This is a genomic window from Pedobacter sp. GW821-FHT01D05 (genome assembly GCF_059422505.1).
The window spans coordinates 115,344-159,754 of the sequence record NZ_JBWKXA010000004.1 but is presented as its reverse complement, the minus strand read 5'-3'; the positions used below and the strand labels follow the sequence as shown (position 1 = coordinate 159,754).

Genomic DNA, 44,411 nt, shown 5'->3' with positions numbered 1-44,411 from the left:
TCGTGCCTCCTTGCCTGCAGGGTACCGCTTCGCCAAGGGCTAGATGGGTTAGGACGGTAGCATGGAAAACCCCTCATAGTAGCAGGAACAGCTGAAGCCCTCCACAGGAACAGAACCTACATTTCCAAAAATCTTTTTATTCTACGATATAAAATATGGATTAATTGGGGCTGCTAACTGTCTTATCATAATCGTACTGTAAACATTTAAACAAAATATGTCAATTTGTCACTTTTAATTTTATTTATGTATTTTTGCAATCCCCAAAATGTTTTTAAATAATGATTGATTTACAAGTACAGGATAAGACGCACGATGAAGCCAGGCAAGGTGAAGCTTTAATTTTAGATACACCAATTAAAGCCGATGCCCGTAAATTATACATCGAAAGTTATGGTTGTGCAATGAATTTTGCTGATAGTGAAATTGTTGCTTCTATTCTTTCTGAAACAGGATTTGAAACCACAGGGGATTATCATCAGGCCGATGTAATCTTCATCAATACCTGCTCTATCCGTGAAAACGCTGAAACCAGGGTTAGGAACCGTTTGTCGCAGTTTGGTGTCGAAAAACGCCGCAACCCGAAATTAATTGTTGGGGTTTTAGGCTGCATGGCAGAACGTTTAAAATCTAAATTCTTAGAAGAAGAGCGGTTGGTCGATGTAGTTGTAGGGCCCGATGCGTACCGCGATTTACCTAACTTAATTGAACAGGTAGAAAGTGGACATAAAGCGGTTAACGTACTTTTATCCCGTGAAGAAACTTATGCAGATATTAGTCCGGTTCGTTTAAATAGCAACGGAATCACCGCCTTTATTTCCATTACCCGTGGTTGTAATAATATGTGTTCTTTCTGCGTGGTTCCTTTTACCCGTGGCCGCGAACGCAGTCGCGATGCCCATTCCATTATAGAAGAAGCAAAAGGTTTATTTGAAGCCGGTTACCGTGAGGTTACGCTTTTAGGCCAAAATGTAGATTCATATACCTGGACATCGGAAGATGGAACAGAAACCGTAAACTTTGCACAACTTTTGGAGCAAACAGCTTTGGTTAGCCCTGATTTAAGGGTGCGTTTTTCCACTTCGCATCCAAAAGATATTACCGACGAAGTTTTACATACCATTGCTAAGTACGATAACATCTGTAATTATATTCATTTACCTGTTCAATCGGGTAATACCCGAATATTGGAGTTAATGAACAGGACTTATACGCGCGAATGGTATATTAACCGTATTGATGCCATCCGCAACATTATCCCGGGTTGCGCAATTTCTACCGATATTATTGCCGGTTTCTGTACAGAAACAGAAGAAGAGCATCAGGAAACCCTGAGTATGATGGATTATGTGGAGTATGATTTTGCCTATAACTTCACTTATTCTGAAAGGCCAGGAACTTTAGCAGCGCGTAAATTAGAAGATGATATTCCTGAAGAAGTAAAAAAACGCCGTTTGGCTGAGATTTTGGCCAAACAACAGGCACATTCATTAATGCGCTTACAAGAGTGGGTGGGTAAAACCGTTCGTGTTTTAATTGAAGGCACTTCTAAAAAATCAGATCTGGATTATTGCGGAAGAGGAGATAGCGGAGCTATGGCCATTTTTCCTGCAATTGAAGGCGTTAAACCAGGCCAATATGCAAATGTATTTATCGAAAAATGCACTTCAGCTACGTTAATTGGTAAAATAGTTTAAAAAAAGGTGGAGGGTAGAAGGCAAAAGGCGTAAGGTCTAATATCTCAAATCTCAATACTCAAATCTAAAGAATGGATACACAAAATATTAAACAACGGTTCGGTATTATTGGCAATTCGCCACTGCTTAACCGTGCCATCGATATTGCAAGCCAGGTAGCACCAACTGATATGTCGGTGCTAATAACAGGCGAAAGTGGTAGTGGTAAAGAGGTGTTCTCGCAGATTATCCATCAAATGAGTGCCCGTAAACATGGTGCTTTTATTGCTGTAAACTGCGGCGCCATTCCTGAAGGAACCATTGACTCTGAATTGTTTGGTCACGAAAAAGGATCTTTTACAGGTGCACATGAAGCACGTAAAGGTTACTTTGAAGTAGCAAACGGCGGAACCATTTTTTTAGATGAGGTTGCTGAGCTGCCTTTGGGTACACAGGCACGTTTACTGCGTATTTTGGAAAGCGGCGAATACTTACGTGTAGGTTCATCTAAAGTTCAGAAAACAGACGTCCGCATTATTGCCGCAACCAATGTTGATGTGTATAACCGCGTTAAAAACGGAAAATTCCGAGAAGATTTATATTACAGGTTAAATACTGTTCCACTGCGCATACCGGCTTTGCAGGAGCGTAAAGAGGATATTTATTTATTATTCAGAAAATTCGCTGCCGATTTTAGCGATAAATACCGTAGCCCTGCGTTGCATTTGGAACCAGATGCCATTCAGATCTTAACCAATTATAGCTGGCCGGGTAATGTTCGTCAGTTAAAAAATATTGCCGAGCAGATCTGTGTATTGGAAAAAGACCGGAATGTAACCGGACAAGCCATTTTAAACTATATCCCGAACGAGGCTGGAAGTAACCTGCCAATGGCGATTAATGCGCAGTCGAAAGAAGATTTTACAGAAAGAGATATTTTGTACAAGGTACTTTTCGATATGAAAAAGGATATGGTTGAGCTTAAAAAACTCGTTGCCGAAATTATTCAGCACGGCGGAAATACCGCTACCGTTTTGGCAGATAATCCGCAGTATATCAATCAGCTCTACCGCGATGTAGAACTGCCCGCAGGGCAAGAGCATGCCTTTACCATTCAGCAACCTACACCAAGCAATAATAACATCAACAATAATAATAATAATGCTGATTATTTTGCACACGAAGCCGAAGAGGTAGAAGAATCTTTATCATTAGTGGATAAAGAATCAGATCTGATTAAAAAAGCACTAAAGAAACACAAGGGTAAGCGTAAATTTGCAGCACAGGAACTGGGTATCTCTGAAAGAACATTGTACCGAAAAATTAAAGAATTAAATTTATAATTTAACGTACAATTGCTTTAAGCATCAATAATGATCTATGAAAATTAAAATATTTGCTTTAATCCTTCTTGCTTCGGTATTAAACGCTTGTTCTTATAAATTCAGTGGGGCGTCAACAACAGGATTAAAAACGGTGGTTGTTCGGGTATTCGAAAATAATGCACCATTAGTGGTACCAACACTAAGTAACCAGATTACCGAATCGTTAAAGAGCCGGATCCGTAATCAGACCAAATTGATTATTTCTCCCACAGGCGAAGGCGATGCATCGTTTGAAGGCAGAATAACGGGCTATGAGATTAAACCCGTTGCGCTTCAAAATAGTCCTACACCTACTTCAGGAGCAAACAGATTAACTATAACCGTTTCTGTAAAGTATAAGAATAATATAAAAGAACACGAAAAAGAAAGTTTTGAAGAAAGCTTTACCAGATATTTCGATTTTCCGATCAATGGGGCACCAATTCAAACCTTATTGCCTGGGGCTATCGAAAATATCAACAAACAATTATCGGAAGATATTTTTAACCGGGCATTTGCGCAGTGGTAAATAAAGCAGGATTCTAAAATACAAAATTTTCAAAACCCGTCTACATTTTTTTAACTTAGCGGCAAACCTCGATAATGGATAACAAAAAGCTACTGGCAGATTTACTTGCGCAACCTGGAAAGGTTGGACCAGAGCATGTATCCATGTTGCAGGAAATGGTGGCGCAATTTCCATATGCTCAGCCCATTCATTTACTGTTAGCCAAAGCTAATGCATCAGCAGTACCAAAAGCAGCGCTTTATAGCCAGGGGCATGTGCTGTTCCATATATTAAACATGGTTTCAGTTCGTGAAACAACAGAAGAAGGAGTAATTAATGAGGTTGTTACTGAAAATACACAGGATGAACAGGTCGTTTTTGAAGAAATAAGAGAATTAGCTCCAGATCTTCACTCAGAAAAGCCAATAATTCCTATAGAAACGCCAAATCACCTGCCGGGTATTGATAGTCATTTAATGGACTTACCTGCAGATGATGATTCTTTTATTGAAAGTGTAGCTGCTACTGATTTTTTTGCCTTTGAACAGAAATTAAGTACCGATGTGGTTACGGCGGCACCAGAAATTGAAACGGTTGTTCCTGATGAGCCGGAGAGGAATTTTGTTTCGCAATATAACGACGATAAGCTTCCGTATACGTTTTTATGGTGGCTGGCTAAAACCCGTAAAGAGCACGAGCAGATTTTTCAGCCTTATGCGCACCCCAATGCCGGTAAGGTAAAACCACAGGCACAAAACAACCAGCAGCAAGAAAGAGCTGAGTTTCAACAGCAATATGTAGAGCATATCTTTCACATTCAAACACCTTTCGAGGTAGCCGATCATTTAGCTGAATATCCTTCTGCCGAAATTAAAGATGCAAAGGGAACCGAAATTATCGAACGGTTTTTGAAAGAAGATCCAACAATCAAGCCTCCGAAGCCAGAACAGATAGACAATGAAAACAAGGCAAAGAAAAGTGCAGAAGACAATTACGACCTTGTTTCGGAAACTTTAGCTAAAATTTATATCGAGCAAATGCTTTATCACAAAGCCATAGATACTTATAAAAAATTAAGTTTGAAATATCCGGAAAAAAGCCGTTACTTTGCCGACCTTATCCAATCTATAGAAAAGAAATTTTAAAATATAATATTACCATGGTAACCTTTTTAATCATTTTATTAATTATTGCGTGTGTGGCCTTAGGCTTATTTGTTTTAGTACAAAATCCTAAAGGCGGAGGTTTAGCTACAGGCGGTGGCACCAGTAACATGTTTGGTGTACAACGTACTGGCGATGTTTTAGAAAAAGGATCGTGGGTATTGTTAACCTTGATCGTAGTGTTAACCCTTGCTGTTACTACAATTGCTAAAACCAGCGGCGGTACTGCAGCAGTTGGAAACTCAGCTATTCAAGAGCGTTTAGATAAAACACCATCACCATCTCCACTTGGCGGAAATTTAAACAGCACTAAACCTGCTGCTTCTACTCCAGCTAAAACAGATTCGACAAAGAAATAAGTAATACTTACCCGTATTTTATAAAGCTTTCCTCAAAAGGGAAAGCTTTTTTGGTTTTTAACGAAGCTGTATCATAAATATAGAATTGTCATCCTGAGCCTATCGAAGGACCTGTTGAGATGCCTCGCAAAGCGTTTCGACAAGCTCAACGTGACAAGTTCGAATGGAATCACAACTTATAATACAACCTATTTTGTTTTTTAACATTCCGTAAAAAATGAATTAATAGCCTTGGTCTCTTAACACACATTTAACATAAAAAGCTTTAAATTGCAGCATGAAATTAAGTGTGCTGGTTTTATTTACTGCTCTCGCCGTTGGTCTTTCCATCGGGATGGTTAATTTTTATTTTCAGCATAGCCTGTATTACATGGCTATTTCTTTTGGCGTATCGTTTCTGTGCAGTTTTTTGGTTTTTTATTATTTGCTCGAGAAATATATTTACACCAAAATTAAACTTATCTACAAGCTCATCCATAACCTTAAATTAGGTAAAGATTTAAAAGATGCGCTCGGCGAGTACGTGAGTGCTGATCCGATTAATGATGTAGAGCAGGAAGTAAAGGAATGGGCTGGCGCAAAGAAAAAAGAAATAGATTTATTAAAAAAACAGGAACAGTTTAGAAGAGAGTTCCTTTCAAATGTTTCGCACGAGTTTAAAACCCCGCTTTTTGCCATTCAGGGTTATATCGAAACTTTACAGGACTGTTTGGTAGATGACCCGGATCAGGCTGTTTTATTTCTGAAAAAAGCAGAAAACAATGTAGAGCGACTGAGTTATTTAATTAATGATTTAGACGTTATTTCAAAATTAGAAACAGGCGAATCGCCAATTAACTACCAAAAGTTCGATTTTGTACAATTGGCGAAAGAGGTAATGGAAAACCTCGAAGACCGCGCTGAAGCAAAAAACATTAAACTCTTTTTTAAAGATAAATATACTGCCATTACCTTGGTTTCGGCCGATCGCGAGAAGATTAGGCAGGTGTTGATTAACTTGCTGGTAAACAGTATTAAATATGGAATTGATGGTGGCGAAACAGCCATTAAAATTTTTGAACTTCACGATCAGGTTTTGATCGAAGTTACCGATAATGGTATCGGTATAGAAGAAAAACATTTGCTACGCTTGTTCGAACGTTTTTATCGCATCGATACCCACCGGGCGAGAGAAGTTGGAGGCACGGGTTTAGGTTTAGCCATTGTAAAACACATTTTAGAGGCACATCAACAAACCATTTCGGTAAGAAGTACGCCTGGCATAGGTACTACCTTTGCTTTTACACTACAAAAAGGCGGGTAGCTTTAGTGCCATGATCATCATGCTTCAATTTTTGCCATGGAAACATGGAACACCCGGAAAATATAGCATCTGATTTCGTTCCGAAAAGTAATTTACCACTGTTGATAACCTATTTATTTCATTGTCAGACACCTAAAACTATTGAAATAAGCCAGGCCTGATTAAATAAGGCGATAATTAGTTAATATAATTAATAAATTAACATTAACTTAACATTGGGCTTGTAGCTTTGCAACATATTAAAAATTAACATGAACAATATTTTTAAGTTCTTTACACCTCAAGACAAAAAGTTTCATCCGCTTTTCGAGCAAGCAGGTAGCAATGCATTAAAAATTGCAGAAACCCTTTTAGAAATGGTTAGCACAGGTGATGCGGAAAGCAGAAAAACAATTTTTAAAGAAATTGAGCGCCTGGAGCATGTAGGTGATGATATTACCCACTCAATTTTTCTTGAACTGAGCAGGAACTTTATTACGCCATTTGATAGAGAAGACATCCATGCACTGGCTACTGCCGTTGATGATGTTGCCGATTATATTTATGGTACTGCAAACCGTATGCAGATGTATAACATGAATACCATTAACGAGCCGATTGTTAAAATTGCCGAGCTTTTGGTAGAAATGTGTACCGATATTGATAAGGCAATTAAAGAATTACGCAGTTTCAAAAATATCCGCGTAATTGCCGATGCTTGTATCCGTATTAACAGTGGCGAAAACCAGGCTGATTATGTATTTACATTAGCGGTAGCCCGTTTATTCGAATACGAAACCAATGCGATTGAATTAATTAAACAAAAAGAGGTTTTACAAACGATAGAAAAAGCGACAGATAAGTGTGAGGATGTGGCGAATGTGCTTGAAACTATCTTGGTTAAAAACGCTTAATAAAAAACAAACATGGTAACTACCTTATTGGTTGTTGTTGTAATTCTGGCTATTGCTTTCGATTACATTAATGGCTTTCACGATGCCGCTAACTCGATTGCAACAGTTGTTTCTACAAAAGTTCTTACGCCTTTTCAGGCGGTTTTGTGGGCTGCGCTGTTTAATTTCGCTGCCTACTTTTATTTTACCGACCACAAAGTAGCCAATACAGTTGCTAAAACGGTAATTGAAAATTATATCACTTTAGAGGTTATCCTTGCAGGTTTAGTTGCTGCGATTATCTGGAACCTTTTAACCTGGTGGTATGGTATCCCTTCAAGTTCATCACATACCTTAATTGGAGGTTTTGCTGGTGCAGGTATGACACATGCATTACTTATAGGCGCCAGTCCGCTTGATGCTGTAAACATGGGTTATGTAATAAAAATTGTTTCTTTCATTGTACTGGCACCAATAATCGGTATGGTGATATCAGTTGTATTAACACTGATTATTATCAATATCTGCCGTTATGCTAAGCCCGCAACTGCTGAGAAATGGTTTAAACGCCTGCAATTGCTTTCTTCTGCTGCATTAAGTTTCTTCCACGGAGGTAACGATGCCCAAAAGGTAATGGGAATCATTGCAACGGCTTTAATTGCTTCAAAAGTAATTCCTAATTTCGAAGCTATGCCTGCATGGGTGCCAATTGCCTGTTATTCGGCAATATCGTTAGGTACAATGAGTGGCGGCTGGAAAATTGTTAAAACAATGGGTTCCAAAATCACCAAAGTAACCGCGCTGGAAGGCGTTGCTGCAGAAGGTGCTGGAGCGGTAACTTTAGGTATCACAGAGCATTTCGGTATTCCGGTTTCTACAACGCATACCATTACGGGTTCGATTGTAGGTGTGGGTGTAGTAAAAAGCGTTTCTGCAGTACGTTGGGGAGTAACCATCAACTTAATCTGGGCCTGGATTTTAACCATTCCGGTTTCAGCTACATTAGCGGCCATTATTTATGCAGTGATTTATTACTTAAAATAAAAACAGAATCCTTTAATATACCTAAGAGACCAAAGCTAATTGCCTTGGTCTTTTTTGTTGGTGTTAGTTTTTTTACCACAGAGCGCATTTAGGTTTATGGTGTTTACCACAGAGGCCACGGAGTTTTTACACGGAGTAACACCGAGCTCTTGGGCCTAACTCCATGTCCTCTGCTTTTTCTCTATGTTCTCTGTGGTTTTCTTCAACTACGCCCAGACTGACATACGAAAGAATTTAAGAAATGTAGTTTCTTAGGGTCTTAGGGAAATATTAGGTGCCTGAAGTCCTTCTTTATAAGGAGAACAGGAAAGCGTTCGCTGAGCCCGTAATAAATAGCTGAAAATTAAAACTTAACGCTTATTTCTACTAAATCAGTTCCGTTTTTAGGCAATACCCAATCTGGGCCTTCTTGAATCAGTCGTTTTGCCTCCGCATCAGCTTTTTTGTTCAGTGATTTTATAACGCTGATATTGGTTGGCCGTCCGTTACTTTTAACTTTGAAACTTAAAATTACAAATTGTTCCGGGCCTTTAGGGTTATAAAGTTTGTTATTATTCTCTAAGTATTGACTATAGTTGATGGTAGACACGGGAACAGGTTTCGTAATGCTATCAGCTGATTTCCCATCCAGGTTTTGTTCTGCACGCAATGTGATTTTTGGTGCAGCAATATTTTCTTTCTTATGACCGTTCGAACCTGTAATTAATGCAATTTCATTTAGCGATTTATTCCCACTTAAAGCACTTTTAATTGCATTAGGATCTTGCAGGCCAGCTACAGGCAATTCTTTAAAACCAATGGCGTTAATCAATAAGTCTTTATCTTTTGCGTTGCTATCAGCAGGTAAATAGAAATAACCTTTAGCATCAGTTGCGGTTACATTTTTAGAACCGGCTAACTTTACCACAGCACCCTGAACAGGTTGGCCATTGCTTTGGTCTACAACATTGCCACTAAACGCGATTTTACTCGAGCCATATGCCGGAGCAGGTGTTGCAGCCACCACAGGTTCATTAAGTGCACTTTGTTCTGTCTTTGCTTTATAAGCGTAAGCGCCAAGGCTTTCTGCTTTTGCGGCTCTAGCCCGATTATAATCTGAAACAGCTTTTGCTTCGGCAATTTGTTGTTCTGCACGTTCTACAACAGGGCTCGTTTTAGTGTTTTTTGCCAAATCACCCGTTTTTGCTGCTGTAATGGCTTTATCAACTAATGCTGCTCTTGTGGTACTTTGTGCTACGGTATCTTCTTTTGGTTTCGCAGACGCAATTGCTGTTGTGCTATCCAACTGAACCATTACACCACCTTGTTTGTGTGCTGCAATTTCTGCGTTTCGGCGGTTGGTTTCGCGCATAAAGAATAAAATACTTACCGCAATAAAAGCTACTGTTGCTGTTGCTGCAATACTTAACCTTTGAGTAGTAATGCCCCAAAGTTTGCGTTTTATAGGTTTCTCCGAAACACGGTCGTAAAGTTGTTTTTGTAAAATAGAAAGTGTTTGCTTGCGTTTGGGCGATTGTTTCAGACCTTCTAATGCTTCGGCAACAAAAGGATCTTCCAAAGCCTGTCTTTCTACAAAGTGCATAGCTTTAGCATCAAGCTTACCATCCAGGTAATCTTCCAGAACATCAATATCTAACCAATCGTTATTCACTACTGTTTTTCTCTATACAAATCTTCAAATTCCGCTTACCATTCTGGATGTAACTCTTAACTTTAAGCATGTCGTAGCCCGTAATATCGGCCACTTCTTTATAACATTTCTCTTGTAAATAAAATAAATCTACGCTTTTTCGCTGTTCTTCAGGTAAAGTTTCCATACACTTTTCCATAATGGTAAGCTGCGTTTCTTTTGTGTTGTCTATATCCAGATGCACAAACTCGCTATTTTCCACAAAAGTATCGTCTAATGAGACATTATTTTGCTTGGCCGATTTCCGTAGTGCCATTAAACAGTGGTTCCGCGTTAAAACATGAAGCCAGCTTTTAAAGTTCTGTACCTCATGTATTTTCAGCTTCGTTACCAGTTCTTCAAAAATCTGCATTACCGCATCCTTGCTTTGCTCTTCATCTTTGAAATAGTTTAAACAAACCCCAAACACCAAATGCATATATTTATTGTAAAGCGTACCCAACGCGTCTAAATCGCCCGTATTTTTATACTCGGCAATCAGTTTGGCGTCTTCTTGCTGGGCGTTCCCAGCTGTGTTTTTTATAAACCTCAAAAAAATGGCAGCTATTTCGAATTATCTTTCAAGTATAAAAAATATTTCTGAGTGATGGCACATAAACTAATTTTTTAGGAAGAGAAGGTCCTAAATATTTTACCTTGTTCACTATCTTTTTAAGTGGTTTAACATTGTTGCCATGCGCAAAGGCTTATCTTTGAGGGTAAATAAAAAAATATGGCAGTTGTTTTGCTGAACATGATTAAACACACAAAATGAAAAAGATCAATATTTTATCGGCATCACTGGCCATGCTGGTATTTGCAAGCCTAAATGTTAGCGCACAGATTAAACTGAGTGATATATTTAAGAAAGTAACCGAAAAACAGGGTACTACCACAGCCGCTACCGGAACGCCATCTACTTTTGAAATAGGACAGGGGATTAAGGAAGCGTTACAAATTGGTGTTTCTGCAGGTGCCGACAGGCTTTCGCTTAAAGATGGCTTTTTAGGCAATCTGGCCGTTAAAATTTTGATGCCTCCTGAAGCACAAAAGGTTGAACGAACATTACGTGGCATAGGTTTGAACAAACTTTGCGATAATGTGATTGTAAGCTTAAACCGTGCCGCGGAAGATGCTGCTACTGAAGCAAAGCCTATTTTTATCTCAGCCATTAAACAAATGACATTAACCGATGCCACCAATATTCTTTTGGGAAACAAAGACGCAGCTACCGAATACTTTAAAAGGGTAACTACTTCTCAGCTGATGCAAAAATTTAGTCCAATTGTAACCACAAGTTTAAATAAGGTAAATGCCACCAAATATTATAGCGACTTAACTACACAATACAATCGCCTGCCTTTGGTTAAGCCTGTAAACACGAATTTAACCGAATACGTTACCCAAAAAGCGATAGATGGTTTATTTGTTGAAGTTGCGAAGGAAGAGCTTAAAATCAGGGGCAATTTAAGTTCAAGAAGTACAACCTTGTTGCAAAAAGTATTTGGTTACGCCGATAAGAAAAAGATTTAATCTGTGTAATTGTGGTTAGAGAGGACACGAACCACGGCGGAAAGAAGTCAATTGCCCCGGTCTGTGTCCTTCTTCCCCGGTCTGTGTCCTCACAGACCGAATTAGATTTAAGTGTAGGTATTGATTGTGGTTCGTGGAGACAGGAACCAGAGCGAAGGATAGAATCGACCAACACAAAGTTTGTATTAAGTAAAATATAGCTTCTGCTTCTCTTCAAAAACCGCAGACACAAAAACTATTTGTAAAATTGTACATGACGAAAATCAGCACCACATTAGTTTCTATTTTAATTCCCTGCGTTGCATTAATTATTTCCTGCAATAGCAATAAATCTGAGGAAGAAAATACTAAAGCCGTTTTAGATACTGTTTCTTTAAGCAGTAAAAATTTCGCATTAGCCTATCAGGATGGAGATAAAATTGTAGCCACGAGTATCGATACGATGAAACAGATTTCGTTCGGTGGTGCTACCGATCCGGCTATTTCTCCTGATGGAAATAAACTGGCCTATACCCTGAGCGATTCGGCCGGGAACAGATCAGTTTGGGTTGCCGACATGGAAAACAAAAGCCAGGGGAAATTGCAGGTAAATAGCAATAATTATTATCAGGCCATGTGGTCGGCTGATGGAACTGCGATTGCTTTCAATATTTTTAACAGTAAAAACCTATGGAAGATCGGTGTAATTAAAACCGATAACTCGGGATATGTGATGCTCGATAGTGCATCTAAAATAAATGTTTATGCGCCAACCTGGAAAAATGAAAAGGAAATCATCGGACAGGATCTTACCAACCTTTACACCTTTGATCGTACCGGAAAGTTAATCGATACTAAATTGATAACTGATTTGATCGGAAAAGAATTTTCCATTGCAAGTAGCAACCGTTTCTTTTATACAAAAGACGGGACAAAACTAATTTTTAATGCGGGAAATACCGATGTTTTAGACGGATTAACAGGGCCGAGTGAAGCCGTTTATGTTTTAGATCTGGCCAGTAAAAAAATACAGCGGATTTCGCCTAAAGGTATAAACGTTCCTTATGTTTTTCTTACAGCCGATGATCGGATTTTTTATAGTGGAGCTGAAAAACCTTTTACGCATAGCAAAATATATGTTTCTGATTTAGACGGAAATATTAAAACGGTAGTAGATAAAGGCAACAACCCAACGGGTGCATTGAAATAATCTGCTTATCATATTTAGATTAACATGCTAAATAATACAAGAATTGTTATAATAGGAATTGGTGGCGTAGGTGGATATTTCGGGGGCTTACTTTCTAAGAAATACACCAGCGGAAATGATGTAGAAGTTGTTTTTGTTGCCCGTGGCGAACATTTAAAGGAGATACAAAATAAGGGCTTAACCGTTATAAATGGAAACGATAGTTTTGTAACTGAGCCCTATTTGGCTACCGATGATTATAGTAAGATTGGCGTGGCCGATTATATTATAATCTGCACGAAAAGCTACGATTTAAAACAAACCATCGAAAAGTTAAAGCCCTTAATCAACCATAGCACGATATTGTTGCCACTTTTAAACGGTGTTAGTGCAAGTGAAGAAATCTTAGAAATCCTGCCCCATGCAAATGTTTTAAAAGGTTGTGCATTTATCGTTTCCAAAATTAAATCGCCAGGTATAATTGAAAATTCTGGCAACATTCAAAAGCTGTCTTTTGGTATGGATGGACCACTTAGTGATGAGGTTTTACAGCTAAAAGATTTAATGTTTGATGCGGGAACCGATGTAACGGTTTCGGATAAAATCTCTACCGCCATCTGGGAAAAATTTATATTTATTTCTCCTACAGCTACTTCCACATCCTATTTCGATAGCACTATCGGAAAGGTATTGGAAGAGCACCTTGAAACTGTTCTGGAGTTAATTGAAGAAGTGAAAAACCTTGCCCTGGCTAAAGGCGTAACCATTAGTGATGATATTTCGGGCAAAACATTAAATACAATGAAATCGATGCCCTACGAGGTTACCTCATCCATGCACCGCGATTATCTCAATCAGAAACAGCAAACAGAAGTGGAGTCGTTAACAGGCTACATTGTACGCGAAGCCGAAAAACTTGGTATTGTTGTACCGACTTATCAAAAACTGTACAAAGGATTGCTCAAAAAAGGATCATTGTAAGTCGCTAAAAATTAGACTGTTTGAATCTAAAATGTCGGTTTTCTGAAAAAAGTAAAGAAAATTTAAAGTAATATTGAGGCTCATCCGTTTACTGGGTTATTAAGCAAAATTTAGTGCCAACAAACGAACCTCAAAATATCATTTCAACGGTTGCCAATTATGGTAAGCGCTTATTCAGTTTCATCCGTGGAAGGGTGAATACGGATGAGGATGCGGAAGATATTTTACAGGATGTATGGTTTCAGCTCAGCAATCAACCCGAAGCTGGTGCTATTGAGCAGATTAGTGGCTGGCTGTATCGGGTGGCAAGAAATAAGATCACCGATAAATACCGTAAACAAAAAGAAGAATCGTTAGAAGATTTCACTTTCGAAGGTGAAGATGGCGAAATCAATTTTAAAGAAATTTTACTTGCCGAGGCTTACTCACCAGAGGAAGAAAGTTTAAAAAAACTATTCTGGGATCAACTGTTTTTGGCCTTGGAAGAACTGCCTGAGAATCAGCGTTACGTGTTTGTTCAGAACGAATTGGAAGAACGCACTTTTCAGGAACTGGCGGATGAAAGCGGAGAGAATATCAAAACATTAATATCAAGAAAGGGTTATGCGGTAAAACACCTGCGTAACCGTTTACAAAATTTATATCAGGAATTTATTAACTATTAAATTTGCAGACATGATGAATAGAAATTTTAATCGGCGCAAGAAATTTATTTTCTTTTTACCCGTAGCGGTGCTCATTGCAGCGGTATTGGGTTATGTGGTTATGTTTTTATGGAATTGGATTTTACCTGAGGCGGCACATGCAGGCAAACTTAATTATTGGCAAGCCCTCGGTTTACTTGTGCTGTGCAGGTTGCTTTTTGGGAACTTTAATAAAGGTGGTCATGGAGGACATAATGGTTTCCGTGAGCGGGCAAGGAGCATGCGTGCTAAATGGGAGACAATGAACGATGAGGAAAGAGCGAAATTCAAAGAAGAATATAAACGGAGATGTGGCGGGTGGGGCCACCACCGCAATAAGGAATAATTAGGAAGCCTCGATTAATTCGGGGCTTTTTTGTTTTATCTATTTCTCCGTTATTCTGAACATCGTGAAAGCCTCTCCGCGAATCGTCATCTCGACCGCAGCAACGCGGAGTGGAGAGATCTATCAAGACAGATTTCTCCATTTCGCTGCGCTTCAGTCGAAATGACGGTCGATTTTTTAAACGGTCATACTAATAACGACTTTTCTACTTATTCTATCGGTTGGTGTCTCACCGACCGAAATGGTAACTACTAAAAGATCCTTCGACTCCGCTCAGGATGACATAACGAAAGGATGAACGAGTACCTATAGATCCTGTCAGTTGGTCGCTCGCCGAACAAGTGTTTAATCCATTTAAAAAGATCCTTCATTGCATTCAGGATGACAAAATTCTTTAGGAAATAAAAAATCAAAATAATTTAAAGTAAAAATAAAGTTGCTCCGTCTTCCTATATAAATAACAAAAACAACAGTGTTGGTAACTCAACTCATTTACGGTGAATTGATTACCATGCTTTAAAATTATAAGGAATGAAAAAGATATTAAAAACCATAGGATTCGGGATTGTACTTGGTGCAGTCGCTTTCTTCATACCATTTGTGTTCAAATTTATATTGGCCATCATGCTGATCGGTTTAATGCTCAGGATTTTTATAGGTAGGCGCCACCATTATTTCCATAACCGCTTTAACGGTTTCGAAAATAACTACAATCCAATTGTGCCGATCGATAATCAATGGTATAGGCCAACCGTACAAGGCAGTGGAACAGTTAACAACATTAACGTAAATGATTAACCGCTATGAGAGCATTTAGAATATTATTGGCATTGGCTGTTGCCGCAGGAACCTTTTACAGCTTAAATGTACTGGCCGTTCAGAATGGATACCGCGATCGGTTAGATTTTAAAAACAGGCATTATCGTGATGATTGCCAACAAGAATATCATAGGAACCATAGTTACAGTCACCACAGCAGAAAAATGGATAATATCGTGATTGGTCCTGTTGATAGTATAAACAAAGTAAATAGATAAGGTTATGTCACAGATACTTTTTTTAAGCGATCCATCTCAGGCCGATGTTAGTCCGATTTTGGGTATGGCAAACGAACTGATTGCGCGAGGGGAGAAGGTAACCTTCTTTAGTTCAGATGAGTTTAAAGCCCCTATAGAACAAATCGGTGCAAACTTTAAAGCATACAACAGGGAGCTGAATATTTTTCAAGGGAAAAAGGAAGTGGATGAAGAAGTGAAACCTAAATCGGGATTAATCAGCGCACTGCTTGAGCCAATGAAATTTATCGATGATATTTTGGTTCAGATAAGGGGTTTAAAATTTGATTACGCCGTTTTCTCGCCATCATATCCCTATGCAAATATCATTACACAGCTATTGGGTATCCCTAAAACGGAGCAGGCGGCTTACAACTAATATTGGCTTAAGCCAATAAATTAACACAATAAATAACAATTAAAATTAAACAAAATGTACAACGAACATAGATGCCATTCGGGCAAGATGCATAGTCGCTTTGGCGCAGGAGACGGAAGATTTGGAAGGCACTTTGGTGGTCCTTTCGGTCACCACAAACACGCCATGTTTAACCAGGGCTTTAGAAAAGTGCCCGCTAATATAGAAGAAACAGAAAGCAGCTTTATTATTGAGCTTTTTGCACCGGCTTTGGTAAAAGAAAATTTAAAGGTGGTTACTAAAGATGATGTATTAACCATTTCTTACCAAGCTAAAGAAGAAACCGATTCGGCAAAAAAGTATAGCCGGAGAGAATATAGCAACGGCACTTTCGAAAGGGCTTTTGGCCTAAACGGAAAAGTTTTAGTAGAAAATATTTCGGCCAGTTATGCTGATGGAATTTTGAAGGTTACACTACCTAAAAACCCTGAAACGAATACACCAGAGAAAGATATTCTGGTAGACTAAGTTTCGTCTATTATAATTTCCAAGCCCCGGTTGTTTATAACGACCGGGGCTTTTTTGTTTTTTGCCACTTAAAGCGTTGCACATTTAGCCTTCAAAATCATTTAACACATCGATATTAAAATGCGGTTTGTTATTAGCGGTATTTTAAGGTACTTTTGCTAAAAGACATAAACACAATAGATTGAATTTTAACGATTTTAATTTTAACCCCGATTTATACGAGGGCTTAATGGCCATGGGGTATAAAAGCGCTACTCCAATACAAGAACAAGCCATCCCGGTAATTTTAGATAATCATGATCTGATTGCCTGCGCTCAAACCGGTACAGGAAAAACGGCCAGCTACCTTTTACCCGTAATGGATAAAATTAGCAAGGCCGCCGATAGGCACAACAATACCTTGATATTGGCTCCAACGCGCGAACTTGCACAACAGATTGATTTACAGGTTGAAGCATTAGCTTATTTTACCAATATCAGTTCTTTGGCTGTTTACGGTGGGGGCGATGGTATCGCATACGAACAGCAAAAACGTTCTATGCGTGATGGCGTAGATATTATTATTGCCACTCCGGGCAGGCTAATGGCACATTTATCTTCAGGTGTGTTAAAACTGGAACATTTGCAGCATTTAATTTTAGATGAAGCGGATAGGATGCTGGATATGGGTTTTTATGATGATATTATCCGCATTATAAGCTACCTGCCAAAGAAAAGGCAAACGCTTTTATTTTCAGCTACGATGGCGCCGAAAATAAGGACCATGGCGGGCAAGATTTTGCACGAACCGAAGCAGATTACCATTTCAATCGCTAAACCTGCTGAAGGGATCGATCAACAGGCCTATAATATTCACGACCAACAGAAACAGGCCTTATTAACCGATATTTTTAAAAGCGGACAATATAAGAGTAGCATTATTTTCGTTTCGACCAAAGAAAAAGTGAAAGCTTTATATAAAACTTTTAAAGGATTGGGCATTAAAGCCGAAGCTTTTCACTCCGATTTGGGGCAGAAAGAACGCGAAGATATTTTACTGGCTTTCAAAAACAGGAGATTACCAATTTTAATCGGAACAGATGTGTTATCGCGCGGAATCGATGTAGAAGGAATCGACTTGGTAATCAATTATGATGTTCCTGGCGATCCGGCTGATTACGTACACCGTATTGGCCGTACGGCAAGAGCTGCAACCAAAGGAACGGCCATTACATTGGTTAACGGAAGAGATAAACGCAAGTTCGATAATATCGAAAAATTAATCGAGAAGGAAGTTCCCCGCATGCCACTACCAGAAAGCATAGCTGCAATGGAAATTACCCATGTGGAAGAAAAGAGACCTCAACATAAGGGCAAGAAAAAGGTTTGGAACAAAAAGAAAAAACCAAAACCTTCGGTATAAATTATTTAAAACGCCATAAGTACATTTCTTATTGGCGTTTTTCTTTTATAAATTATCTTTGCGCTAACAATGGCAAACTTCATTATTATAGGTTTATGCATTTTAGCCGGGATTTTTTTCAGAAAAAGCAAATCGCTACCCAAAGATGCGCACAAAGGCATTAATGCCTGGATTATCTATATCGCGCTACCAGCAGTTTCTTTTAAATATCTGCCACACATTACCTGGACTAAGGATTTATTCTTTCCTGTACTGGCACCAATTTGTGTATGGCTATTTGGTTGGTTATTTATTACCCTGTACAGTCGCATCCAGAATATTAGCAAATCCACTGCTGGCGGATTAAAACTAACCAGTTCTTTAAGTAATACTTCATTTTTAGGGTTTCCTTTAATTGTGGCTTATTTTAGCGAAAAAGAACTGGCTGTCGCCATTATCTGCGATCAGGTTACCTTTATGCTTTTATCTACCATTGGTGTTATTGTAGCCATCCGCTCCTCGCAAAATCAAAAGTTAAGCCCGAAATTGGTGTTGAAAAAAGTAATGACCTTTCCGCCGCTTATTGGTTGCGTTTTGGCGCTGACCCTCCCTCATTTTATTGACCTTTCTTCACTGGATCCATTATTCGAAAAACTAGCGGGTACGGTTGGCCCATTGGCATTGTTTTCAATAGGTTTACAGCTAAAATTTGGCGGTTGGTTTAGCGAATTGAAACACATTAGTTTTGCTTTATTGTATAAACTGATTTTAGCGCCGTTGATAGTTTTGGTTATGGCACTTGTTTTAGGTATGGGTGGAATGATTACCAAAATAACGATTTTCGAAATGGCTATGCCAACATTGGTAACGGCTGGCGTAGTAGCCGATCAGTATAACCTTAATCCGAAGCTTTCTAATTTGGTGGTTGGAATCGGAATTTTATTGTGTTTTATCACCACGGGTTTATGGTGGTTGGTGCTGACTTATTCAGGACTGGTTTAAAAATTATCTCGGTTTTTAAACACAAAGTATGCGAGCGCAGAGGAAGTCTTATGCGCTTAAGTTTGATTAACATTTATCCGCCGTGACCAGTTTTAACACAATTTCTTACCACGATCGTCATGCTGAACTCGTTTCAGCATCTTTCTTGCTAGGATAGACCCTGAAATAAATTCAGCGTGACGACCATTAGGTTTTGCGAAAACCTTGGCGCCCCTTTGCGGTTAAACTCCAACAAAAAAGCCGCAAAATTTCTTCTGCGGCTCCTTGAATGATTAGGTTAATTACAAAGCTAATTTTTTGGAAATTGCAGATGGAATACCTGCTTTGTTTAATAAAATTGCTGTTGTTTTATATTTTACGTAGTTTTTGGTTACATATAAGTATCCTTTATAATCGTTAGTCGCACCCCAGGAGTTTTTAACGATATAATATTCTTTACCTGTTTGATCTTTGGCTAAACCAACAATATGCATACCATGATCATCAGTTGTTTGATAGTTGTCGAAAGCAAGTTGGCGGTTCTCCTGCGTAATTTCCATTTCTGGCTGCGGGCCGTTAAACATATCTGCTTTCTGTTTCACGGTCATGTCAGCGAAAGGTGTTTGCGGAACAAAAGCCACACCGTTTTTCCAGCTGAAGTTTTTTTCGCTTACATCTGTAGCCCATGCAACAGTGTAACCGCTTTTTAAAGCGTTATCGATGATGTCTGTTAACTCGTTTACTTTAACGTTATAAACCTGATCGAAAGACCAGTTATCAGGCACTAATAAAGTAAATTTGCTATAGAAAGGATGATCGTTGAACGATGAAAGTTCTACATAGTTATCAGCATTTAAACCCACCACTTCCTGAGCGAAAGTTTTTGGTGTGTATTTTTTGCCATTATAGGTAAAGTTTTCTGGTACAGCACCTAAATAAGCATCAATTACACCAGTATAGGCTTTTAACCAGTTTGGGGTTAACTCGCCATTTGCATTCTTTACAACAGCTTCTAAAACACCTTTTTCGATATCGCCAAGTTCTGCAGTTTTATTGATTTTAGTACCATAATTTAATCCGGTGTATACCTCTTGCGGAACCGCACCGTATTTTCTGTACATGTTGATTACATCGTGCAAGGCACCACCATCACCTAATGAAACTGCACCATGCATACGCACGTAATTTTTACCTTTTTCTACATAAGCGTTACGGGCCGAAAAAAGCTGAGATAATGTTACGGGCCGTTTACCCGCTTTAATCATTTCTGATTCTAAAAATGAGTTGGTAGAGTAGCTCCAGCAAGTACCTGAAGATCCTTGATTCTGAACTGGTGTATTGGCCAAGTTAATCACTTCAGTAAATTTAAAAGAAGAAGCACTGTTTTCGCTTTGGTTGTTTTTTAAAGAATTAACGAGATTGTCTTGTGCATAAGTCGCCGATATAGATAACGACAAAGCCAAACCAATCACACTGATTTTTGTGTAGTTGATCATTTTTTTATGAATAATTAATAATTCAGCGAATGTAAAAATACTTGTTGATTTGGCGCCGGAAAATTTGCAGTAAATCGATAACATTGGTCATTTTATTGCAACAATGTTGAATTAGCATTCTGGCAAACTGATCGGAATATTGGTTGCCAATCCTCCATCAGATGTTTCTTTGTATTTGGCATTCATATCAAGCGCGGTTTCCCACATGGTATTTACCACTGCATCTAAACTTACTTTAGCCTTATCAGGGTTGCTTTGTAGGGCTAGCTGACTGGCTGTGATGGCTTTAATAGCGCCCATGGTGTTTCTTTCGATGCAAGGGATCTGTACCAAACCGCCAATCGGATCGCAGGTTAAACCTAGGTGATGTTCCATGGCAATTTCTGCTGCCATTAAAACCTGTCTTTGCGAGCCACCTAAACACTCTGTTAGCGCTGCTGCAGCCATGGCTGAGGAAACGCCAATTTCGGCCTGACATCCGCCCATAGCGGCTGATATTGTTGCTCCTTTTTTGAAGATACTGCCTATTTCTGAAGCACAGGCAATAAACTGGATGATTTTTTCTTCGCTGTAACCATCACAAAAGGTAATGAAATATTGTAATACGGCTGGAATTACGCCTGCAGCACCATTGGTAGGGGCCGTTACCACACGACCAAAAGATGCATTTTCTTCGTTAACCGCTAACGCGAAGCAGCTTACCCAATCTAAAGTATAATTAAAGCCGTTTCCACCTTTTCTAATGGCTTCTACCCAGCTATTGTAATCTGAATATTCACTTTTACCAATTAACCGTTTATTTAGCGGAAATGCCCTTCGCGCCACATTTAAACCGCCTGGTAAAAACCCTGTGGTATGACATCCGCGATAAATACAGTCGCGCATAACCGCAAAATGCTGCAGGATGCCTTTTTTGGTCTCTGCTTCGGTTCGCCAGGCCAGTTCGTTCTCCATTACGATTTCGCTCACCTTTAAACCTGTAGATAAACACCAGTGTAAAAGGTCTTTTGCTTTTTCTACAGGAAAGGGAAGGTCTACCTGTGGTTTCTTACTATTGTCTTCGCTTTCTTTTACCACAAAACCACCACCAATAGAGTAATAGGTTTCTGAAAATGCTCTTCCTCCTTTTAAAAATGCCTGAAAAGTAACCGCATTTGGGTGAAAGGGCAAACTTTCGGCAAAAAGAAAAAGCAGGTCGTTATCGTAATCAAAATCAAGAATTAAATGATCAGCAAGATTTAATTTCTTATCTCTTTGGATGCTTTCGAAGGTTGGTGTAACGGCATCTACATCAAAAGTTACCGGATCAGCTCCTGTTAAACCGAGTAGAATAGCTACATCAGTTCCGTGGCCTTTACCTGTTTTGGCAAGCGAACCATAAAGCAATATTTTTATACCCTCAATTTCATCAATCAAGTTGTTTTGGGTAAGCGAAGCTGTAAACTGTTGTGCGGCCCGCCATGGGCCTAAGGTATGTGAACTGGATGGGCCTATGCCTATTTTAAAAATATCGAAAACTGAAATCTGTTCCTTGATCATTATGAATATAGTTACACAAAGCTATGATTGTTTTATGATTTTAGATAAATTAATTTAGGCCCATGGTGAAAATATTTTACCTTAGAAAGATCTAATTTAAAGGCTCTAAAATGGAATGTTTATAACAGAAGGAATGTCTAACGGCAGATCGATTGGAAAGTTAATTACAGGAACAAGAGCTGTAAATCCTGATGGTAGCGACATTACTTTCAAAAAGCATTTATCCGAAATATTGTAAGCGCTATCCCGTTCAATGCCTTTAGTGCATTGGGTAATCCTTGTGCACCGTGGCACGACCTTTGGTCGGATACAATAGTCATGGAAGAGAAAAAACTAGCCTTACAAGCCCAAAAAATAGATTTGTTCGACTCGGTTAAAAATCAAACTCAATAATTTCATCGTCTTTAAGCATGCGCTCTACAAATTTCTGATGATTTTTAGGCGTGCCTGTAGCCGCCCAGTTTCCGGTGATAATATTATCTACCAATTGGTGTTTTCCTCGTTGTGGTTTGAGTTTACTTTCGCGGAAAACCTCTTCATAGCTTTCTAAATCGCCATGGGTATGCTGTTTTTTAACAATGCGATAAAGCCTTTTGGTAAAACGGCGGTCGCCAATTTCTTCTAAAAAAGGGAAAATAATCAGCGCCAATAAAACCACAATAGTTACCCCTATAGCCTGTTCGTAGTAACCTGAGCCTACGGCCATTCCAATTGCAGCAACAATCCAGATGATACAGGCGGTAGTGAGCCCTTTAACGCGGTTTTCTTCCTTAAAAATTACCCCCGCGCCTAAAAACCCGATTCCTGTAACAATGTTCGAGGCAATGCGGTCTTGACTGGTTGGGCCAATTTTAATGGACAGGATGGTAAATAAGGTAGCGCCCAAACCAATCATCATCATGGTTTTGAGTCCGGCAGATTTACTTCTGTACTCGCGTTCTGCTCCGATTAAGCCACAAAGCAGGGTAGCCAATAGAAATTTATTGATTTCACTTTGTGTAATGAAATGGTTTTGGTCTATGATCTCGTTCATCGCCTTGAATTATTAAAGGCAAATTAATAAAAATCGTAACATCTTAGGCCATTTGCTCTGCCACCACTCGAACTATTTGGAAAATATTTTTCATAACCCACACCAATTTCGGATGTTCCACCAGTGTTGCTGTAGTTGATTTTAGAGGTTGTAGCATCATGACTAATGCCTAACCTGAATTTCTCACCGTTTGTTCTGCGGTTAAAAATATCGAAGATTACAGAAAAAACAATCGCATCATTTCCATTCGAATTGCCATCGTTACGGTACCATATGCCTGCGTTTATGCCCGCATATTTATATTGCATGCCCGCACTGAACGATTTTACGTTGCCCTGTTTGTAGGCAACAATGGAGGGGATGAGGTAATTCCCATCGCGATCGTACTCATCTGGTACCAAGGTTAACTTGTAGCTTAAATTGCCTGAGATACGCATCGGCAACTTGGCCTGAAAACCCGATAAGGATTCATCCGGGCGGTTAAGGTGATGTACTGCTAATCCCATCATGAATTTCCCCACCACCAGGTTGGCCCCTGCATTGGAATCGAAATAATACCGACTATCTACACTTGGTCTTTCGGCGCCAGAAATACTACCAGGAATATAGCCCGTGTTGATATCGATCTGATCGCCAAAAACAAGTTTATCCCAGTTTAGCTTTTGGTTAGTGATGCCACCCTGTAATCCAAATGAAAGGGCAAAGTCGTCTCCCCCGATAATGTAAGCATAACTTACAGCAATATTATTCTTTACCAGATAGGCTGTGCCCTCGCTGCTGCGGTTAAAAATTAAGCCAATGCCGCTGTTTAATCTCCGTAGATTGAGGTCTCCTGAAGCACTCATGTACGAAAAATCACTGGCTAAACCCGTCCATTGGTTGCGGTATAGGGCATTAAACCTAATGTCGCCCTCAAACTGACCTGTTAAAGCGGGATTTAAGTAAATCGGCGCATTGTAAAACTGCGAATAAATGTGGTCTTGCGCCGAAATCATTAACGGCAACATTAACGCAAACCAAAATAATATTATCCCTCTCCTCATCATCTTATTAAATATATTACACCCGTTTTCTTCGGAGGAGATGAATCGTAAGTCATTCCTTTCCAATCGCTGCCATTAATAAATTTTATATCTACTTTCCAGTAATAAACACCTTGTGGCTGTTCTTGTCCTTTATAAGTCCCATCCCATCCCTCCAGTGGTGCGGCATCGTCTAGTTTGGTTGTTTCCCAAAGTAATTGGCCCCATTTGTTAAAAACCGACATTTGCCACTCTTTTATGCCGCGGCCTTTTGCTTTAAAGACTTTAATCTCGTTTTTTGCACTTGCCGGCATAAATGAATTGGGGATGTTTAGGTAACCCGGTACACCAATAATCCGCACCGATTGGAAGGTACTTGAAGAGCAGCCTTCTTTGTTCAGTACTTTCAGGGTTACAGTATAAGTGCCTTCGTTGGCATAGGTATGGTTTGGGTTTTGTAGGGTTGATCCCGATCCATCACCAAAAGTCCACTCCCAGCTTACAGCATCGGTACTGATATCCTTAAAGGCAAATGAATAGTTGGGAATGGATACTTCGTTCCCAGGACTAACAGTGAATGTGGCCACTGGTGGCGCAACAACATGGATAAAATCGGCTATGGTTGTGCTGTTTGTACAGCCGAGCGCATTGGTTGCCGTTAAGGTAACGGTATAATTTTTCCCCGAACCATTAAAAGTATGCGTAGGCTCTATAGCGTTGGATGTTGGCGAGCCATCTCCAAAATCCCAAACATAACCTATTGCACCAGTACTGGCATTTTTAAACTTTACGGTAACCCCATCACACCCACTTGTTTTATCTGCTGCAAAACTTACGCTGGGTTGTGGCAAAACTTCAACTGTTTCGGTTGTTGAAGCGTTGGAACAGTTATTTGATGCGTATAAGGTAATGGTATATTTTCCGGGTGCGGTAAAGGTATGTGATAGGGTTTCAGGTGCGGTATGGGTTACCGTAGTGCTTCCATCGCCAAAATCGTAAACAAAAGTGCCGGCCCCTTTAGTATTGTTAAAGAGATCGACTTTTAAAGGTGCGCAGCCTTTAAGTTGGTTGCTGTTTACGACCAATTCTGGCGTAATGTCGTTAGGTGAAACGCGGATAGAGTATTGAGATTCATTGCTTCCACATTCATTGGTTGCTGTCATTTTTACAACATAATCTTTAACAGCCAAAGTGGTATAGGTATGGCTTACGCTATTTTTATCGATAACGGTTAAAGGTGCTGAGCCATCACCAAAATCGTAGGTATAGCTGGTATAATTTCCAGGTGAAGTATTGCTAAAGGTAACAGCGAGAGGGGAGCAGCCAGTTGTTTTATCAGGAGAAAAAACGGAAACCGGTTTTGCTTTTACCAATACGGTTGAGGTTTGCGTGGTGGTGCCACAGGCGGTGGTTGCCTTTAAAGTAACGGTGTAAGTGATATCTTTCCCCGCCGGGTCTGCCTGATAAGTAACCGCTGGCGGTTGAGCCAGATTTGAATTAGTACCATTTCCAAAATCCCAGTTAAAGGTAGCTGCTGTTAGCGAATTGGAAGTATTGGTAAAAACAACATTTAAAGGTCCGCAGTCAGATGTTGCACTTTGTGTATAAGCAGCGGTTACATTTTGTACTGTGCTAAAAGTATGACTGGTTTCATCACTATTACAGCCCAGGCTGCTTGTTACGACCAATTTGATAATAACGCTTTCGTTATCTGTTGCAATAGTATAGCCTGGAAAAGTAATTCCTGTACCAATCTGTACTCCATTAGCAAGCCAGGTATAAGTATTGTTGCGGTCTGTATAAGGCGTAGCCGATATATTGGTGGCTGTTAAAACAAAGGGCGAACAAGCTTTATCTGTATTAAAAACTAATTCTGCCTTAGCATGTGGGTTCACCGTTATCTTAATCTGGTTGCTTAAATTGTTACTGCAAGCGCCGCTAGCTACCGATCGACGGTAATAAATGCTTACGGTTGGTGTTGGAGGTGTAAAGCTTACACTGTTTGCGCCCAATACATCGCTCCAGGCTGTTCCATTTAAACTTGATTGCCATTGGTACATGTAAGTTCCGCTGCCACCACTCGGTGTAGTACCTGTTAAAGCCGCTGCAGGTGCGCCGATACAAATGTTTTGATCGGCAGCAATGGTATTGTTGGTTAGGCCTGGCAAAACGGTAATCTGTAATGAATTACTAATTGAAGTACAGATGGTGCTGTTTACCAATCTTCTGAAATAGGTTGAGGTGCTTACAATTAGACTTAAATCTTTATTAATGGCCGAAGGAACATTGCTCCAGGTATTTCCATCGGTACTACTCTGCCATTGGTAGGCAAATGTTCCTGTTCCGCCAGTAGGTATATCGCCAGTAATGGTGATGCTTTGTCCGGCACAAACTGGCGCTGTTGATGCGGTAATATTATTGGTAACAGGCGAGTAATAGGTGACGGTTACATCATCTACAGATGGAGGGCAGCCATTGAAACCAGAAATAGTCCACCTGAAGGTATAAGTTTGCCCTGGTACCAAACCGGTAACCGTGGTGTTGTACAGTGTAGGGTCGGTTATGGTAATGCCTGTTTGTGCTGATGTTAAAGTCCACGTACCGCTATTAGGTGTGGGATTATTTCCATTTAAAGTAATACCATTTCCACTGCATAGGTTTTGATCAGCCCCTGCATTGGCCGCAACTGTGCCCGGATTTACGGTGATGGTGGTTACGGTTGATAGGGCTTCTGCACAACTACCACTTTGAATTACCGCACGGTACTGCGTGCTTATGGTAAGGTTAGAAAATACATACGGATTTGCTGTTGAGATTAGGGTAGACCAGTTTGTGCCATTATCGATAGATCTTTCCCAACGGATAATATTTCCAACCTGCCCTGTTAAATTGATGTTTCCGCCATTTGCACCCGCGCATACATTCACATCGCCTGTGGTTGTGCCGCCAACACTGAGCGGGTTAACCGTGATCCTGACATCATCACCCGATGTAGCGCAGTTGGTGTCGCTTATTGTCCACCTTAAGGTATATGTATTCCCTGCCAGCAAACCAGCAATTGTTGTATTGCCCTGCGTGTCATCAGCAAAAGTTACGGCTGTAGGCGCAGTAACGATTGTCCATTTGCCTGTGCCAACTACCGGTATATTTCCTTTTAAGGTGTAAGTGCTTGCGTTACAAATGGCTTCATCCGGCCCGGCATTGGGCAGTGTTGCACTTGGCAAAACGGTAATGGTAATGTTGGTTGGTGTGCCAGGGCAGCCATTTGTAGAGATAGGTGTAATGGTATAAGTTACCGTACCTGCAGTGGTGCCTGTATTGGTTAGGATATCATTAATTTGCGTTCCTGCAGATGCTACCGCTCTATTGCTATTTCCGGTTATTGCTCCGGTGATTACACTGGTATAAGTATAATTTACACCCGTTAAGTTTGTTGTTAAGGTTATGGCCGATGAAGTGGCGTTACAGATGGTCGCATTTGCTGCAGTTGGTGTTACAATAGGGTTAGGTTTAATGGTAGCTACCAAATTAAAAGGTGTTCCATCGCAGCCATCTAAATGTGGAGTGATGATATAAGTTACGTTTGCATCAGCATTTAGGTCGGTATTGGTAAGGATATCGTTAATGGCTCCGCTTCCGCTGGCAGTATATCCAGTTGCTGATGCGGTTCCGGTAGCGGTCCAGGTGTAAGTTACACCCGCTGCCGCAGAAGTAGGTGTGTAGGCAACACTATTACCGGTACAGATGGTTTTAGCTGCTGCGCTCGTTAAACTGATATTGGGTTTTATTTTAAGGATAATATCGTCGTCAATCTGGTTGCAGGGGGCGGCGAGTGCGGTGGTAACCCTTAGTCGTAAAGTAACCGTGCCCGCTGTTTTTTCGGCTGCAGTTGGCGTGTAGGTTGCATTTAAATCGTTTCTGCTGGGGGTAAATGTTCCTAAGCCGCCAATCCAGGCTTGTGTAGCAGTAGCACCAGTTATGGTTCCGCTGAGCGCAAAACTTGGGTCGTTAAAACAGATATTTTGATCTGGCCCTGCGCTAATCACTGGTGCTGTACTGAAGGTAAGGATTTGGGTATCGCTTACCGTGCCACAATTATTTTTGTGTATAACAGTTACGGTATAAGTATCGTAGCTATCGAATTTTATTGATGGATATTTAGAATTGGCGGTGGTGCCACCAGTAAAGCTATAGGTGCCCGATCCCGATGGAACAACTGTCCAGGTATAACTGTCTGGTAAATCTTTTGTAGTGCCGGTAATTAATGTTTGGGTTGGCCCTGTTGTGGTATTGTTAAAATCGTAAGTAGCCAGGTTACACAACGTGATATCGGGCGATAGCGTAGCTACAGGACTCGCATTAACGACAACAGTTTGTGGCAGACTTGTAACTACACCGCAAGATGGCGTAGTAATATTTAAGGTGATGATGTAAGTACCTGGATTGGTGAAATTGAACTCCGGTTCTTTGGTTGCTGCATTTGTACCACCTGTAAAAGCTACAGCAGGTGTAACTGACCATGAATAGTTATTGGCTGCATCGCAGATATTATCTAAAACAGAAAGATCAGTTGCTTTTAATGTTGTTCCAGAGCAAATTGTATTTGATGGTAAACTAAAATCTGGCTTTGGCGGATCCTGGATACAGATTTTCATTTCTACCGGATCGGCATCACACTCGCCTGTAATGTTTTTAGATTCTAGGCGGATAGTATATTCTCCATGGGTTGGAAACTTGTATACAAAATTGTATGATTTTGGCTTATCAACCTCTTTAATCACCCCATCAACATACCAGTTATAGGTTACGTTATTGGGTGTACAGGCTGCGGTATTGGTGTTCGGGTTTTCGCCCAAAACCGAGGTATTCACAAATGTGATGTTGGCATTGGTACAGCCGGGGGTATTAAAGGCAAACGAATTTATAGGTTTTACCACTACTTTAGCCGAAGAGGAAACAGGCGTACCCATGGTGGTACAGAATGCATTCGATACATTAATAGATACATCAAAAGCGTTGTATATTGTGCCCGCACTGGAGGTAGAAACACTTCCGCAAGAGGATTTGGTATAAGCATGTGTAACCTTACCGCCATTGGCAATAATCTCGCAAAGGGTATAGGTTGAGGTGGTTTGATCACCCCAGGTAATCGTATAAATGTCTCCAGGGAAGTTATTTTGAATACCTGCACTCGAACTCACATCTACACTAAATGTTAAGGCGCCAAATGGCAAACAAACCACTGTATTGCCCGAATTGGCAAAAGCGGTTATCGCTTTATTATTGATCAGTAGATAGGCTTTTGTTGCCACCGAGCCATCGGGCATCACCGCCTTGGTGTAAATGGTATAATGTGTCTGTTGAGCGGTAAAAGGTTGTATTGCAGTGGGGAAATTGATTAATGTTGGCCCCCCACCATTTACTTCGTCGGTTATACTCGCGGTAACCGTACTATTTGCTGTAGATGCATTTGTGAGGAAGAAAGCATTATTGGCCTTGCTGGTGCAGGTGCCAAAAGTTTCATCATTTGCCGCATTTAACAATGTTGATGTCAATTTAGCCTCAACCGGCGGCCCTGCTTTTACTTCAAAAGCAGTTGATGGTGTGCTTGCGAATGCCGGAGCGGTTGATTTTACCCTAACCTGATAACCTGTGCCAGGTGTAAGGCTTGCCGGAAGTTTACCATTGACATAGGTACTGTAGAAGCCGCTATAACTGCCTATGAGTGTTTCGGCACTAAAGCTTCCATTCTGATCGGAAAGATATAACTGGAATTGGTTTCCTTGAGCCGCACAGCCTGCACTGATATTAAAAGGAACCGCAATGGTACTGCCGGGAGTAAAAGGGCCTGCATCAACTGAGCCTATGGTAATTTGGGCGAAAACATTTGACGTGAACAAAAATGCCCCAAAAAATAGGACAAAAGAAAGCCATTTCCTTTTACAACGAATCTTCATAAATCTCTAACACTAGGGAATGATTTTATTGCGTTCTGGAAGCGTTGTTGGTTAAACTTGCTTTAATCCAATCTCAGAAATGAGAATTCGACCTAAGACGCGTCAATAAATATTCGTTGCAAAGAACGTAATTTTTGCATTACAATAACAAAATTTTACACCAACATCAACTAAATGAATGGGTTATAGCTTTGGTAAAGCTTCGTTTTTGCTATAATAACGCATAAAAAAACCCTCAAGGTATTAAACCTTGAGGGTATATTTTTACACGAAATCGTTTCGTTGCAGAATGGTATTACATCATACCACCCATGCCGCCGCCGCCCATTGGAGGCATTGGAGCACCACCTTCTTCAGGTTCGTCTGCTAAAACAACTTCAGTAGTTAATAACATTGCTGCAATAGATGCTGCATTTTCTAATGCTACACGGCTTACTTTAGTTGGATCGATAACACCAGCACCAATTAAGTTTTCGTAAACATCAGTACGTGCATTGTAACCGAAATCAGCTTTACCTTCTTTAACTTTTTGAACTACGATAGAACCTTCAATACCTGCGTTTTCGCAAATCTGACGTAATGGCTCTTCGATAGCACGACGGATGATCTGGATACCAGTGTTTTCATCTTCGTTAGCACCTTTTAGGTTAGCTAAAGCTTCAACCGCACGGATAAAAGCAACACCACCACCAGCAACAATACCTTCTTCTACAGCCGCACGGGTTGCATGTAAAGCATCATCAACACGGTCTTTTTTCTCTTTCATTTCAACCTCGCTAGCTGCACCTACGTAAAGAACTGCAACACCACCAGCTAATTTAGCCAAACGCTCTTGTAATTTTTCTTTATCGTAATCAGATGTAGTTGTTTCGATCTGAGATTTAATTTGGCTAACACGTGATTTAATATCATCTGAATTGCCAGCACCGTTAATTACAGTTGTATTGTCTTTATCAACAACAACTTTCTCTGCAGAGCCTAAATAAGTTAAATCAGCATTTTCTAATTTGTAACCTCTTTCTTCTGATACCACAATACCGCCAGTTAAGATCGCGATGTCTTCTAACATTGCTTTTCTTCTATCACCAAAACCTGGAGCTTTAACAGCAACAACCTTTAACGAACCACGGATTTTATTTACTACCAATGTTGCTAAAGCTTCGCCATCTAAATCTTCTGAAATGATAACCAATGGTTTACCAGTCTGAACAGTTTTTTCTAAAACCGGTAACAATTCTTTCATGTTACTGATTTTTTTGTCGTAGATTAAAATGTAAGGATTTTCTAATTCAGCTTCCATTTTATCTGCGTTGGTAACAAAATATGGAGATAAATAACCTCTGTCAAATTGCATACCTTCAACTGTTTTAACTTCAGTTTCAGTACCTTTTGCTTCTTCAACAGTAATTACACCATCTTTACCAACTTTACTCATTGCCTCAGCAATTAACGAACCGATAACTTCGTCGTTGTTAGCCGATATAGAGGCAACTTGTTTAATTTTATTGTTATCATCACCAACCGCTTGTGATTGAGATTTTAAGTTTTCTACAACAGCAGCAACCGCTTTGTCAATACCACGTTTTAAATCCATTGGATTTGCACCAGCAGCAACGTTTTTAATACCTGTAGTAATAATTGCCTGCGCCAATACAGTTGCAGTAGTAGTACCATCACCAGCAATATCAGCTGTTTTTGAAGCTACTTCTTTAACCATTTGAGCCCCCATGTTCTCAACGGCATCTTTCAATTCGATTTCTTTTGCCACTGTAACACCATCTTTGGTGATTGCCGGTGAACCGAATTTTTTATCGATAATTACGTTACGTCCTTTTGGACCTAATGTTACTTTTACTGCATTTGCAAGAATATCAACACCTCTTTTCAGGGCATCACGAGCTTCTACGTTATATTTTACTTGTTTTGACATTTTTAAGAATATTTTAAAGTTTTAATGTTGAAGGTTGAAACATTTCATTCCTCCGATTTATATAACATTACAACATTACAACGTTGCAACATTTTAATTTTTACCCAACAACAGCGTAAATATCAGTTTCGCGCATAATTAAGTAATCTTTACCTTCGTACGGGAATTCGGTGCCACCATATTTACCATAAATTACAACATCGCCAACTTTTACACTCGCTTTTTTACCTTCAGCATCTTCTTCAGAAACAGAAACTACAGTCCCTTTAGATGGTTTTTCTTTTGCAGTATCAGGGATATACAAACCTGATGCAGTTTTCTCTTCTGCCGCAGCCGGTTCAACTATTACTCTGTTCGAACTGCCAGCAATTGGTTTAAGGTTTAACGCCATAACTTTTATTATTTTTTTATTTTGATTTGAGTTTTTTAACTAAGCTTACAATTAACACTTTTTATGCCAAGAGGCTTAGCGGGACAAATTTTCACCAAACTGTCAAACTTTTCACGCTAATTGAGAATGTGGGTGTCAGCATGGCAGTAAGTTTTGATTTTTTGAGCCAGATTTATTATTTAATCACCGGTCGTCATTTCGAGCGGAGTGTAGCGAAGTCGAGAAATCTGCCTAGTTTGATCTCTCCATTCCACTGCGTTTCAGTCGAGATGACGGCTGGATTATTAAGATATGTCTAGGTTTCGCCCCTTTTATATCGCTTTCTCTGTTAAATATTTCCAATACCTTTTAGGTACATGCTGCAGATGCAGCTTGGTGTTTTTCCGTGCTACAATGTTGGCGCTTTTAAAATAATCTTTCCAAAGGGTCGCATACAAAGCTTCACGCTCGTCCATTAAAACTGGCGCAAGATTTTGCTTATCTGCACCATTGCTAAAGCTGATTGTGATTTCTTCAACGCTTGTTAAATTATAATGTAAGCCATATTTGCGCTTCAAATCGTAAATTACCCAAGCCTGATCGGCATAACGGTTTTTAAAATGACTGGATATTAAAGGCAATACATTAAAATCAGGATCTATGTTGGCATAAAATATCCCATCGCCAGTTTTTTGAAAACGGATAAATGCTTCCATTCTGTGTTTTTCCCTTTCTACGCTTTTGGCATATTTAGCCAGCGCAATTACATGTGGATTGCCATAATTACTTTCTGCACCCAATTGATTTTGAAAAATGTATATAGTAAACTGAAAGAGGTGATTGTAAGCCTCTGGTATTTCTGATAAATAAGTGCAATAGTATTTGCGCTGCCAATCCTTTTTAAGTTTCTTTTGCAGCCCTGCCCAAACCCGACCTGCTTTTTCTGCATTGGTGTTAACCGTAAAACTTTCTGCAAAAGCTTCAGGCTGAAAAATTGAAATAGATTTTAGCACAACTTTCCCTGGCTTACGTTCAAACCATTCGAAAACAGCGGTTAACAAACCTTGAAAAGTGCCATCGAAAATGTAGGTCATTGGATGTTTTTTATATTGAAGGGTGTCGTCATTGCTTCAGCCAATTTTTCATTGGCTGAAGCAATCTTTTTAGAAAGATTTTACTATCGGTAAAAAGATTACTTCGTCGTTCCTCCTCGCAATGATGATTCTGATATTTTAAAACAAAATCATCTGGTTGCTATCTGTTTTTAAATATTTGCTCTGGCTTTCGGCCAAAATAAAAGCCTTAATCTGTGTGCCCTGGTAATCTTTCAGCTGATAGGGGCTATCCAGGCAAATAATAAAGTGTTTGGCCCGGTTATAAGCTACGCCGATTTTTTTCAACTGGTCAATCCTGAGTTTTCCGAACTTTCTGGCCTGCACGATTTTTTTGGCCGACATTACGCCGATTCCCGGTATCCGGAGAATCATTTTATAATCAGCTGTATTAATATCCACAGGAAAATATTGCATATTTCTAATCGCCCAGCTTAATTTTGGATCGATATCAATATCAAGGTTTGGGTTGGCGTCGTTTAAAATTTCCTGCACTTTAAAGCCGTAAAACCGCATTAACCAATCGGTTTGATACAACCTGTTTTCTCTTAGCAGTGGTGGTTGTGTACCAAGTATGGGCATCCTGGTGTCGTTGCTAATGGGTACATAACCTGAATAATAAACTCTTTTTAGCGAAAAATTTTTGTAAAAGGTATTCGCGGTGTACATAATATCTTTGTCGCTTTCTGGTGTGGCGCCAATAACCATCTGTGTGCTTTGTCCCGCAGGTACAAATGTTGGCACATGTTTGATCAGTTTTTTATCGGCCGTAAACTGGCTGATCTGCTGTTGTACAAAAGCCAAAGGTTTAATTACTTCCTCGTGGTTTTTCTCGGGAGCCAAAAGCTTCAAGCCGGCTTCAGTTGGCATTTCTAAATTAATACTCATCCGGTCGGCATATAAGCCAGCTTCCTTAATCAGTTCATCGCTCGCTCCCGGAATGGTTTTTAAATGGATATAGCCGTTATAATGCTGTTCCAAACGGAGTTTTTTAACGACTAACAACAGCCTTTCCATAGTAAAATCGGCATTTTTGAAAATCCCTGAGCTCAAGAACAAACCTTCAATATAGTTGCGGCGATAAAAATTCATGGTCAGTTCTACCACTTCATCTACGGTAAAAGCCGCACGTTTTACATCGTTGCTTTTCCGCGAAACGCAGAACAAACAATCGTAGATACAATGGTTTGTAAGGAGGATTTTTAAAAGCGAAACACATCGGCCATCTTCAGTATAGGTATGACAAATGCCCGATGTATGGCTATCGCCAAGGCCTTTATTGGTGTTTTTTCTCGTGCCGCCGCTTGATGAACAAGAAACATCATATTTAGCGGCGTCAGCAAGAATATTTAATTTTTCACGGATTCGGTCAAACATAGGGGTTATATTTACTAACAAAGATAGTGTAATAACTAAAAATATTAGCAAATAGATTTATCTAACCTATTCTATTTTGGAATAATAATTAACTAAAAACTGTTTGAAGGGGTTAGCTTTCTACTTATTGGCAGTTGATGCGCAATATTATAACTTTCCTGATAGTATTGCAGTTCAGAAAAGAAGCGGTCGGCCTCTGTTTCGTGATTTTTAAGTGGACTAAAGTTTGCAACAAAATCCGGGTGCTTAAATTCAATTTGATAAAAATAACCTCCATTGTGGTTATCGAACATTTCGGTTACGCTGGTTATGTTTTCCCATCCAGAAAAAAACTCGGTTCTCCGGTATAAGAAAGAAGTGCTTTTTAATCTAAAGCTTATACCTTTTTCACTGATTAAAATTTTACTATGTACAAAAATCTGCGTTTTGGTAATCCATAATAAAAGAAGTGCCATTAAAATAATTGATAGCGAAACAAATATCAACGTGGATGTTTCGGAAAGCGAAGAAGGTAAACTAAAAAGACAATACAACATTAGAGAAATGAAGAACACAGGAATGCCAACCATCGCGATTAACAAAACACTATTTTTATGGTATTTTAGTTTATAAGGATGCATGAGGATTAATTTTTGTAAAGTTAAGCCCTGGTGCATGGTTTCGGAATACTTACTATTAGGTATTTTTAATGGCCTACAGCTGATTATTTACCATCCCACTCTTTATAAAATTGCTCCAGGTATAGAAGCATAAAATTGTGTCTTTCTAAGGCTATTGCTTTCCCTGCTTCAGTATTCATCATGTCTTTCAACAACAACAGTTTTTCGTAAAAATGGTTAATGGTAGGTGCAGTGGTATTTTTATAACTTTCTTTAGTGAGGTGTTCTTCGGGTAAAATAGCCGGATCGTAAAGTACCCTGTTTTTGAATCCGCCATAGGTAAATGCTCTTGCAATACCAATGGCTCCAATGGCGTCTAAACGATCTGCATCCTGTACAATTTGCATTTCTTTTGAGGAAAAACCTGTGCCATCAAAACTGTTTTTGAACGACATGTTCTGGATAATCAGTTTAACATGGGCGATAACCTCAGCCTCAACAGCTATCGAGGCTAAAAATGACGCAGCCATGTTCGGCCCCAATTCTTCATCACCATTATTAAATTTAGGATCAGCAATATCATGCAACAATGCGGCAAAAGCTACTACAAGTTCATCGCCATTTTCTTGCTGATTAATGGTTTGAGCGGTTTTAAAAACACGTTCAATATGGAACCAATCGTGCCCTGCTTCTGCATTAGCTAATGTTTTCTGAACAAAATCGATAGTTTTTTGAATGGCAGCCTGCATAGTTCTAAATTTTTTCCAAAGGTATTGGAATTATTTGCAGGGTAAAAAAAATGATATCAACAGCGTCCGGATATTAACTTGCAGCTGCTGTCCTGTTCTCATCATCAGCAATAATTTTAATTAAATCATTGTGGTTAAGGGTTAATAAATGAGATACTTCAACCTCTAAAATTGCTGCAATTTGGAATAAACGATCGATTGTTAATTTACTATAACCGAGCTCAATTTTGCTGTAAGCATTCTGAGATATTTTCAGTTTCGCCGCAAGATAATCCTGAGTATAGTCTCTATATTCTCTAATTTTTCTGATATTTCCGGCAACATTCTTTGTCTTTAAAGCCAATACATCTTCCATAAAAAGGGATAATTTTTTTAATGTTTATTTCATTATGTACGAAACTTTAACCGCAACAGTTTTAAAAGTGTAAATTTTAGCACTATCGGGAATTACACGAAACGGATTAATGAACTAACTGTTATAACAAAGAAATAACCTAAATGTTTAAGTGCGCTGTTTTTTGGTTGATAATCAGGTTTTTATGCTTTAGGTAGAAGGAGCGATATGATATGGAGCATTATTGCATTATGCAGCTCAGATCAAGAAGAGAAAGGTGGGAAGTAAGAAAACGTTTAAAAATTTACTGTTAAGGGTTAGTATAGTCCCCAGTCGTCTTCAAATTCGTCTTTTTCGAAATATTTAACCCATTCGATAAAGAGTAGACGAAATTTTTCAATTTCGTCTAAAACAATATCTTTATATTCCGGAGTACAGATTTCGAACATATCTGCTGCTCTCACCTGGGTTTCTAATTCACGGCAATTGGTTCGGATAATAGAGGCATTTTCCATTCTTAAAATATACATATCTGCCCCTTCTGCCCCAACAATTTTAGGACATAACATGAGGGCATTCTGCATAATTAAGTTAGCGGTCATTTCGGCCATCTCTCCTTCCAGTGTTTCGCAGAACAGGGCGGCATATTTATATACGGCTCTGGCCTGGTTGTAAAGACTTTTAGCCCTGGTCACTTTTAGTCTAACCTTTTCTGCATCAACACTTGATAGATTTTCTTCATCCTCATCATCTCGGCCAAATCGGCTAAAATGTTCCCATTCGGGCATATGGTCCATGTCATCAAATTCCATATTTTTCAAAATTTTTTACGTTATGGTACGTAAGAGAGCGTAATATATTAATTTTCAATGAAAAAGACTAGGCTTCAGTTAACGGAGCCCTGCGAGAGCCGTCATATAATTCATACTCTAGTAAGCGACAGTCTAATTTACCATTATAAAATTCAATCTTTTTAGTAGCTTTTAATCCAATTTTCTTTGCAAGATCAGGATTTCCAGTGAAAATATATCCAGAATAACCCTTGCATTTCGTTTTCATAAAATCGCCCATACGTTTATAAGTGAGTTCCAACTTGCTGTGCACCCCTAAACGCTCACCATACTCCGGGTTAAAAACAACAACGCCTTTGCCATCTTCAGGAACCGGTGTTAACTCAAAATCGCAAACTTCGAATTCGATTAAAGTATCAACACCAGCAGTCTTAGCATTTCTACGGGTTACTTCAACTGCATCTTCCGAAAGATCGGAAGCTACTATTTTTAGGTCAACATTTTTGATTACCTGATCTTTTAAAATTCTACGTTCAGCGAAAAAATCTTCTTCATTATAACCTAAAATGTGCATAAAACCATAATTCATGCGGTATAATCCAGGGGCACGGTTGGTTGCAATCAGCGCTGCTTCGATAGCTAATGTTCCTGAACCGCACATTGGGTTAATAAATGGCGATTGCTTATCCCAGTTGCTTGCTAAAATAACCCCCGCGGCTAAAGCCTCTAACATAGGGGCCTTACCAGGTATTTTACGGTAGCCGTGTTTGGCAAGGGTTTCGCCTGAAGTATCCATAAAAACATCGGCATCGGCATCTTTCCAGTATAAATGCACGACTGTTTTATTTGCATCCGATCCAGAGTTCGGGCGGATGCCCTTTTTCTCTTTCATACGGTCTACTATGGCATCCTTTACTTTTAAGTTTGCGAAAAGTGGTGTGGTAATATTTGGGTTATCAACATTTGAGGTTACTGAGAAATAGCCCGAAAAATCGATCAGTTCTTCCCATTCAATGGCTGCAATTTCATTGTATAAATCATCGGGAGTAATGGCCTTGAAACTTTTTATGGCGTAGAGGATCTGACTGGCACAGCGCAAGTTCAAATTGAGCTTTATGCACTCTGTGAGGGTGATATTGAGCTCAACACCCGTAGCAAAAGACCGCTCGATGGTATAACCTAAAGCCGTAACTTCTTCTTGTAAATAAGGCGAAAGGCGCTTGTTGCAGGTAATAATTACCTTGCTTTTATTGTGGAAAACTTGCATCATAATATATGCGAAGTTATCAATAAAATTATAGAGATTTGATGTTTATAGTACATTAAGTAGTATTAGATATGGAAATTAAAGGAAAAGTACACGAAGTAGGTGCCACACAACAAGTAAGTGAAACGTTTAAAAAACGTGATTTAATAGTAGAATACGCAGAAAATCCAACATACCCAGAATATATCCGTTTTGAGGCTTTACAAGATAAAACTGCATTATTAGATACATTTAAAGCAGGCGATGAGGTAGAGGTTTTCTTTAATTTACGTGGTCGCCCCTGGACAGATAAAGCAGGTAAAACATCATATTTTAACAGTTTGGTTATTTGGCGTATAAACGCAGTTGCAGCAGGTGCTCCGGCAGCTACGCCAGCTTACGCAGCTCCGGTTGATGTAAGCAATGCACCAGGTGAAGATGATGATTTGCCTTTCTAAATAAAGAATCTTTTTTAAGCAAACAATTTTGAACCATGCCGAGGCTTTAGCCTCGGCATTTTTTTTGTCCCCGCCGGACTTCCCGCTGTTAAAATATGTTAAAAACAAATACTTCACTTAGCTAATCAGTATTTTTGATATCTGTTTAGATTTAAGAAGATTATGCTCCGGTTTTTTTAATTTTAAAACCAATCTAGTTCATGAAGAAAAAGAGTTTTTGGTTAATTACCGTTTTAATGACGGTGGCTTTGCTTGGTGTTTTTGTAATGCAGCTGTATTACATCAGGGAATCGTATAAACTAAAATCTCAGCTTTTTGATGAGCAGGTAAACCAAACCTTAACATCGGTAGTAAATAAACTACAGCGTAGAAATGTTGCCGATCACTTAAACCGGAAAGATGCCGAAAATAAACTGAAGCAGCTACAAGACTCCAGGCAACGGGCATTAGATATTAAGGATTTACGGCAACAATATGTACAAGAGGCAGAGTTGCGGCAAGCCGAGAGAGAAAACCAGATCGAAAGTTACCTGAACCAACAAGATAGTATTATCCGTGTATCTTATAGGGCGCCTAATGTAATTTCTGAAAGGGAATATACTTCGTTGAGTTCGAAGAACGGCGATAAGCTGGATTTGCAGATGGATGCGATTATCGATATTAAGAGCCTTATTTTAAAAGGTTATAGCATGCGCTCAAAGCCTTTTACTGCGCCACCAAAAACATTCGAATTTAAAAGCCTGCAAAGTTTGCCTGATACATTAAGGTATTTGGTTTTTGATCCCAGAGATGGTACTCCCGGTTTTGCAAATGTTCCAAAGATTCCTAACGATTTGCAGAAAAAATTTCAACGTGAAGACGAGATTGAGCGGAAAAAACTAGAGCTTAAAATTGCAGCATTGGGTAAAGATACATTTTCGTATACCCGGTCGAGTGTGGTTGAGGATGTATCTAAAGAACTTCAGGAAACCAACGTGCCAATTTATAAACGGATTAATTTTAATTCGTTGGGCGTTTTATTAAAACAAGAACTCCTTGCCAATAATATTACGATAGAACCTTCTTACCGGATTTCGTTAGCGAGAAAAGATTCGACTATTTTTATGACGGCCTCTAACGTTAAAGGAGAATTTTTACCCGAAAACACTTATAAAACCCCTTTGTTTGGGAACGATATCTTTCGCGATCCAGGGATGCTTTTCGTCAGTTTTCCCAATAAAAATTCGGCTATTATTTCTAACCTAAGTGCAACGCTCGCCTCATCCATCGGCCTGTTACTGGTACTTGTTTTTATTTTCTCATATACCCTTTATGCTATTCTAAAGCAGAAAAAACTTTCGGAGATGAAAACAGATTTCATCAACAACATGACGCATGAGTTTAAAACCCCTGTGGCTACCATTATGATTGCGAGTGAAGCTTTGAAAGATCCGGAGGTGACAGAAGATAAAGCCCGGTTAAAACGGCTGGCAGGGATTATTTATGATGAAAATGTTCGTCTGGGTAGTCACATCGAACGTGTTTTAAGTATTGCCCGCTTAGAAAAAGGTGAGCTTAAAATGGAGAACACCGAAGTAGATGTGAACGATTTGATTGTGATTGTGTTGGATAGCATGGAATTGCAGCTGCAGAAAAGAAATGCGATTGTCAATGTACATACCGATGCAGAAAATGCCGTTGTATATGGCGATGAGCTCCACCTGTCTAATGTAATTTATAACCTTATTGATAATGCAAATAAATACAGTAGCAGCACACCGGAGATTACCATTACTACCCGCAATACAGGTAAAAATTTAATTATCGAAATAGCTGATAAAGGCATTGGAATGACCAAGGAGCATTCTAAACGGATTTTTGACCAGTTTTATAGGGTGCCTACAGGTAACCTACACGATGTTAAAGGCTTTGGCTTAGGTTTAAATTATGTTCAGGATATAATTAAAAAAATGAATGGAACGGTTAAGGTAAGTAGCGAAAAAGATAGGGGAACCACGTTCGAAATATCTTTACCTTTATAAACAGTTAACATCGGTACAAAAGCTTACTTTATCGATACATTAAAATAGAACAGGTTTAATTTAGCTAAAATAGTGGAGTATTAATTTAATCTACAACATAAATTAAACCGTTATGCATATTCAGAATCAAACTTTCAGTGTGGCTAGTGCTACGTATGTGAATAAAAACAAGAAAATGAAACCATCATGATTTTTCAAATCACACAGCGGGATGAATAAACGGCTCAAGCCTTCTTGAACACCGTTAAAGCATCTACATTGGTGAAAAATCTGATAGCTTCATTACCGATAAAAAACAAACTATATACCAATGAAAAAAATACTTCTGGTAGAAGACGACCCAAATTTAGGTTTATTGTTACAAGACTATTTGCAGCTTAAAGGCAAGTTTGATGTAGTATTATGCACCGATGGTGAGGATGGATTGAGAACGTTTAATAAGCAGAACTTCGATTTATGTATTCTGGATGTGATGATGCCTAAAAAAGATGGTTTTACCTTGGGTAAAGACATTAGGAAGGTAAACACACAGGTACCCATTATTTTTGCAACGGCTAAAACCATGCTGGAAGATAAATCTGCTGCTTATGATTTAGGTGGTGATGATTATATTACCAAACCTTTCCGCATTGAAGAGCTTTTACTACGTATTAATGCAATGTTTAAGCGCGTAGCCAATAAAACAGATAACAACGATGAGGCTGCCGAAACACAGTTTTCCATCGGTCAATATCATTTCGATTATACAACCCAGATTATTACGGATAACGATCACCAGCAAAAACTTTCTACCAAAGAAGCCGAGCTGTTGCGTTTATTGTGTTTGAAAAAGAATACCGTTTTAACCCGCGAAGAAGCATTGTTAAGTATCTGGCATGATGATAATTACTTTAACGGCAGGAGTATGGATGTGTTTTTGAGTAAGTTACGTAAGTATCTTCGGGCAGATCCAACGGTAGAAATTATCAACGTGCACGGAAAAGGTTACAAGCTTTTGGTAAGTTAAATTAACTAGACCAATCGTCCTCCTGAACTTGTTTCAGGATCATCATGATGCCGATTTATCGTCATTTCGACTGGAGTGCAGTCCCGAACCTTCGGGAGAGAAATCTTTTATGGATCTCTCCGCTACGGAGATTACGGATCGATGAATTAGATATATAAATTCTCCTGAATAGGAGGGATGATATTCCGTTCCTGGGCAAGTTTAAATAAGGTATCAACCGCTTTACGGCCTTCTTCGCCAAGGTTTATGCTATATTTATTCACATATAACTCAATATGTTTGTACATCACGCTTTCTTCCATGGCCTGGGCATGCTGGCGGATAAAATCGATTCCCGATTTTGGATGCGCAAAGGCAAACTCTACCGACTGGCGGATTAAACGGTTCACTTTTAACTGTACCTCGCGATCTAAATTACGGTTGATTACGATACCGCCCAATGGGATGGCACAACCAGTTAGTTTTTCCCAATAATCGCCTAAATCAACAATCTTGGTTAAACCTTTATCCTGATAGGTAAACCTGTTTTCGTGAATAATCAATCCTAAATCAATCTGCCCGTTAAGTAAAGCCGATTCGATTTCCGAAAAAACAAGCTCCTGTTTGTTTTGTAAATGAGGGTAAGCAATGCCCAGCAAGAAATTAGCAGTGGTATATTTTCCTGGTATTCCAACCCTTAGTTTAGCGCCTGGCGTTTGGAGTTCAGCGTCATTTTCTCCATCGAAATGATTCTTGCTGATTAATAACGGCCCAACACCAAAACCAAGGGCACTCCCAGCATCGAGTAAAGCATACTGGTTGGCAACATAGGCAAAAGCATGGAAACTTAACTTGGTGATAGCTAATTCGCCCCTAAGCGCCTTTTGGTTTAAGGTTTCTACATCATCGTAAGAAACCTCAAATTCTAATCCCTCTGTATCAATTTTATGGTGAATTAACGCATCGAAAATAAATGTATCGTTAGGGCAGGGAGAAAATCCAAGTGTAAGTTTCATCTATTTATTTTTTTGTTTTCAGTTGTTAGACGGAGCCTCTGACAATTATAATTGTTATTTTAATTGTGTCGGGTTCATAAATCAAAATTAAGTACTGTGGTAAACTAATCAGTCATAATCAGTTCATTTCTCCAACAAAAGCAATGGCCCAGTCGTTTAAGTTTTTAATCGCTAAACCAATTTTCCAATTGTCTTTATTTCTTGGTTCTACATAATTAGATATACTTCTAATCTGTAAACAATCTATATTTAACTGCTTACCTGCATAAAAAACAGCGGCACCCTCCATGCTTTCGGTTGTTGGATTTAACCGCTTAATTAGGTTTTCAATGCTTTTTTCGCTCCCTGTTACACGGTTCACGGTTATCCCTTTTGCCCCTGGTAAGTTAATCCTTCTGTGTGTTTTCGAGGTGTAATGGTTCTCCCCAAAACCTAAATCGCTTATGGTTAAAAATTCATCTCCATTTTCGGCGCCCAGCTCAGCAAAAGTATCTTCGGTTATATTTAATACGGTGCCTAAGGCTATATTCCGATCAAAGCTTCCGGCGATACCTAAATTTACCACAAGACTATATTTAGATGAAAGATGTTTGCCCAGGGCAAAGGCTGTTGCTACCATTCCAACGCCGGTGATCAGCAAATCGAAATTTTTACTTTCTACAAAATCTCCATCAGGCAAATTAAAATGTTGATAAAAGTAGGCGAGTTCGGCTTTTGTAGCAGCAACAACTAAAGTTTTCATAACGTAAAGTTAGCAGATTGTTTTCATTTAAGTTTTATGTAAGCTTTGGTCTTTAGTCTTTAAGCTTGAACCTTTATCTGTATATTTGCATTTTATTTTATAGTAATGATTTACATAACGAGAAAAGCATCCTTTAATGCGGCGCACAAATTGGCCCGTACCGATTGGGATGATGATAAAAACAATGAAGTTTATGGTAAATGTGCCAACCCCAATTGGCATGGCCATAACTATTGGTTATATGTTACAGTTAAAGGCGAAGTGAATCCGGAAACAGGTTTTCTTGTTGATTTGAAATGGCTGAAAGATGTGATGAATGATTATGTGGTAGATAAGGTTGATCATAAGAACTTGAATCTTGATGTAGATTTTATGAAAGGCAAGTTGGCATCAACTGAAAATCTGGCCATAGAAATCTGGAAACAGTTGTGGGCGCCGATTGCAGAGAGCGGTGCAGTTTTACATTGCGTAAAAATCTATGAAACCGAAAATAATTTTGTTGAATACTTTGGCTAAAAACCCGAATTAATGAGCGATAAAGACGTATTGAAAGGCGAATCGAGAGACGGTTATGTAAAAATAGACCGTTACAACGAAGATAAAATTGAAGCTGTAGCTACACATTATAAAGATATTCTTGGCCAGTTGGGCGAAAATCCAGA

Annotated in this window: 43 protein-coding genes (1 of these 43 only partly in view); 25 read left to right on the top strand and 18 right to left on the bottom strand. The window is 39.3% G+C overall.

Features of this window, described 5'->3' with window-relative positions; all coding sequences use genetic code 11:
• Positions 1 to 281: 281 nt before the first annotated feature.
• The 8 genes from miaB to AC07VK_RS15700 all read left to right on the top strand — a co-directional run bounded on the left by miaB (position 282) and on the right by AC07VK_RS15700 (position 8,289).
• Positions 282 to 1,697, top strand: coding sequence for a tRNA (N6-isopentenyl adenosine(37)-C2)-methylthiotransferase MiaB (gene miaB, locus AC07VK_RS15735; protein WP_492953901.1), 1,416 nt, complete (start codon positions 282 to 284; stop codon positions 1,695 to 1,697).
• 71 nt (positions 1,698 to 1,768) lie between these two features.
• Entirely contained in the window at positions 1,769 to 3,019 is a 1,251-nt protein-coding gene (locus AC07VK_RS15730) for a sigma 54-interacting transcriptional regulator (protein ID WP_492953902.1), read from the top strand.
• Positions 3,020 to 3,056: 37 nt separating this feature from the next.
• Positions 3,057 to 3,569: an LPS assembly lipoprotein LptE gene (locus AC07VK_RS15725; RefSeq protein WP_492961618.1), complete on the top strand. Its 513-nt coding sequence runs from the start codon at positions 3,057 to 3,059 to the stop codon at positions 3,567 to 3,569.
• A gap of 74 nt (positions 3,570 to 3,643) precedes the next feature.
• Positions 3,644 to 4,693, top strand: coding sequence for a DUF8458 domain-containing protein (locus AC07VK_RS15720; protein WP_492961616.1), 1,050 nt, complete (start codon positions 3,644 to 3,646; stop codon positions 4,691 to 4,693).
• 14 nt (positions 4,694 to 4,707) lie between these two features.
• Entirely contained in the window at positions 4,708 to 5,070 is a 363-nt protein-coding gene (secG, locus tag AC07VK_RS15715) for a preprotein translocase subunit SecG (RefSeq protein ID WP_108197142.1), read from the top strand.
• Positions 5,071 to 5,347: 277 nt separating this feature from the next.
• Positions 5,348 to 6,373: a sensor histidine kinase gene (locus AC07VK_RS15710; protein WP_492953905.1), complete on the top strand. Its 1,026-nt coding sequence runs from the start codon at positions 5,348 to 5,350 to the stop codon at positions 6,371 to 6,373.
• A 251-nt stretch (positions 6,374 to 6,624) separates the two neighbouring features.
• Positions 6,625 to 7,266, top strand: a complete 642-nt coding sequence (locus AC07VK_RS15705) for a DUF47 domain-containing protein (protein ID WP_029274248.1) — start codon at positions 6,625 to 6,627, stop codon at positions 7,264 to 7,266.
• A 12-nt stretch (positions 7,267 to 7,278) separates the two neighbouring features.
• Positions 7,279 to 8,289, top strand: coding sequence for an inorganic phosphate transporter (locus AC07VK_RS15700; RefSeq protein WP_057933200.1), 1,011 nt, complete (start codon positions 7,279 to 7,281; stop codon positions 8,287 to 8,289).
• Positions 8,290 to 8,632: 343 nt separating this feature from the next.
• Here the strand turns inward: AC07VK_RS15700 and AC07VK_RS15695 are convergent, their stop codons facing one another.
• Positions 8,633 to 9,940, bottom strand: coding sequence for a carboxypeptidase-like regulatory domain-containing protein (locus AC07VK_RS15695; protein ID WP_492953906.1), 1,308 nt, complete (start codon positions 9,938 to 9,940; stop codon positions 8,633 to 8,635).
• A complete protein-coding gene (locus AC07VK_RS15690; protein ID WP_492953907.1) occupies positions 9,933 to 10,511 on the bottom strand; it encodes an RNA polymerase sigma factor in 579 nt (192 codons plus the stop codon). Before AC07VK_RS15690 ends, AC07VK_RS15695 begins: the two co-directional genes overlap by 8 nt.
• A 218-nt stretch (positions 10,512 to 10,729) precedes the next feature.
• Here AC07VK_RS15690 and AC07VK_RS15685 point away from each other — a divergent pair, with 218 nt between their 5' ends.
• The 11 genes from AC07VK_RS15685 (at position 10,730) to AC07VK_RS15635 (ending at position 18,993) form a co-directional block, all read left to right on the top strand.
• Entirely contained in the window at positions 10,730 to 11,491 is a 762-nt protein-coding gene (locus AC07VK_RS15685; RefSeq protein ID WP_230142821.1) for a DUF4197 domain-containing protein, read from the top strand.
• 253 nt (positions 11,492 to 11,744) lie between these two features.
• Positions 11,745 to 12,680 (top strand): TolB family protein, encoded by a 936-nt coding sequence (locus AC07VK_RS15680; RefSeq protein WP_492961613.1) that lies wholly within the window; start codon positions 11,745 to 11,747, stop codon positions 12,678 to 12,680.
• Between the two features lie 24 nt (positions 12,681 to 12,704).
• On the top strand, positions 12,705 to 13,640 hold the full coding sequence (locus AC07VK_RS15675; protein WP_492961611.1) for a ketopantoate reductase family protein: 936 nt from the start codon (positions 12,705 to 12,707) through the stop codon (positions 13,638 to 13,640).
• A 113-nt stretch (positions 13,641 to 13,753) separates the two neighbouring features.
• Complete coding sequence (locus AC07VK_RS15670) at positions 13,754 to 14,305, top strand: RNA polymerase sigma factor (protein WP_057933206.1); 552 nt, start codon at positions 13,754 to 13,756, stop codon at positions 14,303 to 14,305.
• Between the two features lie 10 nt (positions 14,306 to 14,315).
• Positions 14,316 to 14,669, top strand: a complete 354-nt coding sequence (locus AC07VK_RS15665) for a hypothetical protein (RefSeq protein ID WP_492953911.1) — start codon at positions 14,316 to 14,318, stop codon at positions 14,667 to 14,669.
• Between the two features lie 531 nt (positions 14,670 to 15,200).
• Positions 15,201 to 15,467 (top strand): hypothetical protein, encoded by a 267-nt coding sequence (locus tag AC07VK_RS15660; protein ID WP_492961609.1) that lies wholly within the window; start codon positions 15,201 to 15,203, stop codon positions 15,465 to 15,467.
• A gap of 5 nt (positions 15,468 to 15,472) precedes the next feature.
• Entirely contained in the window at positions 15,473 to 15,706 is a 234-nt protein-coding gene (locus AC07VK_RS15655) for a hypothetical protein (protein WP_492961607.1), read from the top strand.
• Positions 15,707 to 15,710: 4 nt separating this feature from the next.
• Positions 15,711 to 16,103 carry a hypothetical protein gene (locus AC07VK_RS15650; protein ID WP_492961605.1) on the top strand — a complete coding sequence of 131 codons (393 nt, stop codon included), beginning with the start codon at positions 15,711 to 15,713 and terminating at the stop codon, positions 16,101 to 16,103.
• Between the two features lie 54 nt (positions 16,104 to 16,157).
• Positions 16,158 to 16,610: an Hsp20/alpha crystallin family protein gene (locus AC07VK_RS15645; RefSeq protein WP_492953915.1), complete on the top strand. Its 453-nt coding sequence runs from the start codon at positions 16,158 to 16,160 to the stop codon at positions 16,608 to 16,610.
• A 181-nt stretch (positions 16,611 to 16,791) separates the two neighbouring features.
• Complete coding sequence (locus tag AC07VK_RS15640; RefSeq protein WP_057933211.1) at positions 16,792 to 18,012, top strand: DEAD/DEAH box helicase; 1,221 nt, start codon at positions 16,792 to 16,794, stop codon at positions 18,010 to 18,012.
• A gap of 69 nt (positions 18,013 to 18,081) precedes the next feature.
• Positions 18,082 to 18,993, top strand: coding sequence for an AEC family transporter (locus tag AC07VK_RS15635; RefSeq protein WP_492961602.1), 912 nt, complete (start codon positions 18,082 to 18,084; stop codon positions 18,991 to 18,993).
• A gap of 281 nt (positions 18,994 to 19,274) precedes the next feature.
• Here the strand turns inward: AC07VK_RS15635 and AC07VK_RS15630 are convergent, their stop codons facing one another.
• Both AC07VK_RS15630 and AC07VK_RS15625 read right to left on the bottom strand, forming a co-directional pair.
• On the bottom strand, positions 19,275 to 20,468 hold the full coding sequence (locus AC07VK_RS15630) for a C1 family peptidase (RefSeq protein ID WP_492961600.1): 1,194 nt from the start codon (positions 20,466 to 20,468) through the stop codon (positions 19,275 to 19,277).
• A 111-nt stretch (positions 20,469 to 20,579) separates the two neighbouring features.
• Complete coding sequence (locus AC07VK_RS15625) at positions 20,580 to 22,007, bottom strand: L-serine ammonia-lyase (protein WP_492961599.1); 1,428 nt, start codon at positions 22,005 to 22,007, stop codon at positions 20,580 to 20,582.
• A 115-nt stretch (positions 22,008 to 22,122) separates the two neighbouring features.
• Between AC07VK_RS15625 and AC07VK_RS15620 the strand changes: the two genes are divergently transcribed.
• Entirely contained in the window at positions 22,123 to 22,245 is a 123-nt protein-coding gene (locus tag AC07VK_RS15620) for a hypothetical protein (RefSeq protein WP_492961597.1), read from the top strand.
• A 135-nt stretch (positions 22,246 to 22,380) separates the two neighbouring features.
• Here the strand turns inward: AC07VK_RS15620 and AC07VK_RS15615 are convergent, their stop codons facing one another.
• The 12 genes from AC07VK_RS15615 to AC07VK_RS15560 all read right to left on the bottom strand — a co-directional run bounded on the left by AC07VK_RS15615 (position 22,381) and on the right by AC07VK_RS15560 (position 38,548).
• Positions 22,381 to 23,040, bottom strand: coding sequence for an MgtC/SapB family protein (locus AC07VK_RS15615; protein ID WP_492961595.1), 660 nt, complete (start codon positions 23,038 to 23,040; stop codon positions 22,381 to 22,383).
• 23 nt (positions 23,041 to 23,063) lie between these two features.
• Positions 23,064 to 24,083, bottom strand: coding sequence for a PorP/SprF family type IX secretion system membrane protein (locus tag AC07VK_RS15610; RefSeq protein WP_493016804.1), 1,020 nt, complete (start codon positions 24,081 to 24,083; stop codon positions 23,064 to 23,066).
• Positions 24,083 to 30,019: a PKD domain-containing protein gene (locus AC07VK_RS15605; RefSeq protein WP_492961593.1), complete on the bottom strand. Its 5,937-nt coding sequence runs from the start codon at positions 30,017 to 30,019 to the stop codon at positions 24,083 to 24,085. Before AC07VK_RS15605 ends, AC07VK_RS15610 begins: the two co-directional genes overlap by 1 nt.
• A gap of 295 nt (positions 30,020 to 30,314) precedes the next feature.
• Complete coding sequence (groL, locus tag AC07VK_RS15600) at positions 30,315 to 31,949, bottom strand: chaperonin GroEL (RefSeq protein WP_057933220.1); 1,635 nt, start codon at positions 31,947 to 31,949, stop codon at positions 30,315 to 30,317.
• A 100-nt stretch (positions 31,950 to 32,049) separates the two neighbouring features.
• Positions 32,050 to 32,340 carry a co-chaperone GroES gene (locus AC07VK_RS15595; RefSeq protein ID WP_010599229.1) on the bottom strand — a complete coding sequence of 97 codons (291 nt, stop codon included), beginning with the start codon at positions 32,338 to 32,340 and terminating at the stop codon, positions 32,050 to 32,052.
• 311 nt (positions 32,341 to 32,651) lie between these two features.
• Complete coding sequence (locus tag AC07VK_RS15590) at positions 32,652 to 33,413, bottom strand: TIGR03915 family putative DNA repair protein (protein WP_492961591.1); 762 nt, start codon at positions 33,411 to 33,413, stop codon at positions 32,652 to 32,654.
• 138 nt (positions 33,414 to 33,551) lie between these two features.
• Positions 33,552 to 34,808, bottom strand: a complete 1,257-nt coding sequence (locus AC07VK_RS15585; protein WP_492961589.1) for a putative DNA modification/repair radical SAM protein — start codon at positions 34,806 to 34,808, stop codon at positions 33,552 to 33,554.
• Positions 34,809 to 34,900: 92 nt separating this feature from the next.
• Positions 34,901 to 35,263, bottom strand: coding sequence for a hypothetical protein (locus AC07VK_RS15580; protein WP_492953926.1), 363 nt, complete (start codon positions 35,261 to 35,263; stop codon positions 34,901 to 34,903).
• Positions 35,264 to 35,511: 248 nt separating this feature from the next.
• Positions 35,512 to 36,156 (bottom strand): HD domain-containing protein, encoded by a 645-nt coding sequence (locus AC07VK_RS15575; protein ID WP_492953927.1) that lies wholly within the window; start codon positions 36,154 to 36,156, stop codon positions 35,512 to 35,514.
• A gap of 73 nt (positions 36,157 to 36,229) precedes the next feature.
• Positions 36,230 to 36,511, bottom strand: a complete 282-nt coding sequence (locus AC07VK_RS15570; protein WP_029274217.1) for a helix-turn-helix domain-containing protein — start codon at positions 36,509 to 36,511, stop codon at positions 36,230 to 36,232.
• 296 nt (positions 36,512 to 36,807) lie between these two features.
• Positions 36,808 to 37,302 (bottom strand): hypothetical protein, encoded by a 495-nt coding sequence (locus tag AC07VK_RS15565; RefSeq protein ID WP_057933225.1) that lies wholly within the window; start codon positions 37,300 to 37,302, stop codon positions 36,808 to 36,810.
• A 67-nt stretch (positions 37,303 to 37,369) separates the two neighbouring features.
• A complete protein-coding gene (locus AC07VK_RS15560; protein ID WP_492953938.1) occupies positions 37,370 to 38,548 on the bottom strand; it encodes a THUMP domain-containing class I SAM-dependent RNA methyltransferase in 1,179 nt (392 codons plus the stop codon).
• Between the two features lie 71 nt (positions 38,549 to 38,619).
• Between AC07VK_RS15560 and AC07VK_RS15555 the strand changes: the two genes are divergently transcribed.
• From AC07VK_RS15555 to AC07VK_RS15545, 3 genes are all read left to right on the top strand, one after another.
• Positions 38,620 to 38,985: a DUF3127 domain-containing protein gene (locus AC07VK_RS15555; protein ID WP_057933226.1), complete on the top strand. Its 366-nt coding sequence runs from the start codon at positions 38,620 to 38,622 to the stop codon at positions 38,983 to 38,985.
• 200 nt (positions 38,986 to 39,185) lie between these two features.
• Positions 39,186 to 41,006 carry a sensor histidine kinase gene (locus AC07VK_RS15550; RefSeq protein WP_492953928.1) on the top strand — a complete coding sequence of 607 codons (1,821 nt, stop codon included), beginning with the start codon at positions 39,186 to 39,188 and terminating at the stop codon, positions 41,004 to 41,006.
• Positions 41,007 to 41,316: 310 nt separating this feature from the next.
• Positions 41,317 to 42,012, top strand: a complete 696-nt coding sequence (locus AC07VK_RS15545) for a response regulator transcription factor (RefSeq protein ID WP_029274212.1) — start codon at positions 41,317 to 41,319, stop codon at positions 42,010 to 42,012.
• Positions 42,013 to 42,158: 146 nt separating this feature from the next.
• Here the strand turns inward: AC07VK_RS15545 and AC07VK_RS15540 are convergent, their stop codons facing one another.
• Both AC07VK_RS15540 and mqnB read right to left on the bottom strand, forming a co-directional pair.
• On the bottom strand, positions 42,159 to 43,007 hold the full coding sequence (locus tag AC07VK_RS15540) for a menaquinone biosynthesis family protein (RefSeq protein ID WP_492953929.1): 849 nt from the start codon (positions 43,005 to 43,007) through the stop codon (positions 42,159 to 42,161).
• A gap of 118 nt (positions 43,008 to 43,125) precedes the next feature.
• Entirely contained in the window at positions 43,126 to 43,749 is a 624-nt protein-coding gene (mqnB, locus tag AC07VK_RS15535; protein ID WP_492953930.1) for a futalosine hydrolase, read from the bottom strand.
• Positions 43,750 to 43,854: 105 nt separating this feature from the next.
• Between mqnB and AC07VK_RS15530 the strand changes: the two genes are divergently transcribed.
• Positions 43,855 to 44,265 carry a 6-pyruvoyl trahydropterin synthase family protein gene (locus tag AC07VK_RS15530; RefSeq protein ID WP_029274209.1) on the top strand — a complete coding sequence of 137 codons (411 nt, stop codon included), beginning with the start codon at positions 43,855 to 43,857 and terminating at the stop codon, positions 44,263 to 44,265.
• 12 nt (positions 44,266 to 44,277) lie between these two features.
• Positions 44,278 to 44,411, top strand: partial view of a GTP cyclohydrolase I FolE gene (gene folE, locus AC07VK_RS15525; RefSeq protein ID WP_029274208.1) — the 5' end (the start) only. Its footprint extends 502 nt past the window's final position; only the first 134 of its 636 coding nucleotides appear in the window; it begins with the start codon at positions 44,278 to 44,280; its stop codon lies beyond the right edge, outside the window.

Coding starts and splice junctions, on each gene's coding strand:
- miaB (WP_492953901.1), top strand. CDS start 282: ATGATTGATTTACAAGTACAGGATAAGACGCACGATGAAGCCAGGCAA.
- AC07VK_RS15730 (WP_492953902.1), top strand. CDS start 1,769: ATGGATACACAAAATATTAAACAACGGTTCGGTATTATTGGCAATTCG.
- AC07VK_RS15725 (WP_492961618.1), top strand. CDS start 3,057: ATGAAAATTAAAATATTTGCTTTAATCCTTCTTGCTTCGGTATTAAAC.
- AC07VK_RS15720 (WP_492961616.1), top strand. CDS start 3,644: ATGGATAACAAAAAGCTACTGGCAGATTTACTTGCGCAACCTGGAAAG.
- secG (WP_108197142.1), top strand. CDS start 4,708: ATGGTAACCTTTTTAATCATTTTATTAATTATTGCGTGTGTGGCCTTA.
- AC07VK_RS15710 (WP_492953905.1), top strand. CDS start 5,348: ATGAAATTAAGTGTGCTGGTTTTATTTACTGCTCTCGCCGTTGGTCTT.
- AC07VK_RS15705 (WP_029274248.1), top strand. CDS start 6,625: ATGAACAATATTTTTAAGTTCTTTACACCTCAAGACAAAAAGTTTCAT.
- AC07VK_RS15700 (WP_057933200.1), top strand. CDS start 7,279: ATGGTAACTACCTTATTGGTTGTTGTTGTAATTCTGGCTATTGCTTTC.
- AC07VK_RS15685 (WP_230142821.1), top strand. CDS start 10,730: ATGAAAAAGATCAATATTTTATCGGCATCACTGGCCATGCTGGTATTT.
- AC07VK_RS15680 (WP_492961613.1), top strand. CDS start 11,745: ATGACGAAAATCAGCACCACATTAGTTTCTATTTTAATTCCCTGCGTT.
- AC07VK_RS15675 (WP_492961611.1), top strand. CDS start 12,705: ATGCTAAATAATACAAGAATTGTTATAATAGGAATTGGTGGCGTAGGT.
- AC07VK_RS15665 (WP_492953911.1), top strand. CDS start 14,316: ATGATGAATAGAAATTTTAATCGGCGCAAGAAATTTATTTTCTTTTTA.
- AC07VK_RS15660 (WP_492961609.1), top strand. CDS start 15,201: ATGAAAAAGATATTAAAAACCATAGGATTCGGGATTGTACTTGGTGCA.
- AC07VK_RS15655 (WP_492961607.1), top strand. CDS start 15,473: ATGAGAGCATTTAGAATATTATTGGCATTGGCTGTTGCCGCAGGAACC.
- AC07VK_RS15650 (WP_492961605.1), top strand. CDS start 15,711: ATGTCACAGATACTTTTTTTAAGCGATCCATCTCAGGCCGATGTTAGT.
- AC07VK_RS15645 (WP_492953915.1), top strand. CDS start 16,158: ATGTACAACGAACATAGATGCCATTCGGGCAAGATGCATAGTCGCTTT.
- AC07VK_RS15635 (WP_492961602.1), top strand. CDS start 18,082: ATGGCAAACTTCATTATTATAGGTTTATGCATTTTAGCCGGGATTTTT.
- AC07VK_RS15630 (WP_492961600.1), bottom strand. CDS start 20,468: ATGATCAACTACACAAAAATCAGTGTGATTGGTTTGGCTTTGTCGTTA.
- AC07VK_RS15625 (WP_492961599.1), bottom strand. CDS start 22,007: ATGATCAAGGAACAGATTTCAGTTTTCGATATTTTTAAAATAGGCATA.
- AC07VK_RS15620 (WP_492961597.1), top strand. CDS start 22,123: ATGTTTATAACAGAAGGAATGTCTAACGGCAGATCGATTGGAAAGTTA.
- AC07VK_RS15615 (WP_492961595.1), bottom strand. CDS start 23,040: ATGAACGAGATCATAGACCAAAACCATTTCATTACACAAAGTGAAATC.
- AC07VK_RS15610 (WP_493016804.1), bottom strand. CDS start 24,083: ATGAGGAGAGGGATAATATTATTTTGGTTTGCGTTAATGTTGCCGTTA.
- AC07VK_RS15605 (WP_492961593.1), bottom strand. CDS start 30,019: ATGAAGATTCGTTGTAAAAGGAAATGGCTTTCTTTTGTCCTATTTTTT.
- groL (WP_057933220.1), bottom strand. CDS start 31,949: ATGTCAAAACAAGTAAAATATAACGTAGAAGCTCGTGATGCCCTGAAA.
- AC07VK_RS15595 (WP_010599229.1), bottom strand. CDS start 32,340: ATGGCGTTAAACCTTAAACCAATTGCTGGCAGTTCGAACAGAGTAATA.
- AC07VK_RS15590 (WP_492961591.1), bottom strand. CDS start 33,413: ATGACCTACATTTTCGATGGCACTTTTCAAGGTTTGTTAACCGCTGTT.
- AC07VK_RS15585 (WP_492961589.1), bottom strand. CDS start 34,808: ATGTTTGACCGAATCCGTGAAAAATTAAATATTCTTGCTGACGCCGCT.
- AC07VK_RS15580 (WP_492953926.1), bottom strand. CDS start 35,263: ATGGCACTTCTTTTATTATGGATTACCAAAACGCAGATTTTTGTACAT.
- AC07VK_RS15575 (WP_492953927.1), bottom strand. CDS start 36,156: ATGCAGGCTGCCATTCAAAAAACTATCGATTTTGTTCAGAAAACATTA.
- AC07VK_RS15570 (WP_029274217.1), bottom strand. CDS start 36,511: ATGGAAGATGTATTGGCTTTAAAGACAAAGAATGTTGCCGGAAATATC.
- AC07VK_RS15565 (WP_057933225.1), bottom strand. CDS start 37,302: ATGGAATTTGATGACATGGACCATATGCCCGAATGGGAACATTTTAGC.
- AC07VK_RS15560 (WP_492953938.1), bottom strand. CDS start 38,548: ATGCAAGTTTTCCACAATAAAAGCAAGGTAATTATTACCTGCAACAAG.
- AC07VK_RS15555 (WP_057933226.1), top strand. CDS start 38,620: ATGGAAATTAAAGGAAAAGTACACGAAGTAGGTGCCACACAACAAGTA.
- AC07VK_RS15550 (WP_492953928.1), top strand. CDS start 39,186: ATGAAGAAAAAGAGTTTTTGGTTAATTACCGTTTTAATGACGGTGGCT.
- AC07VK_RS15545 (WP_029274212.1), top strand. CDS start 41,317: ATGAAAAAAATACTTCTGGTAGAAGACGACCCAAATTTAGGTTTATTG.
- AC07VK_RS15540 (WP_492953929.1), bottom strand. CDS start 43,007: ATGAAACTTACACTTGGATTTTCTCCCTGCCCTAACGATACATTTATT.
- mqnB (WP_492953930.1), bottom strand. CDS start 43,749: ATGAAAACTTTAGTTGTTGCTGCTACAAAAGCCGAACTCGCCTACTTT.
- AC07VK_RS15530 (WP_029274209.1), top strand. CDS start 43,855: ATGATTTACATAACGAGAAAAGCATCCTTTAATGCGGCGCACAAATTG.